We start from the raw sequence: 55904 nt of genomic DNA on the forward strand, positions 1-55904 counted from the left end.
TCCGCGCGGCGCGCCCCCCCGGGGTGGCCTTTCTCTCCCCCCCCCGGGGGGGCGTTGCGGTCCACACCCGAACCCTCAAACCCCCACGCCTACTGTGGGAGGGGTTATGACACAGCCGCATGATCCGCGCACGCCGCAGGAGCGGGCCTACGCACTCGACGAGTCGCAAAACGGTGCAGCCCCCGAGTCGCAAGATGCTGCGCCGCACGACGAGTCGCAGCAGGACCGGGCGCCCGAGAATGCAGCACACGACGACACCCGTGTGCTGCACACCGACGATCCCACCGCCGCGTACGGGACGCCTGTCACCAACCCGACCCTCGTGTATCCGGAACCCGGTCCGTATGCCGAGACCGCACAGGCCTACCAGCCGACACAGGGTTATCCGCCGATGCAGGGATACCAGCCGACGCAGAGCTATCCGTCGACGCAGAGCTATCCGCCGGTGCAGAGTTATCCGCCCGGCCATGGTTACCCACCCTCGCAGCCGTACCAGCCGACGCAGGCGTTCGCGCAACCTCAGCACCAGCCGCCCGGCGGCTACCCGCCGAACGTGTCGCCTCCCGACGGTCCGTACGCACCCGCGGAACCGCCGAAGTCACCCCGGGGCCCGCGCTGGGGGCTCCTGCTCCTCGCCGCTGCGGTCCTCATCGTGCTCGGCGGCACCGCGGGGTTCCTCCTCAGCCGTAGCGAGACGTCCGATTCGGCCACCGGCACCCGCCCGTTCACCACTCCCGCGCCTACCGCGCCGGTATCGCCGGGCCCGTCTCCGGAAGCGATGCCTTCACAACCGCTCGACGAGCTTCCCGGTGGTCTCGGTGAGATCATCGGTGACTCCGGCGCAGTGGTCGGTACGGTCACCGCGAACGACGGCGGGAGCATCACGATCAGTGGCATCGGCGGATCGCTCGTCACGGTGCTGCTCACTCCGGATACCGAGATCATCACGCTCTCGGGAGACGACCCGTCCGCGCTGGTGGTCGGCTCGGCCGTGATCGCGACCGGCACGCCCGTCGAATCCGGCCGGATGACCGCCGACACCGTCGTCAGCGCGTCGATACCGTCGTTCGACGGTCCGGGTCGCTGACACGCTAGGCTTTCGTGTCGATGACGTTCATGTGGTTTGCTCTCGCCGCGGTCGCGCTGCTCGGTGCGGTCGCGCTGCTCTACGTCGACCGGACCCGGCGCGAGCAGTCCGGGCGCGTACGCGAAATCTGGGCACGGGCGCAGGGCTACAAGTACAGCTCCTCGGACGACCAGTTGCCGTCCCACTGGCACCGCGCCGCGCTCGCCAAGCAGGAATACCTCGGCGCCATCGATGTGGTGCGCGGCGTCCGGCGCGGCGAGAACTTCACCCTGTTCGACATCGAAGAAACCGCGACGATCATCGCGGTGCGCCGCAAGGTGGGTTCGGACGTCGACATCGATCTGCGGCTGAAGTCGACGCCGCCCCCGAAAGACGCGGACATGAACCTGCTCGGTTCGATCGGACCCCGCATCGTGTTCGCCACCGATCTGGAGATCGCGCGGCGCGTGTGCGACCAGCGCATGGTCTCGTTCACGCAGTCCATCCCCGACCACGTGCAGATGCTGTGGAGCGAAGGCGAGTGGACCCTGGGATCCATTCCCGTGGGCAGCACCGGACGCGAATGGGACTCGGCCATCGAGACCGTCGCCCGGTTGTCCGGGATTCTGCACGTGCTTCCGCCCCCTGCCGGACCGTCGGAATCCGGGGAGCCTGCCCGCAGCGAGCACGACCCGGGCCGCCCGTCCACCCATCGCTGACATTTCTCGGCGGCCCGGTGCCGCCGCGACGATCGACAGCTCGCCAGGGTTCGGAACACAGTGGGACGCGATTCAGCTCACATCTGGTGACGAATGTTGCATGATGACAGCACCGGGGGCGTCTCGATCAGGAGATCCACGTGACCGACAGCTCCCCCGCGGATAACACCCCGAACCCGACCGCGAGCGCCGACACGGCCGCAGCGCCGGCCGCCTCACCGGCAACCGACGGGACACCGGCCGGCGACGGCCACCTGCACGACGTGATCATCATCGGGGCGGGACTGTCGGGCATCGACTGCGCCTACCGGATCCTCGAGAAGAATCCCGGCTGCGACTACCTGGTCCTCGAGCGCAGGCAGCGCGTCGGCGGGACCTGGGATCTGTTCCGTTATCCGGGCGTGCGGTCCGACAGTGACATCTACTCGCTCAGTTATCCGTTCGAGCCGTGGGCGAAGCCGGGCGCACTGGCCGAAGGTGCCGACATCAGGGACTACATCGACCAGACCGCGCGCAAGTTCGGTATCGCCGACCACATCCGCTTCGAACGCCACGTGGTGACCGCCGACTGGGACTCGGGCACCGACACCTGGACACTGGGCGTCGAGACTGGTGAAGGTGACGAGAAGTGTCACGAGACCTACCGGTGCCGGTTCGTCGTCTTCGCGACCGGCTACTACGACTACGACCAGCCGTACACCCCGAGGTTCGCCGGGACAGAAGACTTCACGGGTCCGATCGTGCATCCACAGCACTGGCCGGAGGACCTCGACTACCGGGGCAAGCGCATCGTCGTGATCGGCAGCGGCGCGACCGCGGTGAGTCTGATTCCCAACCTCACCGACCAGGCGGCGCACGTGACGATGCTGCAGCGCTCGCCCTCCTACATCTTCTCGGCCAAGCAGAAGCAATACCTCGTGCCCGTTGTCCGGAAGCTCCTGCCACCCGCGGCGGCGCACCGGGTGATCCGGTGGCGTTATGCGACGCAGACCGCGGCGATCGTGCACCTCACGCACCGTTTCCCGAAACTGGGCCGCAAGATGATCCGCGCGAACGTGGCGGCCAACCTGCCCGAGGACTATCCGGTCGACGTGCACTTCAACCCCACCTACAACCCGTGGGACCAGCGCATGTGCATGGTTCCCGACGCCGACCTGTTCAACGGCATCAGGGACGGCTCCATCGAGATGGTCACCGACCACATCGAACGCTTCGACGAGACCGGCGTGCGACTGATCTCCGGCCGGCACCTCGACGCCGACATCATCGTGACCGCCACCGGACTGCAACTGCTCGGCTTCGGCGGGACGCGGCTGGTGGTCGACGGTGACGAGCTGAAACCGCACGACCGTTTCGTCTTCAAGAGCCACCTGCTCGAGGACGTCCCCAATATCGCGTGGTCGGTCGGCTACACCAACGCCTCGTGGACACTGCGGGTGGATATGACCGCGCGCTCGGTCGCGAACCTCATCAGATACATGCGTGAGAACGGCTACACACATGCCTATCCCCACCTGGGTGTCGAGCCGATGACCGCGCAACCGCTGTGGGACCTCGAGGCCGGATACGTGGAACGCTCGCCGGACGCGCTGCCGAAGTCGGGTACCCGAGGGCACTGGCGGGTCCGTCACAATTACTACCGCGACGCCATCGACCACCGGATCAGTAGGGTCGAAGACTCGATGGTCTTCGGTTCGGCCGAACGCTCGCAGGATCTCGTCGGGTGATCGATCCCCTCGGTCCGGCGGCGCGCTGATTCTTGCGCTCGCCGCTACTGTGGCGGCCATGACTTCAGCTTCGCGTCCCGTCGCGCTCGTGACCGGCCCTACCTCGGGAATCGGTGCAGGATTCGCGAGGACCCTCGCCGAACGTGGATACGACCTCGTTCTCGTCGCCCGTAACCGGTCCGCTCTCGACGACCTCGCTGCCGAACTGCAGCGCACGTTCGGCGCGTCCTCGGAAGTGCTGCCGGCCGACCTCGCGACGGCGGAGGGCCGCGCTGCGGTAGCGGAGCGGCTCGCCCGCGGAGTCGACATGCTGGTCAACAACGCCGGCTTCGGAACCACGGGCGAATTCTGGACCGCCGATCCTCAGTTGCTGCAGGCGCAACTCGACGTGAACGTCACCGCGGTCGTCCAGCTCACGCGTGCGGCGTTGCCGCCCATGATCGCCGCGGGCAGGGGCGACGTCATCAACGTCGCGAGTGTCGCGGGCCTGGTGCCCGGGCGCGGGTCCACCTATTCGGGGAGCAAGGCGTACGTCGTCTCGTTCACCGAAGGGCTCGCCGGGGGGCTTCTCGGCACGGGCGTACGGGCACAGGCGCTGTGTCCCGGGTTCGTGCGTACCGAGTTCCACCAGCGCGCGGGGATCGACATGTCGTCCACCCCGGGCGTGCTGTGGCTGGACGTGGACAAGGTGGTGCGCACGTCGCTCGCCGACCTCGAATCCGGCAAGGTGCGGAGCATCCCGGGCATCCAGTACAAGGTGCTCGCCACCGCCGGGCGACTCGTGCCGCAGAACCTGGTGCGCAAGATCGCCGCGCGTCTGGGCAACGGCCGCGGCCGGACGTAACCGGCGTACTCCGCCGGCGGAAACAGGCCCGGCAAGATCACGGTACGGACACGCGGGGGATGACACGCGGGATCCCTCTGTCGCACCACCCACCCGCGTCGGTACATTCCTCGACGTGACCTCTGTGGCTCTGGTGATTGTTGTGGCGTCTGTGGCAGCAGTGCTGCTCTGGATACGCGCGGGTGTGCAGCGCCTCCGCACGCTGTTCGCCCGTTATCGCGACAGCCTGCGTCTGCTCCGTCACGAACTCGACGACCGCTACGACCTCATCCCCACTCTCATCGCCGCGTCGGCAGGAGCGGGCGTCGACCGTGCACTGCTCCGGCCCGTCGTCGGTGCCCGTTCGCTTGCCATCGAGATGCGCGACCAGCGTCTCGGGCTCGCCGAGCGCGCCGCCGCCGAGAACACGCTGTCTGCGGCGTTGCACGACCTGCTCGGCGGTCTCGACGGCGTCACCCACTGGCCGTTCGTGCGTGTCGCCCGCGAACTGGACGTGCGGGAGCAACGCATCACCGGTGCCGTGCGCGTCTTCAACGACATCGGCACCACCTTGAACGACGCGGTCGGCCGATTCCCCACGTCGATCTACGCCAAGATCGGGGCCGTCGGTCCCGTCCCGCTCTTCGAAGCACCCGCTCCGGTCGCGGCTCCGGAAACCGACGGCTCGGCCGTGGAGGCCGGAGTGCTCGCGCCGAAGCCCGGCACGGGTTCCGATCCCGTCGCCGCCTGACCGCCGGGCGGGCGACTAGGCTCGTTGCCGACGCAGCGCCGCCAACCGGGCGGCCGTGCAGAGGCGGACGCGACGAACGGCCGCGCGAGACGACGATGAGGAACGCGAATGAGTGACCGTGACGAGCTGGCAGCACTGGTACGTGAGCTGGCGGTGGTGCACGGCCGGGTGACGTTGTCGTCCGGCAAGGAAGCCGACTACTACGTCGATCTGCGTCGCGCGACTCTCCATCACCGCGCGGCTCCGCTGATCGGCACGCTGCTGCGTGAACTCGTCGCCGACTGGGACTTCGACGCCGTCGGTGGGCTGACGATGGGCGCCGACCCTGTCGCGATGGCCGTCATGCACGCCCCGGGCCGCCCCATCGACGCGTTCGTGGTCCGTAAGGCCGCAAAAGCACACGGGATGCAGCGTCAGATCGAGGGACCGGACGTGACCGGAAAGCGCGTCCTCGTCGTGGAAGACACCACCACCACCGGTAACTCCCCGCTCACGGCGGTCAAGGCCCTGCGCGACGCCGGCGCGGTGGTGGTGGGCGTCGCGACCGTTGTCGATCGCGCGACCGGCGCCGACCAGGTCATCGCCGCCGAGGGTGTCGAGTACCGGTCGCTGCTCGGACTCGCCGACCTGGGTCTGGCCGACGGGTAACCCCGTGGCGGCGCGGGTCCGGCAGACCGTGACGCGGCTCGCGGACGGCCGCGAGCTGATCTACTTCGACGACACCGAGCCGTTCGTGTCCGGGGCCGCGACCCGCGAGACCCGGGACAGGCGAGTGCTTCCGGCGGTCGCGGCGACGTCGGAGTTGCGCCGCGACCCGCTCACCGGCGAGTGGGTCACGTTCGCCGCTCACCGCATGGACCGCACTTTTCTTCCTGCGGTCGCCGAATGCCCGCTGTGCCCGAGCACCCCCGGAGCGGCCACCGAGATCCCCGCAGACGACTACGACGTCGTCGTGTTCGAGAACCGTTTCCCCGCGCTCGGAGCCGACAGCGAACTGCCGGGCACCGAATCGTCCGGCGCCGATGCGGACGGCACCGATGCAGACGGCACCGACCGACTGTGGTCGCGCCGGCCCGCGGGTGGGCGCTGCGAGGTCGTGGCGTTCACCGCCGACCACGACGCGGCCTTCGCCGAACTCGACGCTCAGCGCGCCCGCACCGTCGTCGATGTGCTCGCTGCGCGGACTGCCACCCTGTCGGCCCTACCGGGAGTGCGCCAGGTGTTCTGTTTCGAGAACCGCGGCGCCGAAATCGGTGTGACACTCCAGCACCCACACGGCCAGATCTACGCCTACCCCTTCCTGCCACCCCGCACCACAACGCTCGTCGCGCGTGCCCGGGAACACCGCGCGCGAACGGGGCGGTCGTTGCAGCGCGACGTGCTCGACGCCGAACGTCGTGTGGGAACGCGCGTGGTGTGGTCGGGCACCGCATGGACCGCATATGTGCCTGCCGCGGCGCGCTGGCCGATCGAAGTGCACCTCGCGCCGCACCGCGACGTCCCGGACCTCGCCGCACTCGACGAGACCGAACGCGACGAACTCGCGGTGCTGCAGCGCGACATGCTCGGTCGCGTCGACCGCTTCTTCGACGGTGTCGACCGCGTTCCGTATATCGCCGCGTGGCACCAGGCACCGATCGGTGGCGACCGTGAACACGGCCGGCTGTTCTGCCAGATCTTCTCGGTGCGCCGCGCCGCCGACAAGCTCAAATACCTCGCGGGGTCGGAGTCTGCGATGGGGGCGTGGATCAGCGACACGACGCCGGAGCGCATCGCCGCGCGACTGCGGGAAGTGGGCACGTGACGGTGTGCGACGACGCGGCACACGCATTCGCCGAGTCGTTCGGAGGTGAACCGGACGGCGTGTGGTGCGCGCCGGGCCGGGTCAACATCATCGGCGAGCATGTCGACTACGCGGGTGGGCTGTGCCTTCCCATCGCGCTGCCGCAGATCACCGCGGCTGCGGTACGCCGCCGCACCGACGGCCGAATTCGTATGGTCAGCGCGGGGTTCGATCGGGTCGAGATCGACCCGGGATCGCTGCTCGGAAGCACGCGCGTGGCGGGATGGGCCGCATATGTGGTGGGTGTCGTGTACGCACTCGACCCGCCGGGATGCGAAGGACTCGACATCGCGATCGCGTCGAATGTGCCTGTGGGCGCGGGGTTGTCGTCGTCCGCGGCTCTCGAGGCGGCAGTGGCGCTGGCGTCTGCCGAACTTTTCGGGTTGCCCACCGACGACGTGGGCCGCGACCGGCTTGCCCGCGCGTGCGTGGTCGCGGAGAACGACTATGCCGGAGCGCCGACAGGCGGAATGGACCAGCAGATCGCGCTACGTGGACGCGCCGGCCATGCGCTGTTGCTCGACTGCGCGGACGACACCGTCGAACACGTCCCGTTCGATCCCGAGGCGCAAGGGATGACCATTCTCGTCGTCGATACCCGCACCGCGCACCGCCTCGTCGACGGGCAGTACGGCGATCGTCGCCGCGCGGTGGACGACGCCGCACGGATGCTGGGAAGCGCCTTGCGTGACGCTCCCTCCGTCGACGGACTCGAGGATCCGGTCCTGCGCCGGCGTGCCCGGCACGTCGTCACGGAGATCGGCCGGGTACGCGCCGCCGCCGACGCCCTGCGGGCCGGCCGGGTCCAGGATCTCGGACCTGTGCTCGATGCGTCGCACCGGTCCTTGCGTGACGACTTCGAGGTCAGTTGCATCGAACTCGACACCGCCGTCGACGCCGCACGACGTGCAGGCGCGCTGGGAGCGCGGATGGTCGGCGGAGGATTCGGCGGGTCGGCGATCGTGTTGTGCGAACTCACGCGCGTCGCGGCGATCGCAGCCGCGGTCACCGCGGCCGCGGCCCGGCACGGGTTCCCCGCCCCGGGTTTCCTGCGGGCCGCACCGGCCGGCGCCGCACACCGCTGCCGCTGAGGCACGCGGGACGCGACACGGACGAGCAGTCGCCGGCGGGTACTGTGCCGCCCATGAGTTGGTTCAGCCGCCGCCCCTGGGGCGCAGAGCACGTGGTTCTCGCGGCGGCGACCGCCGTCACTGTCGCCGGGGCGGTACTCGACCGGGAAAGCCTGCAACGCGTCGCGAAACCGCTGATCGGGCCGGCCCTCGCGGTGCGCGTGCTGCGGCGTGCCCGCGATACCGACCGTGTCGACACCGCGTTGCTGCTCGCCGGTCTGGCCGGCGCAACCCTCGGCGACGTGTTCATGATCCGATCCGACGAGGATCACCGCATCCTGCGTGGTGCGGGCTCGTTCGCGGTGATGCAGGCGGCGTACTCGACGGTGCTCGCACGGCACGGTGCCCGGGTGACCAAGAGCGTCGCGCTGCAGCGGGCGGGTGCCTTGACCGGTGCCGCAGGACTGCTGGGCACCCGCAGCCGCGGGGTCGCTGTACCGCTGACCGGTTACGGCGCGGTACTCGGCACCACCGCGACCCTCGCCGGCGATCCGTCTCTGGCTCCGGGGGCGCCGCGGCGGGCGGGGCTACCGGTGCCGGGTTCCGACCGCCGCAGCTGGCTCGGGCTGGGCGGACTGGTCTTCACGGTGTCCGACGGGACGATCGTGCTGCGTCGCACGGTGCTCTCGGGCGAGCGGGCACGGACGGCTGCAGAGGGCGTCGTGCTGGTGACCTACGTGGCCGCGCAGGTGTTGCTCGTCGAGGGAATGCTCGCGCTCGCGCGCCGAACTTCCGCATAGTGCGCGCGCCCGGCCCGGAGTCAGGGAAACAGCAGGATGCGGTCGCGGTCCTCGGGATCGACGAAGATGGTGACGATCTGACCGGGGGTGTAGCGCGGCAGGTGCTTGTGTGAGACCTCGTAGAAGACTTTCCCGTGGTAGGGCTCGGAACCCGGCACGGTCAGATCGAGGTCGAGTTCGGTGAGCTGGCCGCCGCGCGTGACGCGGACGGGCTTCGCGGACCGGACGGTCGCCCAGCCTTCGAACCCTTCCCTCTCGATCCGGCGCTGAACCTTGGACGAGCGATCACTGAACACCATCGCCAGCCCCAGCACGGTGCCGTACAGGCACACGAGGAACATGATCTGGAATCCCACCGTCCCCGGTTCGGACTTCGGGAGGAACAGGTTCAGCCACAGGGAGAACACGATGAGGTACGCCGTCGTGACGAACGCGACGGTGCACACGATGCGACGGTGGTGGTGCATGTCTCCCTCCGCGTCCAAGGGTAAACCCGGGAGCCGGGGCCGCGGTCACGGTTCCGGCGATGCGCCCGGCGAAAATCAGGCGCGCACGGCGGGTGGCCGGCTGCCCGTCCCGGATCGCTAGAGTGAGGCCCGCACATCGTCGGGAGGGTGTTACGTGAGAAGTCGGTTGTTCTCGATCGCGGTGGCCGGGTGCGCCGCGCTGGTCCTTGCCGGATGCGGTTCGTCCACCGCCGACGAGCCCCCTGCCGAAACGTCCGCGACAGCGTCATCGGCGGCTCCGCCCGCCACGACGACCGAGCAGGCCGCGGCGCCGACGACCACCTCGGAGTTGCCGCAGACCACTACGCCGCCGGAACTCACTCCGAGCGCGCCCACCACCACGCTGGTCGACGTGGAGTACGAGCGCAACGAGTCGTACTACTTCGCGAGCCCGGACGGAACCTTCCAGTGCGGCATCGTCCGGCTTCCGAGCCGCACCGAGGCCGGTTGCGAGGGGGTCACCGACCCCGTGCCCCCGCGCCCCGAGAGCTGCGTCGTCAACTGGGGACACGGCATCCGGGTCCAGGACACTGGCCCCGGCGAGTTCGTGTGCTCGGGCGGCCCCGTCTACCTGTCGCCGGAAGGCGCGAGCCCGGCACTGCCGCCCGGGTCCACGCTGTCGGAACTGGGTTACACGTGTAGCACCACGGCCATCGATGTGACCTGCACCAACGACACCACCGGGCACGGCTTCACCGTCGCGTCCAGCTCGAACGAAACGTTCTGACGATGTCGACCGACGAACGCGCCCCGGCCGAAGACCTCCCCGGACCGACCGAATGGGGAGAGCATCCGCACGGTGTCGGACCGTGGAGAGACGAATACGGGACCGAGCCGCCCACCGACCCGCGGTACGACCCCGAACTGCTCGCGCACGGCGACCGGCGCAACGTCGTCGACGCCTACCGTTACTGGACGCGCGAGGCGATCGTCGCGGACATCGACCGGCGCCGGCACCCTCTGCACGTCGCCATCGAGAACTTCGGGCACGACGCCAACATCGGCACCGTGGTACGCACGGCCAACGCGTTCGCGGTGAACACCGTGCACATCGTCGGACGACGTCGCTGGAACCGCCGCGGGGCGATGGTGACCGACCGCTACCAGCACCTGATGCATCATCCCGATGTCGATACGTTGCTTCACTGGGCGGCAGCCCAGGACCTCACGATCGTCGCGGTGGACAACACCCCCGGGTCGGTTCCCCTCGAGACGGTCGAGCTGCCCCGGAACTGTCTGCTGCTGTTCGGGCAGGAAGGCCCGGGCGTCACCGAACGTGCCCGCGACGTGGCATCGATGACGGTGTCCATCGCCCAGTTCGGTTCCACTCGCTCGGTGAACGCCGGAGTCGCTGCCGGGATCGCGATGCACGCATGGATCAGGCAGCACGCCGATCTCGCCGACGCGTGGTAGCGATCTCACCACGGTGAGGTAACACCGGCGGCCCGAACGCGGATGAAGAGTCGGGCACCTCGCGGTGCCGTTGCGGGGGATATGCAGGCAGTGTGGGATGAGGATGATGAACGTTGTGCCCGAGCAGTGGTCGGAGCGTGCAGACGCTGCGGAGACTGCTGTGATGTCACGCCACGTACGCAGGCTGTGGGCACTGCCGGGAACGGCGCTGGGCGTGGTCGGATGGCCCGCCGCACGTCGTGAACGGCTCTTCGGAACGTGGCACTACTGGTGGCAGGCGCACCTGATCGACCTGGCTGTCGACGCCGCCGAACGCGACGCCACGCCGCGTCGCCGGCGTCGTGTCGTCCGGCTCACCCGTGCTCACCGCATCCGCAATCTGTCGGGCTGGACCAACAACTACTTCGACGACATGGCCTGGCTCGGCCTCTCGCTCGAGCGAGCCCAGCGCCACGTGTACGTCGATCACCGCTCGGCGCTCACCACGCTGGTCGGGGAGTTGTCCGGTGCGTGGGCTCCCGAGCAGGGCGGCGGCATCCCGTGGCGCCGTCGTGACGACTTCTTCAACGCTCCGGCGAATGCTCCTGCGGCGCTCCTGCTCGCTCGCGCCGGCAAGGTGTGGCGCGCTCAGCAAATGGCGGACTGGATCGACGAGACGCTCGTGGATCCCGAGACCGGCCTCGTCCTCGACGGCATCCGTAACGGCGTACACGAGCGCGCGGTGTACAGCTACTGCCAGGGCGCCACTCTCGGCCTCGAGACCGAACTTGCCGTGCAACTCGGTGACGCCAGGCACCGGGAACGCGTGCATCGTCTCGTCGAGGCGGTCGACGACAACCTCACCGAACGGAGCGTGGTCGCGGGGGGCGGTGGAGGCGACGGCGGACTGTTCAACGGGATTCTCACCCGGTACCTCGCGATGGTCGCGACGACGCTCCCCGTGCACGACAACGACGACGTGCGCGCTCGCAACACCGCGGCGCGGATCGTGCTGGCGTCCGCGGAGGCCGCATGGGAGAACCGGTTGCAGGTCGAAGAACTCCCACTCTTCGGCGAAGACTGGACGCGGCAGGCCCGGCTTCCCGGATTCGGTGCGGCCATCGCCCAGTTCTCCCACGGCTCGGTGCGCGGGTCGGCGGTCGCCGAGCGCGATCTGTCGGTGCAACTCGGTGGGTGGATGCTGATGGAGGCCGCCCATGCCGTCGCCGCCGAGCGGGCGTCGACGCCTGCGGATTCGTAGATCCCACCCGCCGGTCACAGACACGAAAGGTGGTTTCCGTCCCGGTGCTCGGGGACGGAAACCACCTTTCTCGGTCTCTGGGGGTTACTTGCCCGGGGTGGTACGCGGGATGGGCATCGTGGCCGGCTCGGAATCGTCGACCGTGGTGGCAGCGGGACTGCGACGCGACGCGAGGAAGCGCTTGACGACCTCGTTGAGGATCGGCAGCACAGACACGAACACGATGAGCAGGAAGATGTAGTCGACGTTGTCGGCGATGAAGGTGATCTGACCGAGCAGGTAACCCAGCAGGGTCACGCCCGCGCCCCACACGATGCCGCCGATGACGTTGTAGGTGATGAACACCCGGTACGGCATCTTCGCGGCACCGGCGACGAGCGGGGCGTAGGTGCGCACGATCGGCACGAAGCGTGCCAGGAAGATCATCGCCGGGCCGTGCCGCAGGAAGAAGCGGTGCGACTCGTCGAGATAGCTCTTCTTGAAGAGCTTCGCGTCGTCGCTCTTGAACAGCTTGGCGCCGCCCTTGGTGCCGATGAAGTACCCGACCTGGTCGCCGAGGACCGCTGCGATCGGAATCGTCACCATCAGCACCCACAGCGGTGCGAAGGGCTCCACCTCCGCGGACTTCGCCGCCGCGATCAGACCCGCGGTGAACAACAGGGAATCGCCGGGGAGGAGCGGGAACAGCAGACCCGACTCGATGAACACCACGATCAGCAGGCCGATGAGCATCCAGGTGCCGAACGAGTTCAGAAGGTTGACGGGGTCCAGAAACCCGGGCAACAGGGCCAGATTGGTCACAGATTCCGAGGCTTCTACCAAAGTCACGTTCGCCAGGGTACCGCTGCGGGAGTGGCGGCCCGAATCGCAACACGTCGGCCGGGATCGGGTGGAACCCGGCCCGGGTATGAACCAGGCGTGTCAGTTGACATACTGCAAGGACAACAAGGGCACCTGCCACACCCCGGCGGGGTGCCGATCGACTTCTCACTGGAGGACAGCCGCTGTGCCTATCGCGACTCCCGAGATCTACGCCGAGATGCTTGCGCGCGCCAAGGAGCATTCCTTTGCGTTCCCGGCGATCAACTGCACCTCGTCCGAAACCATCAACGCCGCGATCAAGGGCTTCGCGGACGCCGGTAGCGACGGCATCATCCAGTTCTCCACCGGTGGCGCCGAGTTCGGCTCGGGCCTGGGCGTCAAGGACATGGTGACGGGTGCCGTGGCACTCGCCGAGTTCGCTCACGTCGTTGCCGACAAGTACGACGTCACCATCGCGCTCCACACCGATCACTGCCCTAAGGACAAGCTCGACAGCTATGTCCGTCCGCTGATCGCGATCTCGAAGGAGCGAGTCGACGCCGGCAAGAACCCGCTGTTCCAGTCGCACATGTGGGACGGCTCGGCCATCCCGATCGACGAGAACCTGGAGATCGCGCAGCAGCTCCTGGCCGACGCCGCCGCAGCGAAGATCATCCTGGAAATCGAGATCGGCGTGGTCGGTGGTGAAGAGGACGGCGTCGAGAACGCCATCAACGACAAGCTCTACACGACCGTCGAGGATTTCGAGAAGACCGTCGATGCGCTGGGCGCGGGCGACAAGGGCCACTACCTTCTTGCCGCGACCTTCGGCAACGTGCACGGGGTCTACAAGCCCGGCAACGTCAAGCTCAAGCCGGCTGTCCTGGCCGAGGGCCAGGCTGTTGCCACGTCGAAGCTGGGTCTCCCCGAGGGCTCTAAGCCGTTCGACCTGGTGTTCCACGGCGGTTCCGGTTCGCTGAAGTCGGAAATCGACGAAGCCCTCGGCTACGGCGTGGTGAAGATGAACGTGGACACCGACACGCAGTACGCGTTCACCCGTCCGATCGCCGGCCACATGTTCTCGAACTACGACGGCGTTCTGAAGATCGACGGCGAGGTCGGCAACAAGAAGGTCTACGACCCGCGTAGCTACCTGAAGAAGGCCGAGGCATCGATGACGGAGCGTGTCATCGAGGCGTGCAACGACCTGCGGTCCGCCGGACGCTCGGTGTCCGCGAAGTAGTCGCGAATACCGGTTCGCACCATCCCGGTGCAACGCGAACGGGGCGCCGACACTCTGTCGGCGCCCCGTTCGCGTTGTACCCGGGATTACTCGCTGCAGACCTTCCACTCGTCGCCGACGAGCGCGAGATCGAAGGTGCGGTCGGTGACATCCGCCGGGCTGCGCGTCGTGTGCGCGGTGACCTGGGCGATGGCTGTGCTGTCCGTGATCTGGATGCGGTCGACGCTCGTCACCACCGGGATCGAGCCGTCCTGCACCGCGAGGTCGTGGATGCTGTCGAACTCCGCCGGGTCGACCGACGAATAGAAGTCGGCGAGCGACCCGCAAGTGGACGCGCGCAGCGTCTCGAGATCCCCGTCGGCAAGGCCCTCGACGAACGTGCCGATGCTCGCCCGGATGCGGCTCTCGGGACTGTTATCCGAACGGTTCTGCAGGATGACGGCGAGCGCGACGGCTGCCACCACCGCCACGAGAACGATCACCCCGATGCCGGCGGCGATCCTCCTGCGCCTGCGGTCGTTGTCCTGGGACGGAGGAATCCGCGTCGGGGAGGGCTGCAGTTCGACGGGTGCCGGTTCGGGACGCACAGGCTGTGGCTGAGCGCGTCGGGGCGGAATGCGCGCCGGAGGCGGCTTCGGAACGTGCGCGGTGACCGGGATCTGCACCGTGGGTGCATCCGCCGCGTCGGGTGCCGGCGCGGGATCCGGTGCCGGCCGCGAGGGTGTCTCGACGTCGCCGGTGCCGGGCGCGCGGCCACCCTCCGGTACAACCTGGGAGAACCGCTCGGTCGGCGGGTCTTCGACAGCCGGCTTGTGCACGGCGGGAGACTTTTGCTCGGCGGGAGGCGCGTGCTCGGTCGAAGGCGTCTGCTCTGCGGTCGGGGTTTCCTCGACGGCTGGGGTTTCCTCGGCGGCCGGGATCTGCGCGGCGGGGGCTTTGTCGACGGGCGGTGTTTCCTCGACGGCCGACGGCTTCTCGGCCGGCGTGGGCTTTTCGGGGACTGTCGGCTCGTCCGCCGCTGCCGTGTCCTCTGCCGCTGCCGCTGCCGTGTCCTCTGCCACTGCCGTGTCGTCTGCCGCTGCCGAGTCGTCCGCCCCTGCCTTCTCGGACGTGGGGACCTCGGCGGTCTCGGCTTCGGGGGTCGTGCCGGGCTCGGCTGGTCCGTCGACGGTGTCGCCGCGACGCGTCGAGGAATTGTCGTGGGTGGCCGCGGATCCGGCGTCGGCGGACGTCGGCTTGTCGGTCGGTTTCTGGTCGGTGGGGTCTTCGTTGTTCGGATCGGGCACGCGCCTGCACCTCGTTCGACGGATGGGTTTCCCGGGCAGCCTATCGACCGCGGAGGTGAGACGGGCAGAATGGGCCCATGACGTCATTCGGTGATCTTCTCGGACCCCAGCCCACCCTCCTTCCCGGCGACGACGAGGCGGAGTCGGCGCTGCTCAACGGTGAGGACCCGGCGAAGGTCGCGGCCGAGCACCCCACTGCCTCGATCGCATGGGCATATCTGGCGGAAGCCGCACACGAACGCGGCGACACCATTGCCGCCTACGCGTACGCCCGCACCGGTTACCACCGTGGTCTCGACCAACTCCGCCGGAACGGGTGGAAGGGTTACGGTCCCGTTCCCTACAGCCACGAACAGAACCGCGGCTTCCTGCGGTGCGTCGCTGCTCTCGCCACGGCCGCGAAAGCGATCGGCGAGACGGACGAGCACGCACGCTGCCTCGATCTTCTCGAGGACTGCGATCCCCGCGCGGCGGAAGCACTTGGCGTCGAGTAGGCGCTTCCCCTCTCGCGCCGGTGCGCGGGAGCGCCTGAAGTCGTCCGGCCAACGCCTGCGGTCTTCCGCGCTGCCGATCGTGCAGTGCGCTCTCGCCGCGGGTCTCGCGTGGTGGGTGGCCAAGGACGTCATCCATCACGGGACACCCTTCTTTGCGCCGATCGCGGCGGTGGTGTCACTCGGCCTGTCTCTCGGCGCACGGCTGCGCCGCAGCGTCGAGTTGGTGTGCGGTGTCACCGTGGGGATCGGTGTCGGTGACCTGATCGTCTCGCTGATCGGATCCGGACCGTGGCAGATCGCGCTGGTCGTCGCCATGGCGATGGCCACGGCGGTCGCGCTCAACAGCGGCCCGATCTTTGCGATCCAGGCGGGTAACTCGGCCGTGCTGGTCGCGACGCTCCTCCCGCCCGGTGAAGCGGGTGGGTTCGATCGAATGGTCGACGCGCTCGTGGGTGGTCTGGTGGGGGTCGCGGTAGTGGCACTGGTCCCCACCCACCCGGTGCGCCGCGCGCGTCGCAACGCCGCCGAGATTCTCGGGACCGCCGCGGATGTTCTGCGCAAAGTCGAAGCCGGACTGGTCGAAAACAATCCGAAGCCGATCGAAGAAGCGCTTCGACAGGCCCGCGCCACCCAGCAGGCCATCGACACGATGCGGACGCATCTGAAGGGCGGCCGGGAGATCAGCCGGATTTCACCGTTGTACTGGAACAGCCGGAAGCGCCTCGCGGTGCTGACGGCCGCGGCAGACCCGATCGACCACGCGATGCGCAACGTCCGGGTGCTCACCCGGCGGTCGCTCACCCTCGTGCGCGACGACGAGATCCTCGATCCCCGGCTCGTATCGCAGTTCGACCAACTGGCCGACGCGGTCGACGTGCTCCGCGAGATGGTTCTCGCAGAGCCTGGGGACCAGCCCGACCAAGCTGCAGCCGCGCGAGCGCTGCGCCGTGCGGCGAAGCGGATGAGCCCCGACCTCGTCGAGGGAGCGGGTGTGTCGGCGACGGTCGTCTTCGCGCAAATGCGTTCGTTGCTCGTCGACTTGCTGCAGGTCGCCGGGCTCAAACGCATCTCGGCGATCGCGACATTGCCGCCTACTGTCGAGCGGCCCGCCTACGAACCGGAGTCCTGACGCACCCGGGGGACCTAGCCGTTGAATACATGCGCATTCATGCATACGATGGCCGGGACCCTGGAAGGAGGGCCATGGGCTCCGGTCACGGACATTCACACGGCGTAGGCCACGGACACGGCGGCAGCGCAGGGCCGTCTCCGACGATCATCAAGCGGATGGCGATCGCACTCGGCATCCTGCTGGCTTTCCTCGTGCTCGAAGCCGGTGTCGGCCTGTGGATCGGGTCGCTCGCCCTGCTCGCCGACGCGGGGCACATGCTCACCGACGTCGTCGGTGTCGCGATGGGACTGGTCGCGCTGGTGCTCGCGCGCCGGGGGAGCACCGCTGCGGCCCGCACCTTCGGGTGGCACCGGGCCGAGGTCCTCACCGCGATGGTCAACGCCGTCCTGCTGCTCGGAGTCGCGGGCTGGGTCTTCTACGAGGCGATCGGCCGTATCGACGACTCGCCCGAAGTGCCGGGACTGCCGATGATCCTCACCGCGCTGGCAGGTCTCGTGGCGAACCTCGTCGTGATGGCGATGCTGCGCACCGACGTCGAGGACAGCCTCGCCGTGCGCGGCGCCTACACGGAGGTGCTCGCCGACACTGTCGGCAGCGTCGGCGTTCTCGTCGCGGGAGGTCTGGTACTCGTGTTCGGGTGGACCCTCGCCGACGTGGTCGTCGGCGTCCTGATTTCCCTGTGGGTGATCCCTCGCGCGCTGCGTCTCGCGGCGGCATCGCTGCGGATCCTCACCCAGGCCTCGCCCGCCCACCTCGACGTCGAGACGCTGCGCCTGGACCTCGCGGCCCTGCCGGGGGTGTGCGGAGTGCACGACCTGCATGTGTGGACGCTGACCACCGGCATGGATGTCGCGACTGTGCACCTCGTGAGCGACCACGATCCCCAGTGGATCCTCGACTCGGCCCGCACCACCTTGTCGTCGCACGGCCTCGAGCACGCGACCGTGCAGGTCGAGGGAACGGTCGACGGCCGGCGCTGTGAGCAGGACGTGACCTGGTAGCGATTCATCCCAACCGCAGGTTCCAGCGACCTTCCCTCCCGTCGAGGCGGGTTACAGCGAGGGGACGGACATCGACGCGCCAGAACGCCGACGCGGGCGCACCGAGCGCGCACAGCGTCGCTGCCCGCACCACAGCGGCGTGCGTCACCGCGACGATGCGTTCCGGTGAATCCATCAGTGACGTGAGCCAGGTGCCGACACGCACGATCAGGTCGTGGATGGACTCTCCTCCGTGCGGGGCGGATTCCGGATCGCCGAGCCATGCAGCGAGACCCGATTCGGAGACCTCGTCCATCGTCCTGCCGGCCCACCGCCCGAAATCCAGGTCGCGTAGTAGTGGTTCCACGGCTGCGGACAGGCCCAGTGCTGCCGCCGTTTCGATTGTCCGTAGCTCCGGCGCAGTGAGCGCGAGGTCGGTGACCGGCGTAGTTGCCCTCGTCAGTTCCCGTCGTCCTCGGTCGGAGACGGGCTCGTCGCGGGGAAAGGCAACGACGTGGTGCGCCTCGGTGGACGCATGGGAGATCAGAAACAGGCGGGGCACGAGAGCCATTCTCGCGCACTCTTGACAGGATGTGTCGGTGATGCCAAGGTACCCCGGTACGCATGTGCCGAGGTGTAGGCAATCCGGTGGGATACCGGAGCGGTCGCGCCACTGTAACCGAGATCATTACTTCTTTCGGAAGCCAGAAAACTCCCTCGGCGCATGGCTTTCGGATGGGACGCGAAATCCCAGGAGGTTGCCGTGGTTGTTTCTGCCCATACACCGGGTGACGCGTTGAACTCGCTTTCTCTTGCGGTCGCCGCGATCACGTTCCGGACGGCACTCGGATGGGCATTCGTGCTCCTGACCGAACGCGCGCCGCGCCGGTTCGTGGGCACTGCGTGGTGAGCGGGGCGTACGGCCTGCTGGTCGCCGGGACCACCTCGGACGCCGGAAAGTCGGTGGTCACCGCCGGGATCTGCCGGGCACTGTCGCGGCGCGGTCTGACGGTCGCGCCGTACAAAGCGCAGAACATGTCCAACAACTCCATGGTGACGATCGATCCCGACACCGGTGCGGGTGCCGAAATCGGCCGCGCGCAATGGGTTCAGGCGATCGCCGCCCGCGCGACTCCGGAACCGGCCATGAATCCGGTACTCCTCAAACCCGGCAGCGACCGTCGCAGCCACGTAGTGGTGCTGGGACAACCGGCGGGGACTCTCGAAGCCGGTGAATTCGCTGGTGGCCGTCAATACCTCGCCGACGCGGCATTCTCGGCACTGGACGACCTCCGCGCCAGGTTCGACGTGGTCGTGTGCGAGGGTGCGGGCAGTGCCGCCGAGATAAATCTCCGTGCGCACGATTACGTCAATATGGGTCTGGCGCAACACGGCTCACTTCCGACGATTCTCGTCGGTGACATCGACCGCGGTGGGGTCTTCGCGTCGATGTACGGCACGCTCGCGCTCCTCGATGCCGCCGATCAGCAGCTGGTACGCGGCTTCGTGATCAACAAGTTCCGCGGCGATGCCGCTCTGCTGAAACCGGGCCTGGACTCGTTGTCGGCGCTGACCGGACGGCCGGTGCTCGGGGTGCTGCCGTGGCAGCGCGATCTGTGGCTGGACTCCGAGGATTCCCTCGCATTGACATCGCGTCCGAGCCACCCCGGCGACGGTGCGCTCACCATCGCTGTCGTGATGTTGCCGCGCATCAGTAATTTCACCGATGTCGACGCCTTGTGCCTCGAACCGGATGTACGAGTGCGGTTCGTCGACGATCCGCGCACGCTCGCGGGCGCGGATGTCGTGATCGTGCCCGGTACTCGCGCGACACTCGCAGACCTTGCCTGGCTGCGTGCGCGTGGCCTCGACAGGGCCATCGTCGACCATGCACAGCGGGGCGGCTCGGTTCTGGGCATCTGTGGGGGATTCCAGATGCTCGGCCATGACATCGTCGACCCCCACGGCATCGAAGGAACGCCGGGTGCGCGGGCCCGAGGGCTCGGACTACTCGCTGTGAGAACGGAATTCGGCCGCCGTAAAGTGCTGCGGCTACCGGCCGGCTCGGCGCTCGGAGCAGAGGCGACGGGCTACGAGATCCATCACGGACGCATCTGTGCCGGTGGCGACGACGAGTTCCTCGGTGGTGCCCGGCGAGGCAACGTGTTCGGCACCATGTGGCACGGCACCCTGGAGGGCGACGCACTGCGCGCGGCGTGGTTACACGAGGTTGCCGCCGCGGCAGGCCGCGAGGTGCACACGGGCGCAGTGAATTTCGCCGCACAACGCGAGGCGCGGCTCGACGTCCTCGCCGACATGATCGACGAGCACATCGACGTCGATGGGCTGCTCTCGATGATGAGGGACCGCCCCACGCTGCCGACCTTGACGGGAGCATTGGCATGACGGTGCTTGTCCTCGGTGGCACCGGCGAGGCCCGTGCACTCGCACAGCTGTTGTGCGACAACGGAGTCGATGTCGTGTCCTCGCTCGCCGGGCGAGTGCGCAACCCACGCCTGCCTGCCGGAGCAGTGCGTATCGGCGGGTTCGGCGGGGCCTCCGGGCTCGAAGCGTACCTGCGCACCCACGGTGTCGACGCGGTCGTCGACGCGACCCATCCTTTCGCGGAGGGTATCAGCGCCAACGCGGCCGAAGCCTGCCGCGCCGCGAGAATCCCGTTGGTGCGCTTGCAGCGTCCTGGATGGACCGACGACACCGGTGGATGGATCCGGGTGGCCTGCCACGACGAGGCCGCTCGAGTCGCGGCCGGTGGATCCGGTGTCTTTCTGACTACGGGCCGTCAGACGCTCGATCGTTTCGTCGAACCGCTCGGGAAGCACCGGGTGGTGGTGCGGATCGTCGACCCGCTCGACGGCGAGTTCCCTCCCGACTGGACAGTGGTGCACGCTCGCGGCCCGTACACCTTCGACAGTGAACGCACGCTGATGCGGGAATACGACGTGGATACGCTGGTCACCAAGGATTCCGGGGGCGATCTCACGCGAGCGAAGCTCGACGCAGCTGCTGACCTCGGCGTGCGGGTGATCATGGTGAACCGGCCCGTGGGGCCGCCCGGCGTGCGCACCGTGGCGACCGTGGGCGACGCGGTCGCTTGGGTCCTCGAACCGCCGGTCTCTCGGATCTGAGTTCCCGGACTTTTCTTCCCTTCCGCGGCGTGGCTCGCGTCGGGTGCGTGGGCCTGTTGCCGTGGCGTGCACCGCTGCGCAATGCCGCTGCCCGGAACGTCCCGTGGGACGAGTTCCGGCCGCGACCGTCAACGACGTCTGCGCACCGCGACCCGCACGGCGACGGCCGGTGCAACGGTCGAGACGAGTGCTCCCGCACCTACCCGTGCTGCGAGACGCGCGGTTCTCGCGATATCCGCCGGGGCGGGTGCCGGGCCGTCGCCCAGGGTCCCGCGATCCTCGACGACCCCGTGATAGACGTTCGCTCCCCCGAGCGTGATTCCGAGCGCCCCGGCAAAAGCCGCCTCGACGGGACCCGCGTTCGGACTCGGATGCTTGTGCGCGTCGCGCCGCCATGCTCGGAGTGCCGCGACGGGACGCCCGCCCAGCGCCGCGGCCAGCAGTGCGGTCAGCCGAGCCGGGACGAGGTTGAGTACATCGTCGAACCGCGCCGATGCCCACCCGAATCGTTCCAGGCGGGGAGTGCGGTGCCCGACCCGGGCGTCCAGCGTATTCGCGGCGCGATAGCCGAGCAGCCCGGCCGGACCGAGAACCGCTCCCCACACGAGCGGTGCCACGACGGCGTCCGAGGTGTTCTCGGCGACGGATTCGATTGTCGCGCGGGCGATGTCGTCAGCGTCGAGCTGGGAGGGGTCGCGGCCGACGAGATGCGTGACCTGCACCCGTGCCGCGGCGAGGTCGCCGCGGCTCAACTGGTCGTCCAGGGCGCCCGCCTCGGCACCGAGGGATCGGCCCCCGAGCACCACCCATGTGGCGACGGCGACGACCGCGGTGTTGAGCAGAGGGCGCGAGCGGGTCACCCGGTCGGCCGTCCAGCCCAGTAGCCCGGTGGAGCCGACGAGCACCATCGTGAATGCGACTCCGGCGCTGCGGTTGTCGGCATACATTGTGCGTTCGATCGACCGCGCGACTTTTCCGAACCCGCTCACGGGATGCCACCGCCGCGGATCACCGAAAACCTGGTCGGCGAGGTACCCCAGCACCAGCCCTGCTGCCCTCATCGGATCGATCTCCACGCATCGAGCAGTGCGGCGGTGGTGGCGCGGTCGCGTACGGCGATCCGCACCCACTGCTCGCCGAGCCCGGGGAATGTGTCGCCGCGACGCACGGCGAAGCCCCTCGCGCGCAACTGCTCCCGAGTATCGGTGGGCACGGGTACCAGCACGAACGGCCCGGCGGGAGCGCCGGACACCGTCAGGCCCGCGTCGCCCAGCGCCTCGACGAGTGCGGCTCGGTCGGCGGCGACCTCCCGCGCGATCGTCTCGGCCTCCGACGTGGCGCGTGCCGACGCGCACGCGATCATCGCCGCCGCGGCAGGGGTCGACACCGACCACGGAGGTTGCTGCGCCGCGAGATCCGCGATCACGTCGGAGGCTCCGACGACATACCCCGCCCGGATGCCGGGAATCGCCCAGGTTTTCGTCAGCGAACGGATCACCAGCAAACCGGAATCCCGCTCGCCCACAAGCGACTCTGCCTCTCCGGCAACAGCGTCCATGAAAGCTTCGTCGACCACCACGACACGTCCCGGCCGGAGCAGTGCCCGCAGCGTCCCGGCGGGGTGCAGTACCGACGTCGGGTTCGTGGGATTGCCGACCACGACGAGATCCGCATCGTCGGGCACGGCACGGGGATCGAGGACGAAGCCGTCACCGGCGCGCAGGATCACCCGCCGCACGTCGTGCCCGGCCGCGGCGAGTGCCGCCTCCGGCTCGGTGAACTGCGGATGCACGACCACCGGGGCACGCCATGTCCGTGCACGTGCGATGAGAGTGAAGGCTTCGGCACCACCCGCGGTGGGCAGTACCTCGTCGACGGTTCGGCCGTGCCGGTCGGCGAGCGCGGACCGGGCGGCCCCCGGGTCCGGGTAGCGGTCCAGATCCTCGAGGGACGCGCGCAGTGCCTCGTCCAGCCACGCGGGACGAGGCCGTGTCGAGACGTTGACGGCGAGGTCGACAAGTCCCGGGGTTGCTTCGCGATCGCCGTGGTGGTGCAGGTCGGGGGCGCGCAGGCGGGGTCGCGGCGGCGGTGCCGGCACAGGTGTCGCGACGCGAGCAGCCTCGGCGAACCGCTGCGCGAGTTGCGGGTGACCCGCCCAGTGGGTGTGCAGGTAGGAGGCGTGCAGCGTGGCAGTCGCGACACCGTCGGGCCGCCCGTTGAGCAACCAGCCGGGGGCAGTGCCGGGCTCGACGACGGTGCGATGGAACTCGTGTCCGGTGACGCGGGTGCCGGCGGTGGCCAGCAGGCTGTCGGTCGTGGCGATCGCGGTGCGGTAGCCCAGGGTCAGTCGGGAGGTCATCCGCGCGGACGCATCGAGCGCACCGACCATCTCGGCGCCGTCGACGTCGCGGCACAAGTACAGCAGACCGGCGCATTCGGCGACGGTCGGTACACCGGCGGTGATCGCAGACAGGAGATGGTCACGCAGAGGCGCATTCGCGGAGAGATCCGCGGCGTGGACCTCCGGGAATCCGCCACCCAGATAGATTCCGGTGGTGCCGTCCGGAAGCTTCTCGTCGCGCAAGGGATCGAAGGTGACGGTGCGGCATCCGGCGGCCCGCAGCAGTTCTTCGGTTTCGGTGTAGCGGAAGGTGAAGGCGCGGCCCCCCGCAATCGCGACGACCGGACCGGCCTCGCCGTGGGACACCGACGTGCCGCGGGACACCGACTCGCCGGGCTCCCACGACCGGCCGTGCACATCCGGTGCCGTCCGCGCGATCCGTACGAGTTCGGCAAGGTCGATGTGTTCCGCGATCCGGTCGGCGAGCCGATCGAGTTGCCCGGCCGCCTCCGCGCGCTCGTCGGCGGGTATCAGGCCCAGGTGCCGGGAGGGAGCCGAGATTCCGTCGTCGCGGTGCAGTACCCCGAGCACCGGGATGCCGGTGGGCTCCAGCGCCGCGATCACCTCGTCCGAATGACGCTGGGAGCCGGCCTTGTTCAAGATCACCCCCGCGATGCGGGTGCCGCGGTCGTACGACGCCATGCCGTGCACGACCGCCGCGATCGACCGCGATGCGTGCGAGACGTCGACGACGAGGATCACCGGCGCAGCCAGCAGCGACGCGACGTGCGAGGTCGACGCGTAACCGTCGGTGCCGAGCATCCCGTCGTACAACCCCATGACACCCTCGACCACCGCGATGTCGGCGCCCGCAGCGCCGTGGAGGAACAACGGTGCGACGAGGTCTTCGCCGACGAGATGCGGATCGAGGTTGCGGCCGGGACGTCCCGTCGCCAGCGCGTGATAGCCGGGGTCGATGTAGTCGGGGCCGATCTTGTGTCCCGAGACCACCATTCCGGTGCGTCGCAGGGCCGCCATCAGCCCTGCCGACACGGTGGTCTTACCGTGCCCGGAGGCCGGCGCGGCGACGACGAGGCGGGGGAGGGCTACCACTCGTTTTCTCTCACCATTCGATTCCCCGCTGGCCCTTCTGGCCCGCGTCCATGGGGTGCTTGATCTTCGTCATCTCCGTGACGAGGTCGGCGATCTCGAGCAGTTTCGGGTCGGCGCGACGTCCGGTGATCATGACGTGCTGGTGGCCGGTGCGGTGGGTGAGGGTGTCGACGACCTCGTCGATGTCGATCCAGCCCCAGTTGATCGGGTAGGTGAACTCGTCGAGCACGTACAACCCGTGTTGCTCCGCGGCCAGACGCCGCTGGATCTCGCGCCACCCCGCCAGTGCATCCGCGGCATGGTCCTCGTCGCTGCCTTCCTTGCGCGACCACGACCAGCCCGAGCCCATCTTGTGCCATTCGATCGGCCCGCCCGTGCCACGCTCGGTGTGCAATTCGCCGAGGGTTTCGAACGCGGTCTGCTCACCGAGTCGCCACTTGGCGGACTTGACGAACTGGAACACCGCGACCGACCAGCCCTGGTTCCAGCCGCGCAGGGCAAGCCCGAATGCAGCCGTCGACTTCCCTTTGCCGTCACCGGTGTTGACCATGAGAAGTGGACGATTGCGCCGCTGGCGGGTGGTGAGCCCGTCGTCGGGTACGACGTCCGGTTGTCCCTTCGGCATCAGGCGGCCCTTCCTCGAACGATTCCGGTGAGTGCATCGGCGTGCACGTCGCCGACCTGTACGTATTCGGCCTCGAGTCGCTCGGCGAGACGCCCCGCCAGTCCCATCCGGAACCGGCCAGTTTCGGAGTCGACGACGACTGCGGAGATTCCCTGTGCTGCAATCACGTCCGCGGCCTCGAGGGACCGGTTCACCGCATTCTCGCCGGACGTCGCGCGACCGTCGGTGACGACGACGAGCAACGCGCGCCGGTCCGGGTCGCGCAACCGGTGCCGCCGAATGGTCTCGGCGGATTCGATCAATCCCTCGGCGAGCGGTGTGCGTCCGCCGGCGGGAAGTTCGCGGAGCCGTGTGGCGGCCACGTCGACCGAATTGGTGGGAGGGAGGGTGAGACTCGCGGTGGTCCCCCGGAAGGTGACGAGGCCGACGGTGTCGCGGCGACGGTATGCGTCGAGCAGTAGCGACAGGATCGCGGTCTTCACCTGGGTCATACGCTGTTTCGCGGCCATCGACCCGGAGGCGTCGACGCACAGCAGCACCAGGTTCGCCTCGCGACCCTCGATCACCTTGCGTCGCAGTTCCCGCACCCCATGTGGCCCTGCTTCCGACCCGACCGAACCGGAGAGGGCATTCGCGCGGATCGTCGCGGGGAGATGGACCGGGCCGGTATCGCCGCGACGCTCACCGACGGTGCGGCCGATCGTGGTGCGTGCCCGTGAACGCCGGCCCGCCGCGCCGCGTCCGATGCGGTCCGCGGTGAACAACCTGGTGCGGTACGGATCGCCGGGGGCGGTCACCGCGGTGGGTGCGGGAGCGGACTGCCGCTCCGGCTTCGTCTCGGGGGACACCGAATCTGTTTCGGAGGACACCGAATCTGTATCGGACGACGCAGTATCCGCGTCGTCGTCTGCCGGACCGGACGGATCCGGTGCGCGGCCACCGTCGGGGCCGTCGTCGTCCGGGCCGTCGTCGTCCGGGCCGTCGTCGGGCGCGGTGTTGCCGAGTAGTTCGTCGAGCAGATCCTCGTCCATCCCCGGCGAGTCGAAGGGGTTGCGGCGACGGCGATGCGGTAGAGCGAGTTTCGCAGCGACCGCGATGTCCTCGCGGGTTACCTCACCGCGACCCTCCCAGGCCGCATGCGCCACGGCGGTTTTCGCGGTGACCAGGTCGGCGCGCATGCCGTCGACGTCGAACGCGGCACACACCTCCGCGATCGCGACGAGCGCGACATCGCCGAGCCGAACCTGTGGCATCCTGCGGCGGGCCTCGACGATGCGCTCGGACAGTGCGGCTTCGGCGTCGGTCCACTGCGCGGTGAATGCGGCGGGGTCGGCGTCGAACGCCAGGCGCCGGCGAACGATCTCGGCACGCAACTGCGGATCGCGCGGTGCCGCCACTTCGACCGTCAGGCCGAATCGGTCCAGCAGCTGCGGTCGCAGTTCGCCTTCCTCGGGATTCATGGTGCCGACCAGCACGAATCGTGCGGCATGGGTGACGGACACCCCGTCGCGCTCGACCGTGGAACGTCCCATCGCAGCAGCATCGAGCAGCAGGTCGACGAGGTGGTCGTGCAGGAGGTTCACTTCGTCGACGTACAGCACGCCGCGATGTGCGAGCGCGAGCAGGCCGGGTTCGTATTCCGCAGTACCCGCAGACAACGCTTTCTGCAGGTGCAGCGAACCGGTGACCCGGTCCTCGGTGGCGCCCACGGGCAGTTCGACGAGGCGCGCCGGACGACGCCGTACGGGCGCGTCGGCCGGGTGCGGCCCGTCGGGGCAGGCCGGGTCGACGGACCGGGGATCACACGCGAATCGGCAGCCCTGGACCTCGGTGACCTGCGGCAACAGTGCTGCCTGCGCCCGGACCATCGTCGATTTCGCGGTGCCCTTCTCGCCGCGCACGAGCACGCCGCCGATCTCCGGCGACACTGCGCACAGCGTCAGGGCGAGCGCCAGATCGTCTGAACCGACGACGGCGCTGAACGGATACACGTGCACTACTCGACCCTCCACAGGCTCCCGCTGGGACGTACTCTTCGGCAGCTGAATCGAAGGCCGGTATTCGGACTTCCCGGTCGGACATCGTGCGATCGCCTTCCCGGACCGATGGTCCAGTGGCTGCGCGTATGCGCATGATCGACGACTCCCGGGTCACCGCAGCGGGCCTGTGCCGGATTCTCACCGGCTTCCCGATTATCCCCGTGAGGGGCACCTTCGATTGTCTTGCCGTGGCCGAGTGTATCCACACCGCCCTGCACTATGGTTCACCGCCATGGGTTCTTCGATCACCGTGGTCGGCGTCGGTGCCGACGGCTGGGCCGGCGTCGCGTCGGCCGCACGGGCACACGTTCTGCGCGCCGATGTCCTGCTCGGCGGGCGTCGGCATCTCGCGTCGGTGCCGGCCTCCGCCGCGATCCGCGAGCCGTGGCCGTCCCCGCTGCTCGCGGGTCTCGACGACGTGCTCGCCCGCCACGCGGGGCGGTCGATCGTCGCGCTCGCATCGGGTGATCCGCTGGTGTCCGGAATCGGATCCACCTTGATCCGCAGGCTCGGTCGCGACGCGGTGCACGTGATTCCGGCGGTGTCGTCCGTCTCACTGGCCCGTGCCCGGATGGGCTGGGCCGCGGAGGACTGCGAGACGGTCACGCTCGTGGGCCGGAACGTCGACGCGTTGCGCCGGTATCTGTCTCGCGATCGACGGCTGATCGTGCTGACGTCGGATGCATCGAGCCTCGATGTGGTTGCGCGAATACTCGTCGACGAGGGGTTCGGTGCTGCACGGGTGACGCTCCTGTCGAACCTCGGTAGCGAGACCGACGAGTCGCGCCGGGCGGGTACCGCGCGGGAATTCGTCGGCGTGCCGGGCGACGACCTGAGCCTGCTGTGTATCGAATGCGCAGGGGCCGAAGGTAACTCGACAGCGCCGGGGCTTCCCGACGAGTGTTTCGAACACGACGGTCAGCTCAGCAAACGACCCATCCGGGTCGCGGCGGTCTGCGCGCTGGCACCGAAACCCGGACAGTTGTTGTGGGACGTCGGAGCCGGTGCCGGATCGGTGGGAATCGAATGGGCGCGTACCGATCCGAGTTGCCGGACGATCGCGCTCGAACGGAACCCTTCCCGCGCGGAGGCCATCGAGCGCAATGCATCCCGGCTCGGGGTGCCGACCTCGGTGCGCGTGGTCCTCGGTGGGGCGCCGGAGGCGTTGACGGGACTCGAGGCACCCGACGCGATCTTCGTCGGCGGCGGTGGCAGTCGAGCCGGGGTGCTCGACGCGTGCTGGAACGCGCTGCGCGACGGTGGTCGTCTCGTCGCCCATTCGGTGACACTCGAGACCGAGGCCGTGCTCGTGGAGTGGTGGAAGGCGCACGGCGGTGAGCTGACCCGGATGTCGGTCGAACAGGCCGCGCCCATCGGAACATTCACCGGGTGGCACTCGCTGCGCCCGGTGGTGCAGTGGTCCATTGTGAAAGGTGAAGAATGACAGTTCATTTCGTAGGCTCCGGGCCCGGCGCGGCCGACCTGCTGACGCTGCGTGCCGCCGGTCTGCTGCAGCGGGCGCCGGTGGTGTTGTACGCGGGCACGTACCTCGACGAGGAGATCCTCACGCACTGCGCCGAGGATGCCGAACTCGTCGACACCCAGCACCTGGACCTCGATCGAATCACCGAGCATCTCGTCGACGCGCACCGGCGCGGCCTCGACGTCGTGCGGTTGTGTTCGGGCGACCCGTCGCTGTATTCGGCGCTCACCGAACAGACCCGGCGGCTCGACGCGGCCGGAGTGCCGTGGGACGTCACTCCGGGCGTGCCCGCGTATGCGGCGGCGGCCGCGACCCTCGGCGCGGAACTGACGGTGCCGGAACTGGTGCAGACGGTCGTGCTCACTCGTACCCAGGCGCGGTCGACGGCGATGCCCGACACCGAGGCTCTGGCACGGGTGGCGGGTCTGCGCGCGAGTCTGGTTCTGCACCTCGCGATCACCAGGGTGCGTGTTCTCGCGGAGGAGTTGAGCGCGGAGTACGGAGCCGACTGCCCGGCCGCCGTGGTGGCCTTCGCGTCGCGTCCCGACGAGTTGGTGCTCCGCGGCACGCTCGCGGACATCGCAGATCGGGTCGAGCAGGCCGGGTTGAAGCACACCGCGGTGATTCTCGTGGGTAGGGCGCTCGGTGTCCGGGAGCAGTCCGACGTGGCGTGCTCGCATCTCTACGACCCGGCGCGCCCTCGCCACGTGTAGCGGTCGTCACCGAACCGATCGTGCGGTCCACACCGCCCCGGCTGCCGTCACCGTGGTTCCCGCAGCACCGATGATGAGCAGGCACTTCATGTCGATGCTCGCCGGATCGAGCTTCTCGAGCGTGGTGACATCGAGCGATTCTCCCGAGCGGCCCACGTCGCGTCCCACCACGACGACAGTGTCGCCCGGGCGGTGCCGCAGCAGTACGGCCTTGGCGTCGGCGACCTGCGTCGTGCGTGAGCGAGACGCCGGGTTGTATATACCCAGCACGAGGTCGGCTTCGGCGACAGCGACCAGACGGCGTTCGATCACCTCCCACGGCTTGAGCCGGTCGGACAGGCTCATCACCGCGAAATCCGCTCCGATCGGTGCACCGGCGCGGGCCGCGACCGCCTGCACCGCGGATACACCGGGAAGTACCCGGATCGGTACGGAGTCGTATTTGTCGTCGCGAGCGGCCTCGAACACTGCCGACGCCATGCCGAAGATCCCGGCGTCGCCACCGGAGACCACGGCAACCTTCTCTCCGGCCAGCGCGAGATCGAGAGCGAACCGGGCGCGATCGATCTCCACAGTATTTCCGGTCGAATGCCGTTGCAGGCCTGCACGAACCGGTACCCGGTCCACGTACGGCCCGTATCCGACGACGTGGTCCACGGACGCGAGCGCATCGGACGCTTCCGGTGTCAGCCACTTCTCGCCGGCGGGACCCAAACCGATCACCAGAACCTCGTGGGCGCACACAGGTTCCGGTCTCGTGTCGATTGCCGGACGGGACCGGTCCGCGATGCCGACGTTTCGGGGCGCCCGGTCGCCGGGTGCCAGGATCACCGAGAAGTACGGCACGTCGGCCGGATCGACATCGGTAACAGGTGCGATCCGCTGACCGTCCATCGACGCGCGCTCGACGTATACGGCGTCGGCGAGCCGACCCGACTGCGCGAGCGCGTTGCGGACTGCGGGAAAGGTGCGGCCCAGCTTCATGATCACGGCGCCGTCGGTGTCGGCGAGCCGACGTGCCAGTTCCGGTTCCGGCAGCGTTCCCGGCAGAATCGTCAGGACATCGGTACGTCGCACCAGCGGTTCCGCCGCCGCGGCCGCCGCTGCGGAGAACGATGTCACTCCCGGCACCACCTCGGCGTCGTAGCGGGTCGCGAGTCGATCGTGGAGGTACATGTAGGAGCCGTAGAACAACGGGTCGCCCTCGCACAGCACCACCACGGTCCGGCCCGCATCGAGGTGCACGGCCAATCGGGCCGCCGACTCGTCGTAGAAGTCGGCGATCGCGCCGTCGTATCCGCCCGGGTGGTCGACGGTGCCGGTCGTCACCGGGTACACCAGACGTTCCTCGAGCGCACCGTCCGGGATGAGGTCGGCCGCAATCGCACGCGCAATCGACCGGCCGTGTGTTCCCGAGTAGTAGGCGACCACGTCGGCGTCGCCGATCAGTCGCGCAGCCTTGCGGGTGATGAGTTCGGGATCGCCGGGGCCCAGGCCTACGCCGAAGATTCTTCCGGGAGTGTCCGCTGTAGAGGTCATTCCGCTTCCTGAGCCAGTGCGTTGAGTGCGGACGATGCCATCGCCGAGCCGCCGCGTCGTCCCCGAACCACCAGGTGCGGGATCTGCAGACCGTGTTCGATCAGCGCGTCCTTGGATTCGGCGGCACCGATGAAACCGACCGGCACCCCGACGATTGCGGCGGGTCGGGGCGCGCCGGCATCGAGCATCTCCAGCAGGTGGAAGAGGGCGGTGGGAGCGTTGCCGATCGCGACGACGGCGCCGTCGAGCCGGTCGGCCCACAGTGACACCGCCGCCGCAGACCGAGTGGTACCCCAGCGTTCGGCGAGACCCGGAACCCGCGGATCACGCAACAGGCACAGCACCTCGTTGTCGGCGGGCAGGCGGGTGCGGGTGACACCGGAGGCAACCATGTTCGCGTCGGTGAGAACAGGCGCCCCGGCGTCGAGTGCCCGACGGGCTGCCGAGACCAGATCGGGATGGATCACCAGATCTCGGGCGAGATCGGTCTGCCCACTCGCGTGGATCATCCGTACCGCGACCTTCTCCGCGTCCGCGGGAATCGCGGCGAGATCGGACTCGGCCCGGATCGTCGCGAACGAACGTACGTAGATTGCGGCACCGTCGGTTTCGTACTCGTACCGACGGGGTGGTGGGGATTCGATCACGGCTGGCTCCTGTTACGTCGGACTGCAGGCGAAGACGAGGGAGTGAGGGGAGTGCGGTGCGCCGCAAGAGCGTTCGCAGCCGACGACATGCACAGCGCGATCCGGGAGGGGTGACGCAGCGACGCGGTGTGCGAGTGCTCGGGTGTTTCCACCGGCGAGGTTACACCCGGGTGCCCCCGTGCACGCGGTGACCCGTCTCCACGGCGAATCGTCGTCGAGCACGAACCCGACGGCGGCCAGGTCGGCCGGATCGCTGTCACCGGGGAGGACGAGTCCACGCCACGGTGTGACGATCACGCCTCGGGCCGGCAGCGCGGCGACCATCGGCGGGGTGAGTATCCCCAGCGGAACAAGCACCGACACCGCGGTACCGAGGACGCCGTACGGCATCGCGGCAGGCGGTGCCGGGGGAGCGGTTGAACCGCCGCCGATTTCGCGTCCGGCCCCGGGAAGTTGCCGCACGTGCCACCGCGTCGCCCGTACCTCGACGAACCGCAGTGCCGTCTCGATCATGGCGTCGACGACGTCCGGCAGCGGCAGGGTCGGACCGGACAGATCTCCGACGGTGAGCCGTGCGCTGCGGGCATCGACCGCGACCGCGGCGAGGTCGCACCGTAGCGCCGCAACATCGCCGCGGCCGTCGTCGAGGCCGAACAGGAACCTGCCGGGCAGGTCGGTGAGCGCAGGTTCCCGGCACAGTGCCTCGTCGAGCGCACCGATGAGCGGCCGGATGTCGGCGAGCCCGCCGAACCGTCCGGACAGCGGCGACGCGACGATGTTCCGCACGCGTTCGTGGGACGCCGACGGCAGGAACCCGGCACCGGAGACCGCCTGCACGAGTCCTTCCGGAACGGCCCCGTTTTCGTCGATAGAAATGCCTCTGATCTGCACGTTTCCGCGCGAGGTGAGGTGAAGGTCGCCGTCCGCGAACTGCCCGGCCGCGGCCGACAACCGGTGCACACCACCGTCCGGCACCCGGCCGCCCGGCGAACGCAGTCGCACCAGCGCACCGTCGGCTGCGAGATGCGGACGCAGCACCCCGGGGCACCGATCCGGTGCGAAGGTTTCGGGAGGAAGGTCGGCCATGAGCGCACATGGTTGCACACGCGGAGAAAACCGTGCGCTACTCTCGGTTTGCCGTGGTGCTCGGGAAGTCGGTGAAAAACCGACGCGGCCCTCGCCACTGTGAGCGGGTAGTTGTTCGCCCTCGTCCGTACCGGTCCGCCGGTGCGGAGACCACTGGAGCCAGCTCCGGGAAGGTCGGCCGAGCAGCGTCGATCCGTCAGCCAGGAGACCGGCCACGGCACGCGAGGTCCACGAGGGTTTTGGAGACTGAACATGGCTTCTGTTGTGCTGCTTCGGGTTGCGTTGTGACGCGGCTCGCGCTGTTGTCGACGTCGGACACCGACCTGCTGTCGGCGCGTTCGAGCGGCGTCGATTGGGTGGTAGGCAACCCGTCCCGGCTCGACCTGACCGGCGGGGATCCCCGAGCGCTGCCTGCGCTGCTGGCCGGAACAGACCTGGTGATCGTCCGAATCCTCGGATCTGCCCGCTCCTGGCAGGCGGGACTGGACCTGGTTCTCGCCCACGGGGTTCCCGTCATCGTCCTCGGTGGCGAGCAGACCCCCGACGCGGAGCTGATGGGTTGGTCGACGGTGCCGATCGGTACCGCCGCAGAGGCCCACCGCTATCTCGCCTACGGCGGTCCGGCGAACCTCGCTCAACTGCACGCGTTCCTGTCCGACACGGTGCTTCTCGGCGGTGAAGGTTTCGAACCCCCGCTCGAGCTGCCCGAATGGGGCATTCTCGACCGTCCCGCAACCCCTGACGCGGCGCTCCCGCGAGTCGGCGTGTTGTTCTACCGCGCGCACCACACCAGCGGAAACGTCCAATTCGCACACGATCTCGCCGATGCGATCGACGCGACCGGCAAGGCGCGCGGCGTCGCAATCCACTGTGCGTCGTTGCGCGGTGCCCCGGATGATCTTCTGCGCGAACTCGGCACCCTCGATGCCCTGGTCGTCACGGTCCTCGCCGCGGGTGGCACCAAACCCGCGACAGTGAGCGCCGGTGGCGAGGACGAGGCGTGGGACGTAGCGGCGCTGGCCGCACTCGACATCCCGATCCTCCAGGCGCTGTGCCTGACTTGGAGCCGCGACAGCTGGGCCGACTCCGACGACGGTGTGTCCCCGCTGGATTCGGCCACTCAGATCGCAGTTCCCGAATTCGACGGGCGCATCATCACGGTGCCGTTCTCGTTCAAGGAACTCGATGCCGACGGACTGCCGCGTTATGTCACCGACCCCGAACGTTGCCGTAGGGTCGCGGGTATCGCGGTGGCACATGCCCGGTTACGGCGTGTCCCGCCACAGCAGCGCCGGATCGCCCTCATGCTGTCGGCATATCCGACGAAACACTCCCGGGTCGGCAACGCCGTGGGCCTGGACACCCCGGTATCGGCGATCCGGCTCCTGCGGACCATGCGTGAACAGGGTTACGACCTGGGCGACGGCTTTCCGGGCATGGATCTCGACGACGACGCAGAAGCCGGAAACGCCCTGATCCACGCGCTCATCGATGCGGGGGGACAAGACGAGGAATGGCTCACCGCGGAGCACTTGTCCGGTAACCCTGTGCGCGTCACCACCGCTCAGTACCGCGAGTGGACGAAGAATCTGCCCGCGGAACTGACCGATGCGATGACGGAAACCTGGGGCGAGGCCCCCGGCTCCTTGTTCGTCGACGGTGACGGCGACGACAAGTCCATAATCCTCGCGACGTTGCAGGCCGGCAATGTGGTGCTGATGATCCAGCCGCCCCGCGGTTTCGGTGAGAACCCCGTCGCGATCTATCACGATCCCGATATGGCGCCGTCACACCACTATCTCGCCGCGTACCGGTGGGTGGAGAACGGTTTCCGCGCCGACGCAGTCGTGCATCTCGGTAAGCACGGCTCGATGGAGTGGCTGCCCGGCAAGAACGCGGGCCTGTCCGCGTCGTGTGCGACGGACGCCGCGATCGGCAACATGCCGCTCATCTACCCGTTCCTCGTCAACGATCCGGGCGAGGGCGCGCAGGCCAAGCGGCGCGCGCACGCGACGATCATCGATCACTTGATTCCGCCGATGGCGCGCGCCGAATCCTACGGCGACATCGCGCGTTTGGAGCAGTTGCTCGACGAGTACTCGAACATCGCGGCGATGGACCCGGCCAAGCTCCCGGCGATCCGCGCGCAGATCTGGACGTTGATCCAGGCCGCGAAACTCGACCACGACCTCGGCCTGGACGATCGCCCGCACGACGCGGAGTTCGACGACTTCCTGCTGCACGTCGACGGCTGGCTGTGCGAGGTGAAGGATGCGCAGATCCGCGACGGCCTGCACGTGCTCGGTGGTGCCCCCGAGGGGGACGCGCGCGTGAACCTGGTGCTGTCCATCCTGCGTGCAGCCCAGGTGTGGGGAGGGAAATCGCACGCGGTGCCCGGGCTTCGCACCGCATTGGGTTTGAAGCCCGACGCGCCGCTCACCGAGGTCGACGCGGTCGAGTCCCAGGCCCGTGCGCTTGTCCGTGCAATGGAAGACTGCGGCTGGACTTGCGGATCTGGCGCAGCCACAGTCGAATCCGTACTCGGGCGTGCCGACCATGAGGTCGCACGAGTGCTGGAGTTCGCTGCTGAGCAAGTGGTGCCCCGCCTGGCGCGGACCACCGACGAACTCGATGCGGTGCTGCATGCTCTCGACGGCGGCTACATCCCCGCCGGGCCCTCCGGATCGCCGTTGCGGGGCCTGGTCAACGTGCTGCCCACCGGCCGCAACTTCTACACCGTCGATCCCAAGGCGGTCCCGAGCCGACTCGCCTACGACACCGGCGTGGCCCTCGCGAATGCCCTGATCGAGCGATACCTGGCCGATGTCGGCGAGTATCCGCGGTCGGTGGGGCTCTCGGTGTGGGGAACGTCCGCGATGCGCACCGCGGGGGACGACGTGGCCGAGGTCCTCGCGCTGATCGGCGTGCGTCCCGAATGGGACCCCGAATCGCGCCGGGTCCGAGAGCTGACCGTAGTGCCGCTCGAGGAGCTCGGCCGGCCACGCATCGACGTCACCGTCCGCATCTCCGGCTTCTTCCGCGACGCGTTTCCGCATGTCATCGGAATGCTCGACGACGCGGTCCGCATGGTTGCGGCACTCGACGAACCCGCCGACCGGAACTACGTTCGCGCTCACGCGCAGCGGGACGAGGCCGAACACGGGGACGCGGACCGCGCGGTGCGGCGGATCTTCGGTTCCAAGCCCGGCTCCTACGGGGCGGGCATCCTGCAACTCATCGACACCGGCAACTGGCGGACCGACGCGGATCTCGCCGAGGTGTACACGGCATGGGGAGGGTTCGCGTACGGGCGTGGCCTGCACGGCGAGCCCGCAGCCGACGAGATGCACGCCAACTATCGACGTATCGCTGTGGCGGCGAAGAACACCGACACCCGCGAGCACGACATCGCCGACTCCGACGACTACTTCCAGTACCACGGCGGCATGATCGCGACCGTGCGCGCGCTCACCGGTGGCGATCCGAAGGCGTACATCGGGGACTCCACGACCCCCGACGCGGTCCGCACCCGGTCGTTGACGGAGGAGACCGCGCGCGTGTTCCGGGCGCGGGTCGTGAACCCGCGCTGGCTCGCCGCGATGCGCCGGCACGGTTACAAGGGCGCGTTCGAACTCGCGGCCACCGTCGACTACCTCTACGGGTACGACGCCACGGCCGGTGTCGTCGCCGACTGGATGTACGAAACCCTCGCGCAGACATACGCTCTCGATCCCGAGAATCAGCAATTCCTCCGCGAGGCGAACCCGTGGGCGTTGCGCGGGATCGTCGAGCGACTCACCGAGGCCGCCGACCGTGGTCTGTGGGCCGAGCCGGATCCCGACACCGTGCAGGCGCTGCAGCAGGCCTACCTCGACGCAGAAGGCGATCTCGAGGACCGCGGGTGACGGTTCGGCGGCTGCGGCTCATCGGTATCGGCCCGGGTGGCCCCGACGACCTGACCGTGGCCGCCGTGCACGCGTTGAACAGCGTCGACGTGTTCCTCGTCGCCGACAAGGAAGCCGAAGCCGGACGTGCCGGTACCGGTGATCTCGTCGCTGTGCGGCAAGAGATCTGCCGGCGTCACAGCACGGGGGACTACCGCGTCATCGCGGTGCCCGATCCGCCACGCGACCGGACCCCCGAGGCATACGGCGCCGAGGTGCGCGACTGGCACGCCGCACGCGCCGAAGCCTACGAGATCGCTCTCCTCGAACAGGTTCTCGACGGCGAGACCGTCGGGCTCCTCGTGTGGGGAGATCCGAGCCTGTACGACAGCACTATCCGTGTCGTCGAACGCATTCGCACTCGTGGACTGCTCGACATCGACTACGACGTGATCCCGGGAGTCAGCAGTGTGCAAATGCTCGCGGCACGGCACAGGCTGGTGCTCAACGTGATCGGAGGCCCGATCACCATCACGACGGGCCGGCGGCTCGCCGAGGAGGTGGCCGGAGGAGCGGAGAACATCGTGGTCATGCTCGACGGGCAGCTCGCGTGCTCGGAATTACCCGGCGTGTGGGATATCTGGTGGGGCGCACAGCTGGGAACGACCGACGAAGAACTCGTGGCCGGACGCCTCTCCGACGTACTTCCCGAGATCGAGAAGGCGCGGGCACGGGCGAAGGTCGCGCGAGGCTGGGTAATGGATACGTATCTGCTTCGCCGCGCCCCCGGTGACCGTTCACCACGTCGGTCCAGGGCGTGACTCCACCACCGTCCCGCCTGACGTGAGCCTGTCCGCCCACCCGCTGCTATGTCCATGTTCGCGACGGTCTTGTACGCTTCGATACGACGTAGGGAACACCGGTGCGAATCCGGGGCTGTCCCGCAACTGTCACCGAGGAGCGATCCCCCACTCGTACGGCCACGACCCATCACGGTTGGAAGGCCGGGGGAGAGCGTCGATCCGGGAGCCAGGACACCTGCGCCGACCGAAGTGACACCACGAGGATGGACATGAACAACTCGATATTCACCGCCCGGCAGGGGCGGCACCCGATGCTGCGCACAGGCATCGCACTCGTCGCCGCGACCCTCGCGGTCGCAGGCTGTTCGACGAACGACGCCGAGACCGGCGCCGAAAAGGACGTCGACGTCTCGTCGTCCGCGACGAACTACCCGCTGACCATCGACAATTGCGGTTACTCCGTCACGATCGATGCGCCCCCGCAGCGGGCAGTCTCGCTCAACCAGGGCTCCACCGAGATCCTGCTGTCGCTCGGACTCGCCGATCGTATGGTGGGCACCGCGACGTGGACGGACCCGGTGCGCGACAATCTCGCCGTCGCCAACGAGACGGTTCCGCGTCTCGCCGACAACAAACCGTCGTTCGAAGTGGTCCTCGATACCGAACCCGACTTCGTGTCGGCATCGTTCGGCGGCACGCTCGGCGAGGGCGGTGTGGCCGACCGGGATCAGTTCGACCGGCTCGGGGTGCCGTCGTACCTGTCGCCCACCGACTGCGAAGGCAAGAACGACGAGAGCGTCAACGCCGACGGCAACCGCACCGAACCGCTCACGATGGACTCGGTCTACAGGGAGATCCGCGAGCTCGCAACTATTTTCGACGTGCGGGATCGCGGTGAGGAATTCGTCGCGGAACTCGAGCAGCGGTACGAGAGCGCCGCCGGTGAGATCGATGCGTCCGATGTGTCGCTGGCGTTCTGGTTCGCCGATATCAACACGCCCTATGTGGCGGGCTGCTGTGGCTCGTCGGGCATCATCACGAACTCCGTCGGGGCGAAGAACGTCTTCGACGACACCACCAACGAGTGGCCGCAGGTCAGCTGGGAGTCGGTCCTGGACCGGGACCCGACCGCACTGGTGCTCGGGGATCTGAGTCGCCGCAGCATCGACGGTGACGCCCTCGACAGCAAGATCGCGTTCCTCGAGTCGAATCCGGTCACACAGCGACTGTCCGCGGTACAGAACAAGCGCTACATCGTGGTCAACGGCGCCGACATGAACCCGTCCATCCGCACGATCGACGGGATCGAGAAGGTCGCCGCCGCAGTGCGGGACTGGAACCTCGGCAACTGATGACGGTCGAGACGAAGACCCGGTTGCCCGTCAGGGGCGACCGGGTCCCGGTCGTCGGTGTGATCACTCTGGGAGTGGTGGCGCTCACCCTGTCGATCGCCGTGACCGTCACCATCGGACCCGCGAACCTCTCTGTCGCCGATGTGTATTCGGTGATCTTCGACAAGCTGGGTATGAGTGGGTCGACGGTGAGCGCGATCCGGGAGGGCATCGTCTGGGAACTGCGGCTTCCGCGAACGTTGCTCGCGGCGGTGTGCGGGGCCGGCCTGGCCGTGTGCGGCGTGATCATGCAGTCGCTGCTGCGCAATCCGCTCGCCGACCCGTTCGTGCTGGGTATCTCGTCCGGCGCCTCCACCGGCGCCGTGATGATCGCGGTCCTCGGCATCGGAGGCGGTGCGATCTCGTTGTCCGGTGGTGCCTTTCTCGGCGCACTGGTGTCGTTCGGGCTGGTGCTGCTGCTCGCGACGGGCGCTGGCGGTGGAACCTCCCGTGTGGTCCTCGCCGGTGTTGCGGGTACGCAATTGTTCTCGGCCCTCACCTCTTTCATCGTCATCTCGTCGGCCGACGCAGAACGCACCCGTGGCGTGCTGTTCTGGTTGCTCGGCTCGCTCGCGGGCTCAACCTGGAGCGACGTGATCCTGTGCGGCAGCGTGTGCGCACTGGGGATCGCGGTGTGCCTGCTGAAGGCCTCTGCGCTCGATGCCTTCACCTTCGGATCGTCCACGGCCGCGACGCTCGGGATCGCTGTGGGCCGTACCCGTCTGATGTTCCTGGTGGTGACGGCACTCATCACCGCGGTACTGGTCAGCGCGGCCGGTGCCATCGGATTCGTGGGCCTCGTACTTCCCCACGCCGCACGATTCCTGATCGGCCCCAGGCACAGTCGTCTCGTGCCGGTTGCCGCAGTGGTGGGGGCGGTGTTCATGGTGTGGGTCGACGCGGTGGCGCGCACGGTCTTCGCACCGCAGGAGGTGCCGGTCGGCGTGGTCACCGCGCTGATCGGTGTGCCCGCCTTCGCCCTGATTCTCTTCCGTATGAGGAGCACGCAGTGACAAGGAAAACGCAGTGACACTGGCAGCAACATCGCTGAGGTGGAGCCGGAGCGGCAACCTCGTCGTCGACGACGTGACGATCGACCCGCGGCCCGGCGAGACAATCGGGCTGCTCGGCCCCAACGGTTCCGGCAAGTCGTCACTCCTGCGTCTGCTTGCCGGCGTCGACCGTCCGGACGCGGGCACTGTGACGCTCGATGGTGCCGACATCCGGTCGCTCGGCCGCCGCGTCCTGGCCAGGCGGGTCGCGATGGTGGGACAGCACTCGCACACCGAGGTCGACATCAGGGTCCGGGATGTGGTTCGGCTGGGCCGAGTTCCACACGCGGACGTCTTCGGCCGCGACGACGGAGGCGACGCCGCGATAGAACGGGCGCTCGTGGCCACCGGTATGTCCGAGCACGCCGACCGCCTGTGGCGGGCCATGTCGGGCGGAGAACGCCAGCGCGCCCAGATCGCGCGGGCGCTCGCCCAGGATCCGCAGGAACTCCTGCTCGACGAACCGACCAATCACCTCGACGTCCAGCATCAGCTCGACATCCTGGAACGGGTGGTGGCATTGCCGGTGACCAGTTACGTCGCACTGCACGATCTCAACCTCGCGGCGATGTTCTGTGACCGGGTCGTCGTTCTCTCGAAGGGACGGATCGTCGCCCAGGGCCCACCTATCGAGGCACTGACGTCCGACATGATCGAGCACGTATACGGGGTGCGTGCCTCCGTCGTCGACGACGGAGGCACGCCGGTGATCCGGTATCACCGTGTCCGTGACCGGGAGTTCGCCGGGCAGGGGTGACCGTCGATCAGGAGTGACGGAAACCTTGGCCGCTGCGGTCGCGGGGATCGGGTTCGAGTCCGAGGAGCTCGGCCCGAATCCGATCCCACGCCTCGAGGTGCTCCCACACGGGTTCGTCCGTGAGGCGCTGAGTGTTGGTGAGGAACGGCGTGGGAAGCATGACGGTCATCATCTGCTCGTCGCGACCGTTGAACAGGCGCAGGCCCCACGACGAGACGGTGTCGTCCGCGCCGATCCGGCGATAAAGCTCGGCGCGGCTGCAACGACGGATACGGCCGAGTTCCGGTCCGCTCGCGGTGTGCTCACCGATGCACAGATGAAAATGCCACCGTCCGAAGTCGACCGTCGCGTACCCGTCGTACATCGAAATCTTTTTCGGCGCATTGGGAGCCGCAACCTCGAGCGCCGAACCTTCGATGAGGAGACCGAACCACATGTCGTTCCAATACTCGTCGAACAGCATCCGGATCAGGCGGAGAAGGCTGTCCTCGTCGACGGGCAGCGCCCAACGCTGCTCGCGTCCGCCGTCTTCGGTTTCGAGGATCTCAGGGCTGAAAGTGGACGTCACGATCTCTCCTTCGAGGACATGGCAGGAGGGGTGGGAAAAGGACAGTCGCCGCACACGCCGCCGTTCGGGGTGCGATAGAACAAGCAGCAGCTGCGACGACGACCCGTGGACCGATCGAGTGCGGTGCGGAGCCGCGGGTCGCCCAGCAGGGCTTCGACGTACGGCGTTGCCGCGGGCCCGATCATGCGACCCGCACCGATCAACGCCGACGCGGTATTGCCCCACAGGAGCCCCGGGGCCACGACGTCCGCCCACGCCGCTATGAGCGGTTCGAGTTGGGCATCGAGGACCTCGGCCGCGACGGAACCACCGAAGCGTGGATCGGCGAGGTGCAACTGCATGCCGCCGTCCGTCCGCCACAGCAACATCCCCGGATCGAGCCGGATGCATCGACCCGACGTCGTCACCGATCCGAGCGCGACGGACCACATCCTCGCGGCGTACCCGAAGAACACGGTCGAGGCGGCGACCCGCGGCTCGCTCGTAACCATCCGGTCGGCCGTCGTGGACACGAGCGCGTCCCGTATTGCGCACTCGCGCAGGGCGGTCGTGGGCTGCCAGGGGCCGGGCGCCGGTCCGGTGCCGACCGCGAAATACGGACTCAGCGTGGCGATTTCCTCGAGCACTTCTGTTGGGTCAGGCACGGCTGTCATCCCCCGTGAGATCGAAGACCAGTGTCTGCGGATCGAATCGCATGCGTCCGCGGTCGAATGCCGCACCGATCCGTCCGGATTCCGCGAGGGCCGCCGGGGTGTCGCACGTCAGCGTCCGATCGGCGTCGAGCAACCACATCCGGTCCGACACTCGCAACGCGAGTTCGAGTTCGTGGGTGGACATGATCACGGCAAGGTTCTGCTCCCGGGCGAGGCGGCCCAGAACGTCGACGAGTTCGACCCGGGACGGTACATCGAGGAACGACGTCGGCTCGTCGAGGACGAGCAGCGACGGTTGTTGCGCGAGTGCGCGGGCGGTGAGGGACCGTTGCCGCTGGCCGTCGGACAGTTCGGTGAACTGTCGTGCGGCCAGGTGTGTCGCCCCGACGGCGTCGAGTGCCCAATCCACCACGGCCCGGTCCTCGGGGGAGAGCCGGGCGCTCGCGGGCAGATGTGGGGTGCGACCGAGTGCGACGAGTTCCCGCACGGTGAGTAGGCCGGGGTCGATGCGCTCGGTGAGCACCACCGAGACGCGGGTGGCGAGGTCGGCGGGCCGGACCGACGACAGGTCGTCGCCGTCGATCAGGACCTGTCCGTGCAGCACCGGTTGCAGTCCGCACAGCGTACGAAGGAGCGTGGATTTACCGGCCCCGTTGGGGCCCACCAGAGCGGTGAGTTCGCCGCGTCGCGCGACAGCGTCGAGACCGGTCGCGACGGTGGTGACACTCCGTCGGCGAAGAGCGCGCCGGCGGTTGTAACCAATTGTCACATCACGTAATTCGATGCCGTTGGGATCGGCCGTGGATACGTCGGTTCGGGTCACAGCGCGGATCCCAACGCCCCGCGACGGCTGCGCACGAGGACGGTGATGACGACCGGCGCACCGACCAGGGCGGTAACGGCATTGAGTGGGAACACCGTGTCCGTGCCGGGCATCTGGCTCACCAGCCCGCAGACGAGTGCGACCACCGCGCCCAGTAGGGCGACGCCGGGCAGCAGAACGCGGTGGTCGGAAGTTCCGAATGCCATGCGGGCCAGATGCGGGACGATGAGTCCGAGGAATCCGATCGGCCCGCAGAACGCGGTGGTGGCACCGGCGAGCAGTGCTGCCGAGACGACCGTCGTCAGGCGCACGGCGCGGATGTCGATACCCATGGAGCGGGCGTACCCCTCGCCGAGCAGCAACGCGTTGAGGGCACGCACCGTGAGAAGCGCGGCGGCGATTCCGGTCAGGACGATCGGGACCAGCAACGCCAGATCGGACCACGTGGTCGCGGTGAAACTGCCCAGACCCCACACGAGGAACTGTTGGCTGCGTTGGGGATCGGCATAGACGAGCAGGACCGAGACCACCGCGGTGGTCGCCGAGCCGAGCATGACCCCGATCAGGAGGAGCGTGACCGCCGAACGCACCCACCGCGACAACAGCATGATCAGCATGAGCACCGCTGCGGCCCCGAGTGCGGCGGCGATGACCACGCCGGCCCGCCCGAGTCCGGCGAGATTCGCGGTGAACCCGCTCGCACCTCCACCGCCGGCCACCACGACGAGCGCGACGCCGAGACTCGCGCCGGAACTGGCACCGAGGATGTAGGGGTCGGCGAGCGCATTGCGGAACAGCGTCTGCATCTGCAGGCCCGCGATGCCCAACGCGGCACCCACCACGATCGCGGTGATCGTGCGGGGCAGGCGCAAATCGCGGACCACTGTGCCCCATCGGGGATCGGACGCGTCCTGGCCCGTGAGGATACGAAGGGTCTCGCCGATGGGCACGGTCACCGACCCCAGGGTCACCGACAACACGACGGCGAGGGCGAGCGCCGCGGCCAACGCAGCGAGCGCCACCGCGACGCGCCCGGTGCGAGGAGGAGGCGACGTGACGCCGTCCTGCGTCCGGGGTGCCGGGTCGAGCGTGGTTGTCACGCCGGCAGTTGCCGGTAGAACGTGAACTCGTGATCCGGCAGGATTTCGGGGTGCAGGATTGCCACCAGATCGGACAGGATCAGGTCGGGGCGGAGCACACCGCGTTCGTAGAAGTCGTTACCGCCGGTCTCGTTCGTGGCCTTGTTCGCGTTCCATACCTCGCCCGTCCCGATCGCGGCGAGACTTCCGTAGCGCTCGTCGTCGGCCAGGGCATCGGCGATGGAGGTCCAGCTGTTGACGACCAGCCACGTCGGCGCGTCCGAGGCCTGGGCAATCACCGACTCGAAGTCGAGGGGCAGGGATCCCGTGGTGGTGACGTCGTCCCACGGCCACTGTGCACCGGCATCGCCGAAGAACTTGCCCATGAAACTGCCGCCCGAGGACATGTACCAAGTGCCCTGGGACATCCCGCCGAGAAGTACCGGAGCGGGGTCCGCGGCGGCGGCCGTCTCCGCCACATCGAGGTAACGCGTACGGATGTCGCCGTACACCTCGGCGGCCCGCTCTTCGGTGCCGGTCAGCGCCGCCATGACTTTGATCCATTCGGCGCGGCCCAGCGGTGTGGCCTCGAGCCACTCGGCGTTCGCGACCACGCCGATGCCGGACTCCCGCAACTGCGTGTACGCGGGATCGTCCGAACCGCCGGTCATCAGGACATCAGGTGCGGCCAGGACCACGGCCTCGGTGTCGACGGTGCCGCCCGCTGCGTACTCGACGACGTCCCCGGAGGCGATGCGATCGCGCGCGGCGGCGTCGGAGACGAAAGAGCCGTTGGAGACGCCGGTGAGAGTGTCGAGGACTCCGAGTTCCGTCACGAGGGGCAGATGGGTGGTCGACGCCGAGTACAGGCTCGTGATGGGCACCGTGATCTGCTGCGCGTCGGCCAGCTCACCTGAGAGCTCCGGAGCAGGCGCACCGCACTTGACCAGCACGTACGACTCGGGTTCGGCGCCGGAGAACGGTTCGTCGACGGTGAGGATCTGGTAGCTGTTCTCGTAGGTGAGCGAGAAGTTCTCCGCGTCGGTGATCTCCGACTTGGCCGGGAAGTAGTCGACCGTTGCATCGAAGTCCGTGATGCACCCGGCGTCGGCGCCGGTATCGGCGCCGATCGAGCTGCCGGTGGCGGACGAACACCCGCTCATGGTCAGGCCTACTACGGCAACGGTGAGGAGAACTCCAGGGAAAACCGCGCGTGAGCGCATGGCGAAGACGCCCTCTCTCGGGGAAATCCGCCCCGGACAGTGAGGTACGACAACGGGAGTCTCCTGGCTCTCGGATCGTCGCTCGCCTCCGCCTTACGACCCTGACGGATCGCGGCCGAAATGGAGGTCTGCTCCCCGATTACAGTGGCGGGACCGCGCCGGACTCACACCGGCTTCCTCGTTCGTCGTCGTAATGACGTCGGCAATTTAACACACCTTGCGACTACGAAAATGTGGGCCTGCGCCCGCCGACTATCGGAACTCACGGCGCTGACCGCACTGCTCCTCGGAATCTCGGTTGCAACTCTCCGAGATCACCGGTTCGGGCTCAGGTCGCTCTCTCGTCGCACGGCCTCGAACGCGCGACGACCCCCACGTCTCTACCCGGATGTCATCGGATGTCGCCGTTCGGACCGTAGAGGCGGGCGATGTCGGGGGAGTCGAGCCATCCCGAGTAGGTGGGCGATTGCGGCCAGCCCTCGGGAGAATCCTGCCATTCTTCCTGGCGTCCCCACGGCAGGATGTCGACCAAGGGGAAGGTGTAGCTGAGCTGTTCGGTGCCGCGGCCGGTGGTGTGCCAGGTGCGGTAGACCGTGTCTCCGTCGCGGAGGAACACGTTGACCGCGAAGCCACCCCCGGGCGGTGCGTCGACGTCCGCTCCGAACGAACTCTCCGAAGACGAGTACCAGTCCATCATGTTGCCGGTCTTCGCCTTGTATGCCAGAGCTTCGCCGATGGGCCCGTTGGTGACGATGACGAAGCCGGCGTCGTAGTTGTCGAGGATGCCCAGCCGGGTCCACTGCGAGGTGAGGCCGGTGCAGCCACCGCACTGCCATTCCTCGCCGTCGGACCACATGTGGTTGTAGACGATCAGTTGTGAGCGGCCGTCGAACACGTCGGCCAGCCGGATCGGACCGTCCGGTCCGATCAGTGTGTAGTCGGGCAGTTCGACCATCGGGAGTCTGCGCCGCTGCGCGGCGATGGCGTCGAGTTCGCGGGTGGCGGCCTTTTCGCGTCTGCGTAAGTCGTCCAGCGCGGTCTGCCAGGTCTGCCGGTCGACGACCGGGGGTAGGGCGCTCGAGGTTTGCTGGGTCATGATGCCTCCGAGGTCGATGGATCTGGTCTGCAGTTGTGACCCGGCAGCCACCCGGAAGTCATCGCGCTCGTTTCGCCTCGGCCGATGGATGGTTAACGGACATAGCGAATCCGCTTGTCTCGCTCGTCGCGTCGTCGCGTCGTCGCGTCGTCGCGTGATGTAGCGAGTGGATCGTCAGATCTGAGGACCCTCGGATCGGAGATCGTCGACCTTTTTCATCGCCTCACGCAGTTCGGTGAGCCACTCCTCCGAGTGCTGCCCGGCGAGCCGGACCGCCCACTTCAGAGCGTCGGCGCGAGACCGGGCGACGCCCGCGTCGACGAGCGTGTCCAGTACCTTCCGTTCGGGCTGCCTCAGCCGCGTCATCACCGGGACTGCGAGGTGGGTGAACAGGACGTGGCGTTCACCGACCGTGACTCCCCAGGCGACCTTGCGCCCGTAGCGGGCCTCGGCTTCGTCGGCGATACGCATTCGGTCGGGGCGGGTGCTTTCGCGGAAGCGGGAGATGCGGCCGTCTACGGCAGCGGCCGATGTGTCGTCGGGTGCGGGAAGTTCCCCGATCACGGTGATCTCCTCGCGGTCGACCTCGACGGTGGCGGGACCGGTGAACCAGTCGTCGGGCAGTCGTCCGGCGAACCATTCGGTGGCGTCCCCCGCGTCGGGCACATGTGCCTGCTGCCAGCCGCCTGGTCGCCCGAAGCCGGGTGAATTCATGTGGTGATGTCGCATGATCGTCCTCCTCGGACGCATCGACGTGCAGATTTGCTGTGATTACAGTATTACTCCGTTGTTGTGACGGGCGCCGCTATCGGGCGTTCGGATCCTGGGTTGTCAGTGCTCCCGAGTTGACATGCGAGGGGTGAACACCGTTCACTCTTGCGGGGTGAACAACGTTCACCCCGGAGGGAGGAGAACGGAATGCGAAGTGCGGAAAACGAGGCACGCAGACAGCCCGCCTCGAGCGGCACGATCACCGCGCTGCTGAGCCTGGCAGGACTGGTTGCCGCATTACAGACCACGCTGGTCATTCCGTTGTTGCCGGACTTCCCAGAGCTTCTCGACGTGTCCGCCGGGGACGCCACCTGGCTGGTCACCATCACCTTGCTGACCGGAGCTGTGGCCACACCGATCGTCTCTCGGCTGGCCGACATGTTCGGCAAGCGCCGAATGATGGTGCTGGCGCTGTCGATGATGGTCGTCGGATCATTGATCGCAGCGCTCGGCGGAACCTTTCTCGCAGTCCTGATCGGCCGTGCCCTGCAGGGATTCTCGTCCGCGCTCATCCCGGTGGCGATGGCTGTGCTCCGTGATGTGCTCCCGCGGGAGAAAGTCGCCGGCGCCGTGGCGCTCACTAGCGCCACGATGGGGATCGGGGGCGCGCTGGGCCTGCCCACCGCAGGTGTGCTCTACGACAGTTTCGGCTGGTCGTCGGTTTTCTGGGTCTCTGCAGCCGCCGGATGTCTGCTCCTGCTGGGGATTCTGCTCGTCGTCCCGGCAAGCGCCACCGGCACCCGGGGGCGATTCGACATCGTCGGAGCGCTGCTGCTGTCCGCCGCGCTGACTGCGCTGCTCCTCGGAATCTCGAAAGGGCCCGCGTGGGGTTGGTCGAGCCCGCAGACCGTCGCGAGCCTGGTCGTTGCCGTCCTCGTCCTCGCCGTCTGGGTGCCGTACGAATTGCGGGTCCCCGCACCGATGGTCGACCTCCGCGTGTCCATGCGCAGGACGGTGCTGCTGACCAACATCGCTGGGCTGTTCGTCGGATTCGCCGCTTACGCGAACACTCTTTCGACTACCCAGCAACTGCAGCTCCCCGAGATCACCGGCTTCGGGTTCGGGCTCAGTGCGGCAGCGGCCGGGCTGTGCATGGTGCCGGGAGGTATCGCCATGCTGCTCTTCTCGCCGCTGTCGGCACGAGTGGCCTCTCGGTTCGGCGGGCGTGCCACCCTCATCACCGCGACACTCGTCATGACGGCGTCCTACGCGTTCCGCATCGCGTTCGACGACACCGTCGTCCTCATCATCGTCGGTGCCGTTTTCGTCAGCATCGGCAACGCGATGGCCTACGCGACGATGCCCGCGTTGATCATGGCAGCCGTTCCGCTCACAGAGACGGCCGCCGCCAACGGGCTCAACAGTCTGCTCCGCACGATCGGAGCGTCGAGCATGAGCGCGGTCGTCGCCGCGCTCCTGACCGGGTTGACGGTCGAACTGGGGGGACGCGCGTTCCCCGCGCACGGGGCCATCGTCGCGATGTTCGCGATCGCGGGCGCCGCCACGTTCTTGGCTACGCTGGCTGCCATGTTCCTTCCGAAACAGCGACCCGCGCAGCCTTCCCCGGTGGGCCCGGCGACGACGACCGCGGTGACGGCACCGGCCGGATCATGACGCCCGCGCATGCCGGAGTTCCTCGGGCCGGGTGCCGACGTGGGTGAACCGAGCACCCGCGAGATCATCCTCGATGCCGCCAGAACGTTGTTCGCCGAACGTGGTTTCAGCGGAACCACGATCAGAGATGTCGCCGAGGCTGCGGGCGTATCGCCCGCCCTCGTGATGAAACTGACCGGCAGCAAGGCCCAACTGTTCCAGGCCGCTGCGCCCGACGCGCCGGGTCTAGCCGATATCGAGCGCCCGGACGAGTCGATCGGTTGCCGGATGGTGCGTGCCCTCGTCGAGCGACGAGACACGGGAGACTACGAATTCTGGGCCATGGCACCATTTTTCGTTCAAGAGGCACCCGACCCGGAGATCGCCCGGCAGAAGATGGTGACGCGTGTCGTGCCGCGGATCGCGGCAACGATCGGTGAGCAGTCGGAAGGCTTGGTGCGTTCGCGGATCATCGTGACGCTCCTGCTCGGACTCGCCGGTGGGCTGCGCACCTTCGAGGTGCTCACAGCGGATGACGTCGGGAACGAGGAACTCATCGAGACCTACGGCGGACTCATCCAGCAAGTCATAGATTCCGGCCGGTGAGGTGCAGCAACAGTAGCGAGATGGGCTCGCGCACCTCTTCGCCCGCGCCGGCAGCCCAATCGACGTCGGTGGCAACGAGCCTGTAGCCCCGAAGTTTTCGCTGCGCACGGTACGGAAAACCCATCGACCAGACGTGGTCGGCACCGGCACGCGCCGCATCGAGCGGCATCGGGCGGTCGATTCCGAGTGGTCTCGCGATGTCCTGTTCGTGTACGAGTACGTCGACGAGGGTGTTCTTGTAGTTGGTCGGTGCGGGGAGCCGGCGCGACTCGGCGTTGTCGTGCAACTCGTCGGCGAGCTGGGAATTTCTGCGTGTCTCGGCGTAGCGCACGGCCGTGTCGTGGTTCATCCGGTCGAAACTGCCCCACGCGCGCAACAGGTCGCGGAGGAGTGCCGGCACGGAGGGTGGCTGCGATGCCAGTGCCAGATGTGCTGCGACGTCCCGGACGAGCCACCCCTCAGCGAGTGACGGTGTACGCCATTGTTCTTCGGTGAGAGTCGCGAGGAGATCCGCGGTGGCGCGGCGTTCGGCGGCGATGATTGTCCAATATTGTTCGGCGTCCATGGCACACCTCGAATTGGTAAGATTCTCGTACTATTGTGCGTCTGCCGGAACGATGCGTCAAGGGATTCGATGAACGAAGAAACAGCCGTAAGAGCACCCGGCGTCAATCTAGGTCTGCTGCTGTTCATTCCGTACCGGGCGCTCGAGAATCGCGTCCTCGAAGTCCTTCGGGAGGACGGCTTCGACGATCTGTCGCTTGCTCAGGCGCGAGTGTTCCAGCGACTGCACCCGGAAGGCTCGAGGATCACCGATCTTGCGGTCGCCGCGCAGATCACGAAGCAGACCGCCGGCTTTCTCGTAGACGGACTCGAACGGGCGGGTTATGTCATGAGGGCGCCCGATCCGCGAGATGCCCGCGCAAAACTCGTACAGATCACCGAGCGGGGACGCCGCGCCGTCGAGGCCGCCGCGCGTGTCGTGGCCGACGTCGAGGCGGAATGGGCCGTCCACCTCGGTGCACGCCGAACGGCGCAACTGCGCGAGATCCTGACGGATCTCCGCGAGATCACCGACCTCCGAAATCGGTGACGCACCGGTCGGCGAGACGAATCGCGGTGACGGCACCGTCACGGTGCGCTGGGAGCCTGGGCGGCCCTGGCGCGGCCCGTGAGATCCTCGAGCGTCAACCGGTGACGCGGTTCGTGCTCCGCGATCATCGTTCGTGACACCTCGTGACGAGGTCCGACATGAAGAAGTTCTCCCGACGCCAGCGACTCCCAGTCCGGGTCCTCGTCCATCCGCTCCGTGGCCACCACAACGGCTGGCCGGCTGGACAGATCGCCCGAGCGAGCACGCACCGTTCCGGCGGCACTCGCGTGCTCGAGATGACGGCCTCCGCTCGGCCCGCCGGAACGCCGCTGCAGGACCATGAGGTCGTGGGTGTCCGGGTAACGGAACGCCCACAACTCCTCGGCGGTCACGAGCACGAAGTTCAGCGACAGTATTCTCAGCCGGTCGGCGACCCATCCGACGGCCGCCGCGATTCCGGCACCGACATCACCGCCCTGCTCGTCGATGTGGCGGGTGATCAGCGCGAAGAATCGCTCCGAATCCGTATCGCCGTGCACGAGAGTGCGGTAGTCGCCGAGTTCGGCTTCCAGCAGCGGAAGGTCTTCGATCACCCCGTTGTGGGCGAACAACCTGCCGTTCTGTTCGAACGGATGGGTGTTCGCGAGGACGGTGCCTCCCGTGGTCGCGTACCGGACGTGGGCGACGAAGGTCCGGGACTCCCGCTCCCTGGCCTCGAGCGCGAACTGACGGTCCTCGTATGCCGCGATCGGTTGCTTCTCGAGCATCGGGGTGCCGTCGGCGGAGAAGGTCCCCAGACCGGTTCCGTCGGGCATTCGGCGACTCTGCTCGGCGAGGCTGTCTTCGGCGTCGAGGAGCCAGAATGTGGCGTGCACTCGATGGGGTGCTGCGGACATCCCGAACAATCGGCACATTGCCGTCGTCCTCTCGCTCGAGGCCGGATCATCACCAGTATGACCAGGCCCGAGGTCGCTCCGGGCCGGTTCACACCCGAGATCGGGTTGCGCCCGTGAGTGCGATCCGCCCCGAATGGTCCTCGCGCGGAAGACGAGAGTTCCCGATCGGGGCTACCGTGAGGAAAACGAAAGGGAGCATATGCGGATACGCGACAAGGTATTCGTCGTCACCGGCGGCGGCAACGGAATCGGGCGCGACGTCGTCCTCGAACTTCTCGTGCGCGGCGCACGGGTTGCAGCCGTCGACCTTCGCAGTGAAGCGCTCGACGGTACGCGGGCACTGGCGCCCGCCGCCGGCGACAGGCTGACAACCCACACCGCGGACGTATCGGATCGCACCGCCGTCGAGGCGCTCGTCGGCGAGGTCGTCGCTGCTCACGGGCAGGTGGACGGCATCGCGAACGTCGCCGGGATCATCCAGCACTTCGTGCCGTTCGCCGAACTGTCGTACGACGAGATGTCGAAGGTGATGGATGTCAACTACTGGGGCGTCGTGCACATGTGCAAGGCGTTCCTTCCCGAGCTCACGAAGCGTCCGGAGGCCAGCCTGCTCAACGTCTCCAGCATGGGCGGCCTCGCACCGGTGCCGGGTCAGTCCGTGTATGGCGCCAGCAAGGCCGCAGTAAAGCTTCTGACCGAAGGGCTGTTCGCGGAGCTTCGCACCACGAACGTCGCCGTGACGCTCGTCTTCCCCGGCGCGATCCGCACCGGCATCGCCGAGAATTCGGGGGCGTCCATTCCGGGCCGCGACACCGATGCGGGCGCTGCGAAGATCACCTCGTCCGCCGAGGCGGCGCTGCGCATCGCCAACGCGATCGAAAAGGGCACGTTCCGTATGTGTATCGGCAAGGACGCCACGATGATCGACCTGCTCTCGCGGCTCATGCCGCGCCGCACGATCGACATGGTGGCGAAGAAAATGGGATCGCTCGTCGATCGCTGAGCCCACGGCGACCCGTGGCGCCGAGCCCACGGCGGCCGGCGGGGCCCCGTGCTTACGAGTTCTTCTCCTCGGAGTTCTCCGTCTCGGTGGCCGGACCCGCAGGCGTAGCTCCGCCTTCGGTGGTCCACTCGGTCGACTCGCCTTCGGTGGAGCGGGCGGGGTCGGAGACGACGTCGGGCGCCGCATCGTCGCTCCCGTGTTCGGTCGACGTGGTTTCGGGGTCTTTGTGGTCGGCCACTGACATGCTCCTCCGTTGCGACGTTCCGGTCGGAATACCCATATCGGTGGCGCTCAACCGCCGGTGTGGAAGACCTCCCTGCGGGGTACCGGGAAACACAGGCCGACGACCGAGGGAGGCAACCGTGTCCGACGAGGCCCAGAACCGGATGCAACACCCCGGAGAGCAACACCCTGTTCCCCCGTTGGAGCAGCAACCCGAGATCACCTACTCCGGCGCGACCGACGAACTCGTCACTGCTCCGGACCACGGCGAACTGGCGTATCGGGGCTCCGGAAAACTTCTCGACCGGCGTGCACTGATCACCGGTGGTGATTCCGGTATCGGGCGTGCCGTGGCGATCGCCTTCGCGCGGGAAGGAGCAGACGTCGTCCTCTGCCATCTCCCGGAAGAAGGCGAGGACGGCAGACGGACCGCCGAACTCGTCGAAGCGGCGGGACGGAGCGCCGTGCTCGTGCCCGGAGACATCCGGGAAGAAGACTTCTGCCGACACCTCGTCGCCACGACCGTCTCGGAGTTCGGTGGTATCGACATCCTGGTCAACAACGCTGCCTACCAGCACCTGGTTCCCGGTGGGATCGCCGACATGACCACGGACGGGTTCGATCGCGTCATGAAGACGAATCTCTATGCCCTGTTCTGGTTGTCGAAATTCGCAGTGGCCCGGATGGAACCGGGATCGACGATCGTCAACACCACCTCGATCCAGGCGGTGAACCCCTCACCTGGTCTCCTCGATTACGCCACCACGAAGGCCGGCATCGTCGACTTCACCAAAGGGCTTGCCGCAGACGTCGCGAGTAAGGGTATTCGCGTCAATGCTGTTGCACCCGGCCCTATCTGGACGCCGTTGATTCCTGCGACCATGCCGAAGGATGCGTACGAGAATTTCGGTAAGGATGTGCCGCTCGGCCGTCCCGGACAGCCGGCGGAACTCGCTCCCGCGTACGTGTTCCTCGCCTCGCAGGACTCGAGTTACATCACCGGGGAGACCATCGCGGTCACCGGCGGGGTGCCCTTCACCTGACGAGCAGGTACCCCGGGGTGCCCGGGGTACCTGCTGCCTATCCGGTGATGCTCGGAGTGTCGGTCGACGCGGGCCGGGAATCGTCGGCGTGCATCTCGCCGACCTCGGACTTCAGGATCCGAAGTGATCTGCCCAGCCCTCGCGCAGCTTCGGGGAGCTTCTTCGACCCGAACAGAACGAGCAGGACCACCGCGACGACCGCCCAATGTGCCGGGCTCATCGCGCCCATCAGCCCGCCATCCCGTCCGTCGGGTACACCGCGTCGACCTCGACCTCGACGAGCCAGCCCGGAACGGGAAGGCTGCCGACCTCCAGCGCGAACCGCGTGGGCCGTGCGGCATTGCGTTCGAGCGGTGCGGCCGGCTCTGCGGTTCCCAGGGGCACCAGTTCGGTGTCCCCGGTGTCGAGATTCGTGTTCGCGAAGAACTGACGATAGGCGCGGTTCCAGCCGGCGTAGTCCGCTCTGTCGGTGCCGGGCGCGTTGTCGAGGAACACCCGCATGGTGGTGACATCGGCAAGAGTCAGTCCCTGCGCTTCGAGGTTCGCGCGAATGTTCTTGAGGACGTTGATCCCTTGGGCTTCGGTTACGGTGACACCGTCGGGCAGCTCACCGTCGGCGAACTGTGAGTCGATGTACGACTCCGGGGTGCCCTGAGGTGCTGCCGTATTCGCCGCAGTCGGCCCCAGACCGCTGGATTTGTATACCCTCGCACCGGAACTGATCGTCACGCCCTGCGCGATCATCGGGTTCGCCTCGCCGGGCTCGAGAACCGCCTGCGCCACGGCAGTCGTCTCGCTGGGTGGCGCGCCGGGGTCGTCGTCGGACGAGCAGGAAGTCAGGATGGCGGTGGTGGTGGCCAGGCTCGCGGCCAACGCCGCGGCGCGGAGGGTGGTGCGCTTCATGAGTGCTCCTGGAGATCGAAGGTGGTCAGGCTGCGGCGACGCGCTGGTGCAGCGCCGTGACGACATCGCGGGCAGAGGTGAAGGCGCCGTGCTGCCAGGCGATTGCGTTGGAGAGGTGGTCCCCTGCGAAGTAGATGCGGTCAACGGGTTCGAGCAACAGTTCGTACTCGGGGGTGGCGGCACCCCCGTGCGAGTCACCGGCGCCCTTCCAGTTCGTCCAGGCGCCTTCCGAGTACTTCATGCGACGCCAGCTACCCGAGAAGGACGAGGCGATGTCCCGGCCGTATTTCTCGCCGTGGATCGACATGCCCTCTGCCACGGCTTTGTCCAGACGCTGCTTTTGAGTGAGGGATTCGAACGCGAGGTGCCGCCGTCCGCTGGTGTAGTACCCGACGACGACTCCTCGGTCCGAGCCGTAGTGGTCGTACGGGAACATGATCTGGGTGATGTCCTTGTCCGTGTTCGAAGCGCCGCCGTAGATGCGGTCTTCCGTTTCCCACCAGCGCCGGGTGTATTCGATGCCGAGCTTGCCGGCCGAGGCGGGAACGGCGGCGGACAGCGCTTTGAGTACTTCCGCGGGCAAGTTGTTGTCGAAACGGCCGACCAGATTCGGCGGAACGGTGCAGATGCAGTAGTCGGCGGTGATCGACTTCCGTGCGCCGTCCTGCGTGTAGGTCACGGCGACGCCGTCGGGAACGTTCTTCATCGAGGTCACTTCGGCACCGAAGTGGATCCGGTCGGTACCGATCTTGTCCCGCAAGGCGTAGTAGATCCGGTCCATACCGCCGACGGGGGTCATCATCGTCGTCGCCTGGTCGTAGCCGAACTCGAAGCTGAAGTTGCGGCCGAGGCCGGACCGGATGACGTCGCTCATCGGGAACGGTTCGGTCTCGGTGCCGAAGTTCAGGCCGGCACCGGGTTCGCCCGAGTAGCCGCGTCGGGTGGAGCCGAGGTAACGGCCGTCGCTGGACAGGTCACCGAAGTCGCTGAGGAACTCCGACAACGCCTCCTTGTCGTCGGGGGAGAGGACGTCGTCGAGCGCACCCCTCGACGCGGCTTTGTGGAGGAGTTCGGACATGTAGCCGTAGGTGTCCGCCTTCGCGGCGCGGTACTGGACCGACTGTCCCGAGATAGCGGTGTCACTACTGTAATGGACGAGCGTGTTCGCATTCTGATTGCCGAACGGCTGGACCTCGACGCCGAGTTCGTGGCAGTAATCGAGGGTGATGTGGCTCTGCGGGATGCGGGTGGCCCCGAGGTTGTAGTAATGGCCGTCGGCGAAGGTGCAGGTCTGAGTGTCTCCGCCGATCTCGGTTTCCGTGGTGCCGCCGCGCACCGAGTAGACGCGTCCGCCCGGCCGGGTGCGAGCCTCGAGTACCGTGACGTCGTAGCCGCCCTTACGGAGTTCGTACGCAGCGCACAGACCTGCGGGACCGCCGCCGAGCACGACGACCGACTGCTTTCCCGGGGCCTTGCCGATGAGGTCGCCCATCGCGGGAGGCTGGAACCTGTTCGGTGAGGTGGCTGCCGCGGGGGCGAGACCTATGGTCGACATCGCCCCGTAGGCGAGTCCGACGCCTCCGGTCATGCCGAGGCCCCGCATGAATGATCTTCTGGTGACACTCACTTCATGGCTCCCATCGCGCTCACGACGTCTGCTCCAGGCCGCGGACGTCCTGTGCCCGCGCCGTCGTTCGGAGCAATCGTGGAGGCGGTGTGCTTCCCGCCGGATACGGCGAAGAAACGGTTCGGCAGCGGCGAGTGAGAAACGTCGCGAGCAATCCCTCTCACTCGGAAGACCTCATACGACTTGCCGAAG

55 protein-coding genes and 5 riboswitches are annotated in these 55904 nt (G+C 67.9%); of the genes, 31 read left to right on the forward strand and 24 right to left on the reverse strand.

All coding sequences use genetic code 11. The features are described 5' to 3' along the window. Positions 1 to 106 precede the first annotated feature (106 nt). From ACLQ3J_RS05710 to ACLQ3J_RS05750, 9 genes are all read left to right on the forward strand, one after another. A complete protein-coding gene (locus ACLQ3J_RS05710; RefSeq protein WP_425902465.1) occupies positions 107 to 1087 on the forward strand; it encodes a hypothetical protein in 981 nt (326 codons plus the stop codon). A 29-nt stretch (positions 1088 to 1116) separates the two neighbouring features. Then, the gene (locus tag ACLQ3J_RS05715) at positions 1117 to 1785 is read left to right on the forward strand and encodes a hypothetical protein (RefSeq protein ID WP_296549401.1); all 669 of its coding nucleotides are present in this window, start codon (positions 1117 to 1119) and stop codon (positions 1783 to 1785) included. Positions 1786 to 2039: 254 nt separating this feature from the next. Further along, positions 2040 to 3512, forward strand: coding sequence for a flavin-containing monooxygenase (locus ACLQ3J_RS05720; protein ID WP_425902743.1), 1473 nt, complete (start codon positions 2040 to 2042; stop codon positions 3510 to 3512). Between the two features lie 58 nt (positions 3513 to 3570). Next, a complete protein-coding gene (locus ACLQ3J_RS05725) occupies positions 3571 to 4356 on the forward strand; it encodes an SDR family NAD(P)-dependent oxidoreductase (RefSeq protein ID WP_425902467.1) in 786 nt (261 codons plus the stop codon). 115 nt (positions 4357 to 4471) lie between these two features. Continuing rightward, a complete protein-coding gene (locus tag ACLQ3J_RS05730) occupies positions 4472 to 5086 on the forward strand; it encodes a LemA family protein (protein WP_425902469.1) in 615 nt (204 codons plus the stop codon). Between the two features lie 108 nt (positions 5087 to 5194). Beyond that, positions 5195 to 5734: an orotate phosphoribosyltransferase gene (gene pyrE / locus ACLQ3J_RS05735; RefSeq protein WP_169651396.1), complete on the forward strand. Its 540-nt coding sequence runs from the start codon at positions 5195 to 5197 to the stop codon at positions 5732 to 5734. A 4-nt stretch (positions 5735 to 5738) separates the two neighbouring features. After that, positions 5739 to 6890, forward strand: coding sequence for a galactose-1-phosphate uridylyltransferase (gene galT, locus ACLQ3J_RS05740; protein ID WP_425902471.1), 1152 nt, complete (start codon positions 5739 to 5741; stop codon positions 6888 to 6890). Next, a complete protein-coding gene (gene galK / locus ACLQ3J_RS05745; RefSeq protein WP_425902745.1) occupies positions 6887 to 8020 on the forward strand; it encodes a galactokinase in 1134 nt (377 codons plus the stop codon). Before galT ends, galK begins: the two co-directional genes overlap by 4 nt. A 53-nt stretch (positions 8021 to 8073) precedes the next feature. Further along, positions 8074 to 8799 (forward strand): lysoplasmalogenase family protein, encoded by a 726-nt coding sequence (locus ACLQ3J_RS05750; RefSeq protein WP_425902473.1) that lies wholly within the window; start codon positions 8074 to 8076, stop codon positions 8797 to 8799. 20 nt (positions 8800 to 8819) lie between these two features. Here ACLQ3J_RS05750 and ACLQ3J_RS05755 read toward each other — a convergent pair whose 3' ends face one another. Then, positions 8820 to 9266, reverse strand: a complete 447-nt coding sequence (locus ACLQ3J_RS05755) for a hypothetical protein (protein WP_169619043.1) — start codon at positions 9264 to 9266, stop codon at positions 8820 to 8822. Positions 9267 to 9420: 154 nt separating this feature from the next. Here ACLQ3J_RS05755 and ACLQ3J_RS05760 point away from each other — a divergent pair, with 154 nt between their 5' ends. From ACLQ3J_RS05760 to ACLQ3J_RS05770, 3 genes are all read left to right on the forward strand, one after another. Continuing rightward, positions 9421 to 10032 (forward strand): hypothetical protein, encoded by a 612-nt coding sequence (locus tag ACLQ3J_RS05760; RefSeq protein ID WP_425902476.1) that lies wholly within the window; start codon positions 9421 to 9423, stop codon positions 10030 to 10032. A gap of 2 nt (positions 10033 to 10034) precedes the next feature. Next, positions 10035 to 10718: a TrmH family RNA methyltransferase gene (locus ACLQ3J_RS05765; RefSeq protein WP_425902478.1), complete on the forward strand. Its 684-nt coding sequence runs from the start codon at positions 10035 to 10037 to the stop codon at positions 10716 to 10718. 103 nt (positions 10719 to 10821) lie between these two features. Continuing rightward, positions 10822 to 11958 carry a glycoside hydrolase family 76 protein gene (locus tag ACLQ3J_RS05770; protein ID WP_425902480.1) on the forward strand — a complete coding sequence of 379 codons (1137 nt, stop codon included), beginning with the start codon at positions 10822 to 10824 and terminating at the stop codon, positions 11956 to 11958. A gap of 84 nt (positions 11959 to 12042) precedes the next feature. Here the strand turns inward: ACLQ3J_RS05770 and ACLQ3J_RS05775 are convergent, their stop codons facing one another. Further along, complete coding sequence (locus tag ACLQ3J_RS05775) at positions 12043 to 12786, reverse strand: VTT domain-containing protein (RefSeq protein ID WP_425902482.1); 744 nt, start codon at positions 12784 to 12786, stop codon at positions 12043 to 12045. Positions 12787 to 12964: 178 nt separating this feature from the next. Here ACLQ3J_RS05775 and fbaA point away from each other — a divergent pair, with 178 nt between their 5' ends. Next, on the forward strand, positions 12965 to 14002 hold the full coding sequence (gene fbaA, locus ACLQ3J_RS05780; RefSeq protein ID WP_169619049.1) for a class II fructose-bisphosphate aldolase: 1038 nt from the start codon (positions 12965 to 12967) through the stop codon (positions 14000 to 14002). Positions 14003 to 14088: 86 nt separating this feature from the next. Here fbaA and ACLQ3J_RS05785 read toward each other — a convergent pair whose 3' ends face one another. Beyond that, positions 14089 to 15288 carry a hypothetical protein gene (locus ACLQ3J_RS05785; RefSeq protein ID WP_425902484.1) on the reverse strand — a complete coding sequence of 400 codons (1200 nt, stop codon included), beginning with the start codon at positions 15286 to 15288 and terminating at the stop codon, positions 14089 to 14091. Between the two features lie 77 nt (positions 15289 to 15365). On the opposite strand from ACLQ3J_RS05785, the gene ACLQ3J_RS05790 reads away from it, so the two are divergent. The 3 genes from ACLQ3J_RS05790 (at position 15366) to ACLQ3J_RS05800 (ending at position 17915) form a co-directional block, all read left to right on the forward strand. Continuing rightward, a complete protein-coding gene (locus tag ACLQ3J_RS05790) occupies positions 15366 to 15782 on the forward strand; it encodes a DUF3151 domain-containing protein (RefSeq protein WP_169651389.1) in 417 nt (138 codons plus the stop codon). Further along, positions 15769 to 16911, forward strand: coding sequence for an FUSC family protein (locus ACLQ3J_RS05795; RefSeq protein ID WP_407445471.1), 1143 nt, complete (start codon positions 15769 to 15771; stop codon positions 16909 to 16911). Before ACLQ3J_RS05790 ends, ACLQ3J_RS05795 begins: the two co-directional genes overlap by 14 nt. A 74-nt stretch (positions 16912 to 16985) precedes the next feature. After that, positions 16986 to 17915: a cation diffusion facilitator family transporter gene (locus ACLQ3J_RS05800; RefSeq protein WP_425902487.1), complete on the forward strand. Its 930-nt coding sequence runs from the start codon at positions 16986 to 16988 to the stop codon at positions 17913 to 17915. Between the two features lie 4 nt (positions 17916 to 17919). Here ACLQ3J_RS05800 and ACLQ3J_RS05805 read toward each other — a convergent pair whose 3' ends face one another. Then, positions 17920 to 18465: a histidine phosphatase family protein gene (locus ACLQ3J_RS05805; protein WP_425902489.1), complete on the reverse strand. Its 546-nt coding sequence runs from the start codon at positions 18463 to 18465 to the stop codon at positions 17920 to 17922. A 44-nt stretch (positions 18466 to 18509) separates the two neighbouring features. After that, a riboswitch (cobalamin riboswitch) is annotated at positions 18510 to 18628 on the forward strand. Here ACLQ3J_RS05805 and ACLQ3J_RS05810 point away from each other — a divergent pair. From ACLQ3J_RS05810 to ACLQ3J_RS05820, 3 genes are all read left to right on the forward strand, one after another. Then, entirely contained in the window at positions 18619 to 18804 is a 186-nt protein-coding gene (locus ACLQ3J_RS05810) for a hypothetical protein (protein ID WP_407445468.1), read from the forward strand. Its footprint overlaps the riboswitch before it by 10 nt. Beyond that, entirely contained in the window at positions 18744 to 20300 is a 1557-nt protein-coding gene (locus ACLQ3J_RS05815) for a cobyric acid synthase (RefSeq protein ID WP_425902491.1), read from the forward strand. Before ACLQ3J_RS05810 ends, ACLQ3J_RS05815 begins: the two co-directional genes overlap by 61 nt. Next, positions 20297 to 21040: a cobalt-precorrin-6A reductase gene (locus tag ACLQ3J_RS05820; RefSeq protein WP_169619060.1), complete on the forward strand. Its 744-nt coding sequence runs from the start codon at positions 20297 to 20299 to the stop codon at positions 21038 to 21040. Before ACLQ3J_RS05815 ends, ACLQ3J_RS05820 begins: the two co-directional genes overlap by 4 nt. Positions 21041 to 21168: 128 nt before the next feature. On the opposite strand, the gene ACLQ3J_RS05825 is transcribed toward ACLQ3J_RS05820, so the two are convergent. The 4 genes from ACLQ3J_RS05825 to ACLQ3J_RS05840 are packed head-to-tail and all read right to left on the reverse strand — an operon-like array spanning position 21169 to position 27116. Next, positions 21169 to 22101 carry a cobalamin biosynthesis protein gene (locus tag ACLQ3J_RS05825; protein ID WP_425902494.1) on the reverse strand — a complete coding sequence of 311 codons (933 nt, stop codon included), beginning with the start codon at positions 22099 to 22101 and terminating at the stop codon, positions 21169 to 21171. After that, the gene (locus ACLQ3J_RS05830) at positions 22098 to 24494 is read right to left on the reverse strand and encodes a cobyrinate a,c-diamide synthase (protein WP_425902496.1); all 2397 of its coding nucleotides are present in this window, start codon (positions 24492 to 24494) and stop codon (positions 22098 to 22100) included. Before ACLQ3J_RS05830 ends, ACLQ3J_RS05825 begins: the two co-directional genes overlap by 4 nt. Positions 24495 to 24504: 10 nt before the next feature. Beyond that, positions 24505 to 25119: a cob(I)yrinic acid a,c-diamide adenosyltransferase gene (gene cobO, locus ACLQ3J_RS05835; protein WP_425902498.1), complete on the reverse strand. Its 615-nt coding sequence runs from the start codon at positions 25117 to 25119 to the stop codon at positions 24505 to 24507. After that, the gene (locus ACLQ3J_RS05840) at positions 25119 to 27116 is read right to left on the reverse strand and encodes a magnesium chelatase subunit D family protein (RefSeq protein WP_425902500.1); all 1998 of its coding nucleotides are present in this window, start codon (positions 27114 to 27116) and stop codon (positions 25119 to 25121) included. Before ACLQ3J_RS05840 ends, cobO begins: the two co-directional genes overlap by 1 nt. A gap of 38 nt (positions 27117 to 27154) precedes the next feature. Continuing rightward, positions 27155 to 27349: riboswitch (cobalamin riboswitch) on the reverse strand. Between the two features lie 41 nt (positions 27350 to 27390). On the opposite strand from ACLQ3J_RS05840, the gene cbiE reads away from it, so the two are divergent. Continuing rightward, positions 27391 to 28602, forward strand: coding sequence for a precorrin-6y C5,15-methyltransferase (decarboxylating) subunit CbiE (cbiE, locus tag ACLQ3J_RS05845; protein ID WP_425902502.1), 1212 nt, complete (start codon positions 27391 to 27393; stop codon positions 28600 to 28602). Then, a complete protein-coding gene (cobM, locus tag ACLQ3J_RS05850) occupies positions 28599 to 29354 on the forward strand; it encodes a precorrin-4 C(11)-methyltransferase (protein ID WP_425902504.1) in 756 nt (251 codons plus the stop codon). Before cbiE ends, cobM begins: the two co-directional genes overlap by 4 nt. A gap of 6 nt (positions 29355 to 29360) precedes the next feature. Here the strand turns inward: cobM and ACLQ3J_RS05855 are convergent, their stop codons facing one another. The 3 genes from ACLQ3J_RS05855 to ACLQ3J_RS05865 are packed head-to-tail and all read right to left on the reverse strand — an operon-like array spanning position 29361 to position 32626. Next, positions 29361 to 30893 (reverse strand): precorrin-2 C(20)-methyltransferase, encoded by a 1533-nt coding sequence (locus ACLQ3J_RS05855; protein WP_169619074.1) that lies wholly within the window; start codon positions 30891 to 30893, stop codon positions 29361 to 29363. Further along, complete coding sequence (locus ACLQ3J_RS05860; RefSeq protein ID WP_169619076.1) at positions 30890 to 31540, reverse strand: precorrin-8X methylmutase; 651 nt, start codon at positions 31538 to 31540, stop codon at positions 30890 to 30892. The genes ACLQ3J_RS05855 and ACLQ3J_RS05860 overlap by 4 nt, the downstream gene beginning before the upstream one ends. A gap of 12 nt (positions 31541 to 31552) precedes the next feature. Continuing rightward, positions 31553 to 32626: a cobalamin biosynthesis protein CobG gene (locus tag ACLQ3J_RS05865; protein WP_169619078.1), complete on the reverse strand. Its 1074-nt coding sequence runs from the start codon at positions 32624 to 32626 to the stop codon at positions 31553 to 31555. A gap of 37 nt (positions 32627 to 32663) precedes the next feature. After that, a riboswitch (cobalamin riboswitch) is annotated at positions 32664 to 32857 on the forward strand. A 53-nt stretch (positions 32858 to 32910) separates the two neighbouring features. Here ACLQ3J_RS05865 and cobN point away from each other — a divergent pair. The 5 genes from cobN (at position 32911) to ACLQ3J_RS05890 (ending at position 40513) form a co-directional block, all read left to right on the forward strand. Further along, positions 32911 to 36531 (forward strand): cobaltochelatase subunit CobN, encoded by a 3621-nt coding sequence (cobN, locus tag ACLQ3J_RS05870; protein WP_425902507.1) that lies wholly within the window; start codon positions 32911 to 32913, stop codon positions 36529 to 36531. Next, positions 36528 to 37331 carry a precorrin-6A synthase (deacetylating) gene (cobF, locus tag ACLQ3J_RS05875; RefSeq protein WP_169619082.1) on the forward strand — a complete coding sequence of 268 codons (804 nt, stop codon included), beginning with the start codon at positions 36528 to 36530 and terminating at the stop codon, positions 37329 to 37331. Before cobN ends, cobF begins: the two co-directional genes overlap by 4 nt. Before the next feature lie 51 nt (positions 37332 to 37382). Then, positions 37383 to 37572, forward strand: a riboswitch (cobalamin riboswitch). Between the two features lie 52 nt (positions 37573 to 37624). Continuing rightward, entirely contained in the window at positions 37625 to 38665 is a 1041-nt protein-coding gene (locus ACLQ3J_RS05880; protein ID WP_425902746.1) for an ABC transporter substrate-binding protein, read from the forward strand. After that, a complete protein-coding gene (locus ACLQ3J_RS05885) occupies positions 38665 to 39717 on the forward strand; it encodes a FecCD family ABC transporter permease (protein WP_397517189.1) in 1053 nt (350 codons plus the stop codon). The genes ACLQ3J_RS05880 and ACLQ3J_RS05885 overlap by 1 nt, the downstream gene beginning before the upstream one ends. Positions 39718 to 39730: 13 nt before the next feature. Next, positions 39731 to 40513, forward strand: coding sequence for an ABC transporter ATP-binding protein (locus ACLQ3J_RS05890; RefSeq protein ID WP_425902510.1), 783 nt, complete (start codon positions 39731 to 39733; stop codon positions 40511 to 40513). A 7-nt stretch (positions 40514 to 40520) separates the two neighbouring features. Here the strand turns inward: ACLQ3J_RS05890 and ACLQ3J_RS05895 are convergent, their stop codons facing one another. From ACLQ3J_RS05895 to ACLQ3J_RS05925, 7 genes are all read right to left on the reverse strand, one after another. Then, positions 40521 to 41081 carry a DUF7676 family protein gene (locus tag ACLQ3J_RS05895; protein ID WP_169619086.1) on the reverse strand — a complete coding sequence of 187 codons (561 nt, stop codon included), beginning with the start codon at positions 41079 to 41081 and terminating at the stop codon, positions 40521 to 40523. Beyond that, a complete protein-coding gene (locus ACLQ3J_RS05900) occupies positions 41078 to 41725 on the reverse strand; it encodes a (2Fe-2S)-binding protein (protein WP_425902512.1) in 648 nt (215 codons plus the stop codon). The genes ACLQ3J_RS05895 and ACLQ3J_RS05900 overlap by 4 nt, the downstream gene beginning before the upstream one ends. Beyond that, complete coding sequence (locus ACLQ3J_RS05905) at positions 41718 to 42557, reverse strand: ABC transporter ATP-binding protein (RefSeq protein ID WP_425902514.1); 840 nt, start codon at positions 42555 to 42557, stop codon at positions 41718 to 41720. Before ACLQ3J_RS05905 ends, ACLQ3J_RS05900 begins: the two co-directional genes overlap by 8 nt. Continuing rightward, positions 42554 to 43579 carry an iron chelate uptake ABC transporter family permease subunit gene (locus ACLQ3J_RS05910; RefSeq protein ID WP_169619585.1) on the reverse strand — a complete coding sequence of 342 codons (1026 nt, stop codon included), beginning with the start codon at positions 43577 to 43579 and terminating at the stop codon, positions 42554 to 42556. The genes ACLQ3J_RS05905 and ACLQ3J_RS05910 overlap by 4 nt, the downstream gene beginning before the upstream one ends. A gap of 74 nt (positions 43580 to 43653) precedes the next feature. Beyond that, complete coding sequence (locus ACLQ3J_RS05915) at positions 43654 to 44799, reverse strand: ABC transporter substrate-binding protein (RefSeq protein WP_425902516.1); 1146 nt, start codon at positions 44797 to 44799, stop codon at positions 43654 to 43656. Positions 44800 to 44896: 97 nt separating this feature from the next. After that, positions 44897 to 45081, reverse strand: a riboswitch (cobalamin riboswitch). Positions 45082 to 45250: 169 nt separating this feature from the next. Next, positions 45251 to 45955 (reverse strand): DUF899 domain-containing protein, encoded by a 705-nt coding sequence (locus tag ACLQ3J_RS05920; RefSeq protein WP_169651378.1) that lies wholly within the window; start codon positions 45953 to 45955, stop codon positions 45251 to 45253. Positions 45956 to 46129: 174 nt separating this feature from the next. Then, on the reverse strand, positions 46130 to 46684 hold the full coding sequence (locus ACLQ3J_RS05925; protein WP_169651377.1) for a hypothetical protein: 555 nt from the start codon (positions 46682 to 46684) through the stop codon (positions 46130 to 46132). Positions 46685 to 46873: 189 nt separating this feature from the next. On the opposite strand from ACLQ3J_RS05925, the gene ACLQ3J_RS05930 reads away from it, so the two are divergent. Both ACLQ3J_RS05930 and ACLQ3J_RS05935 read left to right on the forward strand, forming a co-directional pair. Beyond that, positions 46874 to 48340, forward strand: coding sequence for an MFS transporter (locus ACLQ3J_RS05930; protein ID WP_169651376.1), 1467 nt, complete (start codon positions 46874 to 46876; stop codon positions 48338 to 48340). 9 nt (positions 48341 to 48349) lie between these two features. Next, the gene (locus tag ACLQ3J_RS05935; RefSeq protein WP_425902519.1) at positions 48350 to 48925 is read left to right on the forward strand and encodes a TetR family transcriptional regulator; all 576 of its coding nucleotides are present in this window, start codon (positions 48350 to 48352) and stop codon (positions 48923 to 48925) included. Here ACLQ3J_RS05935 and ACLQ3J_RS05940 read toward each other — a convergent pair. Further along, positions 48906 to 49490 carry a maleylpyruvate isomerase family mycothiol-dependent enzyme gene (locus ACLQ3J_RS05940; RefSeq protein ID WP_169651375.1) on the reverse strand — a complete coding sequence of 195 codons (585 nt, stop codon included), beginning with the start codon at positions 49488 to 49490 and terminating at the stop codon, positions 48906 to 48908. The two genes, ACLQ3J_RS05935 and ACLQ3J_RS05940, sit on opposite strands and share 20 nt — an antisense overlap. Before the next feature lie 69 nt (positions 49491 to 49559). Here ACLQ3J_RS05940 and ACLQ3J_RS05945 point away from each other — a divergent pair, with 69 nt between their 5' ends. Continuing rightward, positions 49560 to 50018 carry a MarR family winged helix-turn-helix transcriptional regulator gene (locus tag ACLQ3J_RS05945; protein ID WP_169619103.1) on the forward strand — a complete coding sequence of 153 codons (459 nt, stop codon included), beginning with the start codon at positions 49560 to 49562 and terminating at the stop codon, positions 50016 to 50018. A gap of 38 nt (positions 50019 to 50056) precedes the next feature. On the opposite strand, the gene ACLQ3J_RS05950 is transcribed toward ACLQ3J_RS05945, so the two are convergent. Then, complete coding sequence (locus tag ACLQ3J_RS05950; protein ID WP_425902522.1) at positions 50057 to 50932, reverse strand: class II glutamine amidotransferase; 876 nt, start codon at positions 50930 to 50932, stop codon at positions 50057 to 50059. Positions 50933 to 51113: 181 nt separating this feature from the next. Here ACLQ3J_RS05950 and ACLQ3J_RS05955 point away from each other — a divergent pair, with 181 nt between their 5' ends. Beyond that, on the forward strand, positions 51114 to 51917 hold the full coding sequence (locus ACLQ3J_RS05955; protein ID WP_378528068.1) for an SDR family NAD(P)-dependent oxidoreductase: 804 nt from the start codon (positions 51114 to 51116) through the stop codon (positions 51915 to 51917). Between the two features lie 52 nt (positions 51918 to 51969). Here ACLQ3J_RS05955 and ACLQ3J_RS05960 read toward each other — a convergent pair whose 3' ends face one another. Continuing rightward, positions 51970 to 52161: a hypothetical protein gene (locus ACLQ3J_RS05960; RefSeq protein ID WP_425902525.1), complete on the reverse strand. Its 192-nt coding sequence runs from the start codon at positions 52159 to 52161 to the stop codon at positions 51970 to 51972. Between the two features lie 142 nt (positions 52162 to 52303). Between ACLQ3J_RS05960 and ACLQ3J_RS05965 the strand changes: the two genes are divergently transcribed. After that, positions 52304 to 53182 (forward strand): SDR family oxidoreductase, encoded by an 879-nt coding sequence (locus tag ACLQ3J_RS05965; RefSeq protein WP_425902748.1) that lies wholly within the window; start codon positions 52304 to 52306, stop codon positions 53180 to 53182. A gap of 37 nt (positions 53183 to 53219) precedes the next feature. Here the strand turns inward: ACLQ3J_RS05965 and tatA are convergent, their stop codons facing one another. Genes tatA through ACLQ3J_RS05980 form a run of 3 tightly spaced genes read right to left on the reverse strand, consistent with a single transcriptional unit; the run spans position 53220 to position 55688 of the window. Continuing rightward, positions 53220 to 53402 carry a Sec-independent protein translocase subunit TatA gene (gene tatA / locus ACLQ3J_RS05970; RefSeq protein ID WP_240951848.1) on the reverse strand — a complete coding sequence of 61 codons (183 nt, stop codon included), beginning with the start codon at positions 53400 to 53402 and terminating at the stop codon, positions 53220 to 53222. An 8-nt stretch (positions 53403 to 53410) separates the two neighbouring features. Further along, positions 53411 to 54085, reverse strand: a complete 675-nt coding sequence (locus ACLQ3J_RS05975) for a Rid family hydrolase (RefSeq protein WP_169619113.1) — start codon at positions 54083 to 54085, stop codon at positions 53411 to 53413. Between the two features lie 25 nt (positions 54086 to 54110). Continuing rightward, entirely contained in the window at positions 54111 to 55688 is a 1578-nt protein-coding gene (locus tag ACLQ3J_RS05980; protein WP_425902749.1) for a flavin monoamine oxidase family protein, read from the reverse strand. Between the last annotated feature and the right edge of the window lie 216 nt (positions 55689 to 55904).

Origin of the sequence: Rhodococcus sp. DT1 (assembly GCF_049844875.1) — a bacterium.
Classification (GTDB): Bacteria; Actinomycetota; Actinomycetes; order Mycobacteriales; family Mycobacteriaceae; genus Rhodococcus.

Bases quoted from the DNA above. Each gene is read 5' to 3' on its own strand.
- ACLQ3J_RS05710 (WP_425902465.1), top strand. From the start codon at position 107: ATGACACAGCCGCATGATCCGCGCACGCCGCAGGAGCGGGCCTACGCA.
- ACLQ3J_RS05715 (WP_296549401.1), top strand. From the start codon at position 1,117: ATGTGGTTTGCTCTCGCCGCGGTCGCGCTGCTCGGTGCGGTCGCGCTG.
- ACLQ3J_RS05725 (WP_425902467.1), top strand. From the start codon at position 3,571: ATGACTTCAGCTTCGCGTCCCGTCGCGCTCGTGACCGGCCCTACCTCG.
- pyrE (WP_169651396.1), top strand. From the start codon at position 5,195: ATGAGTGACCGTGACGAGCTGGCAGCACTGGTACGTGAGCTGGCGGTG.
- ACLQ3J_RS05750 (WP_425902473.1), top strand. From the start codon at position 8,074: ATGAGTTGGTTCAGCCGCCGCCCCTGGGGCGCAGAGCACGTGGTTCTC.
- ACLQ3J_RS05755 (WP_169619043.1), bottom strand. From the start codon at position 9,266: ATGCACCACCACCGTCGCATCGTGTGCACCGTCGCGTTCGTCACGACG.
- ACLQ3J_RS05765 (WP_425902478.1), top strand. From the start codon at position 10,035: ATGTCGACCGACGAACGCGCCCCGGCCGAAGACCTCCCCGGACCGACC.
- ACLQ3J_RS05770 (WP_425902480.1), top strand. From the start codon at position 10,822: ATGATGAACGTTGTGCCCGAGCAGTGGTCGGAGCGTGCAGACGCTGCG.
- ACLQ3J_RS05790 (WP_169651389.1), top strand. From the start codon at position 15,366: ATGACGTCATTCGGTGATCTTCTCGGACCCCAGCCCACCCTCCTTCCC.
- ACLQ3J_RS05800 (WP_425902487.1), top strand. From the start codon at position 16,986: ATGGGCTCCGGTCACGGACATTCACACGGCGTAGGCCACGGACACGGC.
- ACLQ3J_RS05805 (WP_425902489.1), bottom strand. From the start codon at position 18,465: ATGGCTCTCGTGCCCCGCCTGTTTCTGATCTCCCATGCGTCCACCGAG.
- ACLQ3J_RS05810 (WP_407445468.1), top strand. From the start codon at position 18,619: ATGGCTTTCGGATGGGACGCGAAATCCCAGGAGGTTGCCGTGGTTGTT.
- ACLQ3J_RS05815 (WP_425902491.1), top strand. From the start codon at position 18,744: ATGGGCATTCGTGCTCCTGACCGAACGCGCGCCGCGCCGGTTCGTGGG.
- ACLQ3J_RS05820 (WP_169619060.1), top strand. From the start codon at position 20,297: ATGACGGTGCTTGTCCTCGGTGGCACCGGCGAGGCCCGTGCACTCGCA.
- ACLQ3J_RS05825 (WP_425902494.1), bottom strand. From the start codon at position 22,101: ATGAGGGCAGCAGGGCTGGTGCTGGGGTACCTCGCCGACCAGGTTTTC.
- cobO (WP_425902498.1), bottom strand. From the start codon at position 25,119: ATGCCGAAGGGACAACCGGACGTCGTACCCGACGACGGGCTCACCACC.
- cbiE (WP_425902502.1), top strand. From the start codon at position 27,391: ATGGGTTCTTCGATCACCGTGGTCGGCGTCGGTGCCGACGGCTGGGCC.
- cobM (WP_425902504.1), top strand. From the start codon at position 28,599: ATGACAGTTCATTTCGTAGGCTCCGGGCCCGGCGCGGCCGACCTGCTG.
- ACLQ3J_RS05855 (WP_169619074.1), bottom strand. From the start codon at position 30,893: ATGACCTCTACAGCGGACACTCCCGGAAGAATCTTCGGCGTAGGCCTG.
- ACLQ3J_RS05865 (WP_169619078.1), bottom strand. From the start codon at position 32,626: ATGGCCGACCTTCCTCCCGAAACCTTCGCACCGGATCGGTGCCCCGGG.
- ACLQ3J_RS05880 (WP_425902746.1), top strand. From the start codon at position 37,625: ATGCTGCGCACAGGCATCGCACTCGTCGCCGCGACCCTCGCGGTCGCA.
- ACLQ3J_RS05885 (WP_397517189.1), top strand. From the start codon at position 38,665: ATGACGGTCGAGACGAAGACCCGGTTGCCCGTCAGGGGCGACCGGGTC.
- ACLQ3J_RS05915 (WP_425902516.1), bottom strand. From the start codon at position 44,799: ATGAGCGGGTGTTCGTCCGCCACCGGCAGCTCGATCGGCGCCGATACC.
- ACLQ3J_RS05920 (WP_169651378.1), bottom strand. From the start codon at position 45,955: ATGACCCAGCAAACCTCGAGCGCCCTACCCCCGGTCGTCGACCGGCAG.
- ACLQ3J_RS05925 (WP_169651377.1), bottom strand. From the start codon at position 46,684: ATGCGACATCACCACATGAATTCACCCGGCTTCGGGCGACCAGGCGGC.
- ACLQ3J_RS05930 (WP_169651376.1), top strand. From the start codon at position 46,874: ATGCGAAGTGCGGAAAACGAGGCACGCAGACAGCCCGCCTCGAGCGGC.
- ACLQ3J_RS05935 (WP_425902519.1), top strand. From the start codon at position 48,350: ATGCCGGAGTTCCTCGGGCCGGGTGCCGACGTGGGTGAACCGAGCACC.
- ACLQ3J_RS05940 (WP_169651375.1), bottom strand. From the start codon at position 49,490: ATGGACGCCGAACAATATTGGACAATCATCGCCGCCGAACGCCGCGCC.
- ACLQ3J_RS05945 (WP_169619103.1), top strand. From the start codon at position 49,560: ATGAACGAAGAAACAGCCGTAAGAGCACCCGGCGTCAATCTAGGTCTG.
- ACLQ3J_RS05950 (WP_425902522.1), bottom strand. From the start codon at position 50,932: ATGTGCCGATTGTTCGGGATGTCCGCAGCACCCCATCGAGTGCACGCC.
- ACLQ3J_RS05955 (WP_378528068.1), top strand. From the start codon at position 51,114: ATGCGGATACGCGACAAGGTATTCGTCGTCACCGGCGGCGGCAACGGA.
- ACLQ3J_RS05960 (WP_425902525.1), bottom strand. From the start codon at position 52,161: ATGTCAGTGGCCGACCACAAAGACCCCGAAACCACGTCGACCGAACAC.
- ACLQ3J_RS05965 (WP_425902748.1), top strand. From the start codon at position 52,304: ATGCAACACCCCGGAGAGCAACACCCTGTTCCCCCGTTGGAGCAGCAA.
- tatA (WP_240951848.1), bottom strand. From the start codon at position 53,402: ATGAGCCCGGCACATTGGGCGGTCGTCGCGGTGGTCCTGCTCGTTCTG.
- ACLQ3J_RS05975 (WP_169619113.1), bottom strand. From the start codon at position 54,085: ATGAAGCGCACCACCCTCCGCGCCGCGGCGTTGGCCGCGAGCCTGGCC.
- ACLQ3J_RS05980 (WP_425902749.1), bottom strand. From the start codon at position 55,688: ATGCGGGGCCTCGGCATGACCGGAGGCGTCGGACTCGCCTACGGGGCG.